Here is a 57,376-nt window from a genome sequence, read left to right as displayed (position 1 = left end):
CGATGGTGGCGGAGTCGGCTCTGGTCACCGGTGGCGCGCACCTGCAGGCGATCGTGGCGGCGGGCGCCGCGGCGAGCACCAGCGCGGCCTTCGCCTCGTCGGCCACCGCGGCCGCCGCCGTCACGGCGGCGACCGCCGCTGACGCCCAGCTCGGCGTCGGTCTCGATGTCGGGCTCGGCGCGGCGGCCTCCGCCGTCGCCGGGGCCGCCGCCCAGGTCGGCGCGGGCCTCGACGCCGCGCTGGGCGTCGCCACCGGCGCGAATCTGGACCTGAACGCCGACCTTGCCGCGGGCGCGAACGCCGCCGCCGACCTCGGCGTGGACGGTGCGATCGGCGCGGCCGTCGGCCTGGGCGCCGGTCTCGATGGTGCGCTCGACACCGCGGTCGGCCTCGGCGCGGGCATCAACGGTGCGATCGGCGCTGCGGCTGATGCCGCCGCCGGTCTGGGCGGGGCGCTCAACGGTGCGGTCGGGGTGGGGACTGGCCTCGGTGTCGGTCTGAACGGTGCGATCGGTGCGGGCGCGGATGGTGCCGCTGGGGTGGTTGGTGCGGTGAACGGTGCGGTTGGTGCGGGTGCGGATGTCGCCGCTGGGTTGGACGGTGCGATCGGTGCCGGTGCGGATGTCGCCGCGGGCGTAAACGGTGCGGGTGTCGGCCTCGGCGGGGCAGCCGGTGCGGGTGTCGATGGTCTGGTGGACGGTGCCGCGGGGCTCACGACGCAGCTCGGTGGCAATCTGGGTGGTCAGCTCGGTGGCGGGCTCGGTGCCGCGGTGAACGGCGCGACCACCGCGGTGGGTGGGCTGGGTGCCGCCGCCACGACCGGGGTGCAGGCCGCGGGCAACCTCGGCGTCGCCGCGACAACCACGGCGATCGCCGGTGTCGATGGCGTGGTCGGTGCGGGGGCGGAGATCGGAACGGGTCTGGAGACCGGACTCGGCGGGGCGGTGTCGGCCGGTACCGGCGTGATCGGCGGCCTCACCGTCGACGCGGGCGATGGTCTCGGCGTCGACGGGCTGCTCACCGGCGGTGCCGAGCTCGGCACCGGACTCGACACGACCCTGTCGTCGACCACCGGCATCGGCCTGACGACAGGTCTGCAGGGCGGCCTCGAGACCGCCGCGACCCTCGGCACCGGCCTGGCGGGCTCGGTCACCTCAGGTCTCGAGACGAACCTCGGCGCGGCGGCGGAGTCCACCCTGGGCGTAGCCGGTGGCGTGCAGGCAGGCGCCAACGGACTTGTGGAATCCGGTGTCGGCCTTGCGGGTTCGGCCGCTGGTGGCGCCCAGGCGGGGCTGGGCGGTCTGGCTGAGACGGGTGTGGGTCTGTCGGGCTCGGCGGCTGGTGGTGCGCAGGCCGGGCTGGGTGGTCTCGCGGAATCCGGTGTCGGCCTTGCGGGTTCGGCCGCTGGTGGCGCCCAGGCGGGGCTGGGCGGTCTGGCTGAGACGGGTGTGGGTCTGTCGGGCTCGGCGGCTGGTGGTGCGCAGGCCGGGCTGGGTGGTCTCGCGGAATCCGGTGTCGGCCTTGCGGGTTCGGCAGCGGGAGGTGCCCAGGCGGGGCTGGGTGGGCTCGCGGACACGAGCGTGGGTCTGTCCGGCACGGCGGCCGGTGGCGCGCAGGCGGGTTCGGGTGGTGGTATGGACGCGGGCGGCTCCGCGACCGGGGCGATCGGCACCGGGCTCGAATCCGGGCTCGGTACAGGGCTGACCGGCGCTGCCACCGGCGGCGCGCAAGTCGGCGGGGCGGTGGACGCGGCCTCCGGTGGCGGCACCGCTGTGGCCGGCGACGTTCTCGGCACCTCGACGGTCGACACCTCCGGCGCGTTCGACGCCACCTCCCAGGGCGCGGTGACCACCGCGGCGGGCACCTGGTCCTCGGTCGACGTGTCGAGCGCGTTCGGTTCCGGTCTGCACGGCTCGAACCTCGGCGGCGAGGCGTCGCTGTTCGGTGAGTCGAGCGCGGTCGCCGAGACCGGAGCCCAGGCCGACACCGACGGCCTGTTCCACTGAGCGAAACGAGCACTGCGATGGGGACTCTCGCACCGAATGCGGTGCCGCTGACGACGGTGTTGTCCGACACCGTCGCGGCGGCCCGCACCGCGGGACGTGACGATCTGGTCGGCCGCTTGGAGAAGGTGGCGGGCCGGGTGCGCGACCCTCGGCACCGCATCGTGGTCACCGGTCAGCGCGGTCAGGGCAAGAGCCGGTTCGTGAACGCGCTGCTCGGGCTCGACATCTGCGAGGTCGGTGATGACACGACCACCGTGCTCCCGCTCCAGCTGTCCTACGGTGCGCAGCCGCGGGCGCACCTGGTCCTCGCCGATCGCGGTGCGGATGAGTCCCGGGTGGAGATCCCGCTGGCCGACATCGGCGTCGTCGATCACCGCAGCCCACTGGCCGCGGGCAAGCAGGTCGTTCGGATCGAGGCCGAGTTGCCGAACCAGCTGCTCGCCGACGGCGTCGTGCTGATCGACACGCCAGGCGTCGGTGGTCACGGAAGTACCTGCACCGCGGGAATACTCGGTGTCGCGGCGGCGGCCGACGCCGTACTCGTGCTGTCGGACGCGTCCACCGAACTCACCGAACCCGAGCTGACTTTCGTCCGCCAGATCCGCGAGATGTGTCCCACGGTCGCCGTCCTGCTCACCAAGACCGACCTGTATCCGCACTGGCACCAGGTGCTCGAGGCGGATCGGGCCCACCTGACCAGGGCTGATATCGATGTCACGCTGATCCCGGTGTCGGCGCTGCTGCGTGCGCACGCCGTGCGCCTGCAGGACGCGCAGCTGGGCCTGGAGTCCGGTTTCGGTGCGTTGTTCGGGTTCCTGCGTGACCGCGTGGTCACCCGTGACCACGCGGTCACGCGCGTGGCGGTGGCCCGCGAGTTGTCTTCGGCGGCTGAACATCTGGCGCTGGCGCTGGGCAGCGAGCTGGTCGCGCTGCGTGATCCCGCGCTCGGCTCGGCCGCCGTCAACGAACTCCAGTCGGCGCGCACGGCTGCCGCGGACCTGCAGCGGCGCACCGCGAGCTGGCAGCAGACGCTGGCCGACGGCATCACCGATCTCGTCGGCGACATCGACCACGACCTGCGCGAGCGTCTGCGGGGCACGGCCCGCACCGGCCAGGAGTGGATCGACGAGCACGACCCCGGCCGCCACTGGGGCGCGATCGCCGAATGGCTCACCGGCACAGTCGATACGGCGCTCGGCGAGAACCTGTTGCTCACCCATCGCCGGGCCGAACTGCTCGCCGAACGGATCGCGGACCATTTCGCCGAGATCGGCGCGGTCGACCTGCCCGAGGTCCATACCGGCATGGACGACGAGCGCACGCTCGTCGGCTCGGGTTCACTGGCCGAACTCGAGCCCGACATCGGCTTCACCAGCAAGGTCCTCGTCGGCATGCGAGGTTCCTACGGCGGGGTGCTGATGGTCGGTCTGGCCACCACCTTCGCCGGTCTGGCGATGCTGAATCCGATCTCGCTCGGCGCGGGCCTGATCGTGGGCGGAAAGGCCTACCGCGACGACAAGTCCGCGCGCCTGGCGCGCCGCCGCATCGAGGCGAACGCGGAGGTCCGCCGCTTCCTAGACGACGTGGCGTTCCAGGCGGGCAAGGACACCAAGGACCGGCTGCACCGCATTCACCGCGCGCTGCGCGACCACTTCGCCGGTGTCGCCGAGCGCAGCCTGCGCTCGATCGACGACTCGCTGCGCGCCGCGCAGGAGGCCGCGACGATGGCCGCGACGCAGCGCGCCGAGCGCGTCATCGTGCTCGAACGTCAGTTGAACGCGGTCGCTGAACTGCGCCGTTACGCGGATTCGATGCATACCGAACAGGGACGGACCGGCGGTACGGTATCCGGGTGACCCACCGTTTCGACACCGCCGCGCCCGCAGGCCGGACCACATCGACCGTTTTGGCCGAGGCGCACGAACTGGTCGCCGCGGCGGCACGGGTGGTCGACCGGGACGACTACTCGCGTGGCCTGCTCGCCGACTGCGCGTACCGCTTGCGTGCGCCGCTGCGCGTCGCTTTGGCCGGGTCGATCAAGGCGGGCAAGTCGACACTGTTGAACGCGCTGGTCGGCCAGGCCGTCGCCCCGACCGACGCCACCGAATGCACTCGCGTGGTCACCTGGTACCGCGACGGCGCCACGCCCGCCGTCACCGCGTACGCCGCCGATGGCGCCCGCGCCAATGTGATCGTGCGCCGTGGTGGTGGCGCGCACGGCCTCACCTTCGACCTGAGCGCGCTGACCTGGGATGTCGCGGGCCCGCGCGAGGTGGATCACCTCGAGGTCGACTGGCCGTCGGCCGCGCTGGCCCAGACCACGATCATCGACACTCCCGGTACCTCCTCGCTGTCGCGCGAGGTATCGCAGCGCACCGCTCGACTGCTCACTCCCGCCGAGGTCGAGGGCGGTTCGCCCGCCGCGCCCGGTGCGGATGCCGTGGTCTACCTGCTGCGCCGACTCGATGCCACCGACGTGCGTTTCCTCGAACAGCTCGGTGCCGGTGCCGGTGGCGCGGGTCCGCTCGGGGTGATCGGGGTGGTGTCGCGCGCCGACGAGATCGGCGCGGGCCGCATCGACGCACTGCATTCCGCGCGCGATGTCGCGGCCCGGTTCGCGGGCGAATTGGAGCGAACCGGGCTGTGCCAGGCGGTGATTCCGGTGGCGGGGCTACTCGCCTACGCGGCGTCGACGCTGCGTCAGCCGGAGTTCGCGGCGTTCGAGGCGCTGGCGACGGTGCCCGCGGAGGTGCTCGGTGACGCCCTGCTCTCCGCCGACCGGTTCGCCCGCGCCGACAGCGCGTTGCCGGTCGCCCCCGAACTGCGTGCGCAACTGGTGGATCGCTTCGGTCTGTTCGGTATTCGGATGGCCAACATGCTGATTCGGCTCGGTGTTCGTGACTCCGGCTCGCTGGCAGCGGAATTGGCCGCGCGCAGCGGGATCGAGGAGCTCCGCTCGGTACTCGAGGTTCAATTCGGCCAGCGCGCGGAGGAATTGAAGGCGCATTCGGCGCTGAGCACCTTGGACCGAATCCTCACCGCGCATCCCGGAACCGAAGCCGACCGGCTGCTGCCCCGCGTGCGTGCTCGGCTCGCCGACGTCCACGGTTTCACCGAACTGCGACTTCTCGGCCGCCTGCGCACCGAGGAACTTCCGCTGCCCGCACCGGTTCTCGCGGACCTGCATCGAATTCTCGGCGGTACCGGGGTGGCGGCTCATCTACGACTCGGCCTGCCCGTCGACGTCGACCCGCGCACCGTGCGCGCGACCGCGTTCGACGCCGTGCGCACCTGGCGAAATCGGGCCGCGCACCCTCTCGCCGACCAGGCGACGGCCACCGCCTGCCGCGCCGCGGCCCGCAGTGCCGAGGGCATCCTGGCCGCCCTGCCCCGCTGAGCGATACCGCTGATTCCGGTGATGGTGGCTGGGTCTGTGTGCCCACACAGCGATACGCCGAGGGCTACCGCTGTGCCGGTGGGTCGTCCATCGCCGCCCGCAACCGCCGCAGCAGTGCCTCGAACTGGGCGAGTTGCTCGGGCGCGTACTCGCCCAGAATCGCGTCCTGCGTCGTATTGACCGGCCGGAAGAATTCGTCGGCCAGCTGCCGGGCCCGCGCGCTGCAGCGCAGGGTCACCACCCGTCGATCGGTGTGCTCGCGGCTGCGGGTGACATAGCCCGCCTGCTCCAGGCGGTTGAGCAGGGTCGTCATCGCGCCCGAGGTCAGCGTGATCCGCTTGCCGAGCAGCGCGGGGGACAAGGGGGCGTCCGCTGCCTCGGCGGCGGCGATCTCCATCAGGGCGAACGCGTCGGTGGAGTGCACGCCGAGGGTGTCGGCGAACCGCCGTCCGAGCTCGGTGAAACTCGCGCCGTAGTCGATGAGCCCGGCGGCGAGCCGTTGCCGCTGTGCCGCGACATCGCCGGATGTCCGTTTCGCCATGTGGTCCTCTCGTCCGCCTCCGGATTGACAACCTACCGGCTCCAGTTTAACTTCATCGTAAAGTAACTTGATGATGGAGGTAAATTGCGGACCGAAACAGAGACTCCACCGCTACGGCTGTGGTTGGGATTGGTCGCCGTCTCACTCGGCGTCGCGCTGATCGTGGTCGACCTGACGATCGTGAACGTGATCATCGCGCCGATCGTCGACGATCTCGGGATCACCTCGATCCAGGCGCAATGGATCCAGGAGTCCTATGCGATCGTCTTCGCCGCGCTGCTCCTGCTCACCGGACGGCTCAGTGACCTCTACGGCGCGCGCAAGCTGTTCCTGATCGGCCTGGTCGTCTTCGGCGCGACCAGTCTGCTCGCCGCGCTCGCCCCCAGCGGCGGCCTGCTCATCGCGGCGCGGTTCCTGCAGGGCATCGGCGGGGCGATGATCCTGCCGACCTCGCTCGCGCTGGTGAACGCGGCGTTCACCGGCAAGGCGCGCGGACAGGCCTTCGCGATCTGGGGTTCCACGATCGGCGCGGCCGCCGCGGTCGGCCCGCTGCTGGGCGGCTGGCTCGCCGACTTCTCCTGGCGTTGGGCCTTCGGCGTCAACATCCCGGCCGTCGCGCTGATCATGGTCGCGGTGCTGATCTATCTGCCGGCTTCGCCGAGCAGTGTCGGCCGGGTCGACTGGCTCGGCGCGGCGCTGTCGGCTCTCGGTCTCGGTCTGCTCGCCTTCGGGCTGATCGAAGGCCGCCACTACGGCTGGCTGACGGTCACCGAGCCGTTGGAGATCGGTGGATTCGCCTGGCGTGGTGGGCCATCGCCGGTGATCGTCGCGCTGGTCGGCGCGTTCGTGGTCCTCGCCGTGTTCTGGCGCAGGCAGGCGATGCTCGGTCGCGCCGATCGGGAGCCCCTGCTCGACGTGCGGCTGTTCGGCATCGATTCGTTCCGCAAGGGCAACGTGGTGACGTTGATCGTCGGGCTCGGTGAGTTCGGCATCATCGCGGTGCTGCCGCTGTGGATGCAGTTCGCGCTCGACTACTCCGCGCTGCAGGCCGGGTTGGCGCTGGTGCCGCTGGCCATCGGCAGCTTCGTGGCCAGCGGGGCGAGTTTCTCGCTGACGGCGTCGGTCTCGGCCCTGAACCAGGTGCGGATCGGCCTGGTACTCGAGGCCCTCGGTCTGGCCATGCTCGGCCTGTTCGCCGCGGCCGACAGCAGCTGGTGGTCGATCGCGCTCGCCCTGTTCGTCTACGGCATCGGCGTCGGCTTCGCCACCGCGCAGGTGACCAATGTCGTGCTCGCCGACGTGCCGGGCGAGAGCGCCGGCCAGGGTTCGGGAATCCAGAGCGCCGCCCGCGAACTCGGCTCCGCCCTCGGCATCGCCGTGCTCACCACCGTCTTCTTCAGCATCCTCGGCACGGGCCTGCGCGACCGTCTGACCGCCGCGGGCCTGTCCGAAGCCGAGGCCAGCGCCCTCGACGCCACCGTCACCGACAGCGCGGGCTCGGTCATCCCCGCTCTCGCCGCCGACCCCCAGTCTCTCCCCGTTGCCGAAGCCGCGCGAGAAGCCATGGCGGCGGGCATCGAGATCTCGAGCTACCTCTGCGCGGGCCTGCTGGTCCTGGCTTTGGCGGCCACCGCCTTCGTGAAACCGGCGCACAAGCTCTGATCCGACCCGAACATCGGTGGCCGCGGGCGCCCCGCGGTCACCGGTGCGGCACAAGGATGCGGTCAGCGAGGTGGATGTCGCGAAACGTGCCGGATGGGGGATGGTCTCCGGGGCGTCACGATGTCGCATCGGGTGCTGCGGTTGAGTGGAGTCGTGGCAAGAATGGCGGGCGGGGTGGGGAAGTTTTTCGTGGTGACGGGAATGAATCGTCGCAGCTGCCGGTTGTGCTCATCGATGATGTTGAGTGTAATGGACTCAAGTTCAGGTTGACTCGGGCTGGATCTCGAGGGCAGGATTGAGCCCACTGCACTCAGCGTTGCTGAGACTGTTGCCCCAAGAATGTCAAACAGGAGGAAACCACTATGGCTCGTGCGGTCGGAATCGACCTCGGGACCACGAACTCTGTCGTCGCCGTGCTCGAAGGCGGCGAGCCGGTCGTCGTCGCGAACTCGGAAGGCTCGCGCACCACCCCCTCGATCGTCGCGTTCGCGAAGAACGGTGAGGTGCTCGTCGGTCAGCCTGCGAAGAACCAGGCCGTCACCAACGTCGACCGCACCATCCGCTCGGTCAAGCGCCACATCGGCACCGACTGGAACGTCGAGATCGATGACAAGAAGTACACCCCGCAGGAAATCTCGGCGCGCACGCTGATGAAGCTCAAGCGCGACGCCGAGTCCTACCTCGGTGAGGAGATCACCGACGCGGTCATCACCGTCCCCGCCTACTTCGAGGACGCCCAGCGCCAGGCCACCAAGGAAGCCGGCCAGATCGCCGGCCTGAACGTGCTGCGCATCGTCAACGAGCCCACCGCGGCCGCGCTGGCCTACGGCCTCGACAAGGGCGACAAAGAGCAGACCATCCTGGTCTTCGACCTCGGCGGCGGCACCTTCGACGTCTCGCTGCTGGAAATCGGCGAGGGCGTCGTCGAGGTCCGCGCGACCTCCGGTGACAACCACCTCGGTGGCGACGACTGGGACGAGCGCGTCGTCACCTGGCTGGTCGACAAGTTCAAGGCCAGCTCGGGCATCGACCTGACCAAGGACAAGATGGCCCTGCAGCGCCTGCGCGAGGCCGCCGAGAAGGCCAAGATCGAGCTGTCCTCGAGCCAGTCGACCTCGATCAACCTGCCCTACATCACCGTCGACGCGGACAAGAACCCGCTGTTCCTCGACGAGCAGCTGACCCGCTCGGAGTTCCAGAAGATCACCTCCGATCTGCTGGACCGCACCCGCGCGCCGTTCCAGTCGGTGATCAAGGACGCCAGCATCAACGTGGCCGACATCGACCACGTCGTGCTCGTCGGTGGCTCCACCCGCATGCCCGCCGTCTCCGACCTGGTCAAGGAACTGACCGGTGGCCGTGAGCCGAACAAGGGCGTGAACCCGGACGAGGTCGTCGCCGTCGGCGCCGCCCTGCAGGCCGGCGTGCTCAAGGGCGAGGTCAAGGACGTCCTGCTGCTCGATGTCACCCCGCTGTCGCTGGGTATCGAGACCAAGGGTGGCGTGATGACCAAGCTCATCGAGCGCAACACCACCATCCCGACCAAGCGCTCGGAGACCTTCACCACGGCCGACGACAACCAGCCGTCCGTGCAGATCCAGGTCTTCCAGGGCGAGCGCGAGATCGCCTCGCACAACAAGCTGCTCGGCTCCTTCGAGCTGACCGGCCTGCCCCCGGCCCCGCGCGGCGTGCCGCAGATCGAGGTCACCTTCGACATCGACGCCAACGGCATCGTGCACGTCACCGCGAAGGACAAGGGCACCGGCAAGGAGAACAAGATCAAGATCCAGGACGGCTCCGGGCTGTCCAAGGAAGAGATCGACCGCATGGTCAAGGACGCGGAGGCGCACGCCGCCGAGGACAAGACCCGTCGCGAAGAGGCCGAGACCCGCAACCAGGCCGAGTCGCTGGTGCACCAGACCGAGAAGTTCATCAGCGAGCAGAAGCTCAGCGAAGGTGGCGCGCAGGTCTCCGCCGACCAGCTGGCGAAGGTGGAAGCCGCGGTCGCCGAGGCCAAGACGGCCCTCGACGGCACCGACATCTCCGCGGTGAAGTCGGCCGTGGAGAAGCTGGCCGCCGAGTCGCAGGCCCTCGGCCAGGCGATCTACGAGGCCAGCGCCGCCGCCGACGCCCAGTCCGGCAACGGTTCGGGTCCGCGCCAGGCCGATGACGACCAGGTCGTCGACGCCGAGGTCGTGGACGAGCCGGTCGACACGGACAAGAAGTGACCGAGGCCAACTCCTCCGAGAAGGAGTTGATCGAGGAAACGGTCGACGCCGCCGAGCCCGACTCCGCCCCCGAGGCGGAGCCGGCTCCGGCCGAGGAGACCGAGGCGCCGGTCAGCGACGAGCTGGCCGAACGCACCGCCGACCTGCAGCGGTTGACCGCAGAATACGCGAACTACCGCCGCCGGGTCGAGCGCGACCGACAGGCCAACATCGACGCGGCCAAGGCCGCGGTGGTGACCGAACTGCTCGGTGTGCTCGACGATCTGGACCGCGCGCGGGCGCACGGCGACCTGGAGACCGGTCCGCTCAGGTCGGTGGCGGACAAGCTCGAGACCGCGCTCACCAAGCAGGGTCTGGTCGAGTTCGGCGCCGTCGGTGACCCGTTCGACCCGACGCTGCACGAGGCCGTGCAGCACGAGGGTTCGGGCGCCGAGCCGGTGCTCGGTGTGGTCATGCGCAAGGGCTATCGGTTCGGCGATCGGGTGCTTCGGCACGCGATGGTCGGGGTAACCGATGCCGAGACTGTGGAGGCATCGGACGCGGATGCCGAAGCCGACGCGAACTGACACGAGAGGAGGAGATGCCCGGTGAGTCAACGGGAGTGGATCGAGAAGGACTTCTACAAGGAGCTGGGCGTCTCCTCCGGCGCCTCGCAGGACGAGATCAAGAAGGCCTACCGCAAGCTCGCTCGCGACCTGCACCCGGATTCCAATCCGGGTGACACCAAGGCCGAGGAGAAGTTCAAGGCGGTCAGCGAGGCCAATGCCGTGCTGTCGGATCCGGCCAAGCGCAAGGAGTACGACGAGACGCGCCGCCTGTTCGCCGGCGGTGGCGGTCGCGGCGGCTACGGCACCGGGGGTTTCACTCCCGGTGCGGGCGGCGGATTCTCGCAGGACTTCAACATCGGTGACATCTTCGGTCAGGCCGGTGGCGCGGGCGCCGCTGGTGACGGCGGGCTCGGTGATCTGCTGGGCGGGCTGTTCAACCGGGGTGGTGGCCGGGCGGCGAGTCGCCCGCGTCGCGGCGCCGATGTGGAGACCGAGACCACGCTGGGCTTCCGCGAGGCGGCCCAGGGCGTCACCGTGCCGCTGCGGATGACCAGCCCCTCGCCGTGCACCACGTGTCACGGCAGCGGCGCCAAGCCGGGCACCAGCCCGCGCGTGTGCCCGCACTGCAACGGGGCCGGTGTGGTCAGCCGGAATCAGGGCGCGTTCGGTTTCAGCGAGCCCTGCGACGACTGCCGCGGCACCGGCTCGATCATCGACGACCCGTGCGTCGACTGCTCGGGGACCGGTATCCAGAACCGCACCCGCACCATCACCGTCCGGATTCCGCCGGGCGTGAGCGACGGCCAGAAGATCCGGCTGGCCGGGCAGGGCGAGGCCGGACTGCGCGGGGCGCCCTCGGGCGATCTGTATGTCACGGTGCACGTCAGCCAGGACAAGGTCTTCGGCCGCCAGGGTGACGACCTCACCCTGGTGCTCCCGGTGAGCTACAGCGAATTGGTGCTGGGGACAACCGTTTCCGTACCGACGCTGGACGGTCGGGTCGGCGTGAAGGTGCCCGCGGGCACCGCCGACGGGCGTATTCTGCGGGTCCGTGGTCGTGGTGTGCCCAAGCGCGGCGCGGCCGGCGGTGCCGGTGATCTGCTGGTCACGGTGAAGGTCGCGGTTCCGCAGCACCTGGACTCCGACGCCACCGATGCGCTCAAGCGCTATCAGGAGGCGGAGAAGGCCGGTGGTTTCGATCCGCGTGCGGGATGGGCGGGTGCTTGATGTCGCGCGCATCGAGCTCAGCGCCCGGAGGAGGTAGCGCAGCGTGACCACGGAGGGCGTAGGGAGAGGCGCGGATCGGCACGGCAATCCGAAGTCCGCGTCGGGGTCGACCTCGCGTGCCGAGTTCTTCATGATCTCGGTGGCGGCGCAGCTGGCGGGGATGCACGCGCAGACGTTGCGTACCTACGACCGGCTGGGTCTGGTCACCCCGCAACGCACTTCGGGCGGTGGGCGCCGGTATTCGGCCCGCGATGTCGAGCTGCTGCGCGAGGTGCAGCGGCTGTCGCAGGACGAGGGCGTCAACCTGGCCGGGATCAAGCGCATCATCGAGCTCACCAATCAGGTGGAGGCGCTGCAACAGCGCGTCGAGGAGATGAGCGCGGAGCTGGAGCGGTTGCGGGCGGGCTATCGGCCCGATCTGTCGCCGCCCCAGCGCAGTACCGCGCTCGTGGTGTGGCAGCCACGGAATCGCCGCTGAGGCTTCTCGGTTCGACGGGCCCCCGGTTCGCGATCCGCTACGGCGGAGGTGGACCGGGGGCCCGTTCCTGTGCTGGTCAACCCCCGGCGATCGGCTGGTGACTATCCAGCAACCCACTTATTCATGATCTTGCAGTTCGGAAGTACTCGCGCATGGCGTTGAAGTGCGAATTCATCGCCGAATTCGGGCTGAAGTTTGCTGGCGGGACGCTGAATTCGGATCAATCGGAACCCCCTTTCGCGCGGCCCACCGGGCACTCCGAGGCACCCACCCCGCGTGTCACGGCACGGCGCGTCGGTTCGGTGGATCGGTCGACTGTAGCGGAAGAGTCGCTCTACCAGGCACATTGGTCGTCGAGCGTCGGTTTTGCCAGGTAAGTCATGGGTGCGTGAGGGTCTGTTCATGCCGGATTAGCGGTCTCAGGGTATGTTTCATGGGTGCCGTCCATGAGCACCGGCTGGTATTTAAAGAATTACACGCGTGATGTTTAAGAGTACGATTCCGAAGCTGGCAAACCTCGCCTAGACTTCTCGCATCGGCTGCTGACGAGTGTCCTCCCAGCCCGTCACTCGCCGCGCGGCTAGCGTTCGATGGCGAAACGAGGTTGTGACACATATGGATTCGCGGACTGTCGCTTTGATCCGTACCACGTTCAAGGCGGTTGCTGCGGAAGACGGTGGGGCCGAGAGGCTGGCCAGGTCGTTCTATTCGATCCTGTTCACGGATTACCCCGGTGTCCGCGACTACTTCCCGGCGGCCATGGACGCCCAGCGTGACCGGCTGGTCAAGGCGATCTCCTACGCGCTGGACCGGCTGGAGGAGCCGGACAAGCTGCTGCCCTTCCTCGCCCAGCTCGGGCGCGACCACCGCAAATACGGCGTGCAGCCCGCTCACTATGTCGCCGTGGCCAACTCGTTGAAGTCGGCCATGCGCCAGTTCGCCGGGACCGAGATGTGGACCGACGAGGTCGCCGCCGCCTGGGACGAGGGCCTGGCCACCATCAGTGGCGCGATGATCGGCGCCGCCGACAAGGAGACCACCCCACCAGCCTGGACCGCGACCGTCGTCGAACGCCGCGAGGTGCTGCGCAATCTCGCCGTGATCCGGGTTCAGCTCGACCAGCCGATGCAGTACGCCGCCGGGCAGTACCTCAGTGTCCAGGTGCCCTCCCGCCCCCGTATGTGGCGCTATCTCTCGCCGGCCACCCCGGCCAATGCCAACGGCGAGATCGAATTCCACATCCGCAGTGTGCTCGGCGGGTGGGTCAGCCCGGCCATGGTCTCGCACACCACCGTCGGCGACCAGTGGTTGCTCGGCTCGCCGCTCGGCGGCCTCGGCGTACCGCGCAACACCAAGCGCAAGATGCTGATGGTCGGCTGCGGCACCGGCATCGCCCCGCTGCGCGCCCAGGTCATGGCGATGGCCCAGCGCCGGGTGAACCCGAAGGTGCACCTGTTCGTCGGCGGCCACCACCCCTGCGACCTCTACGACCTCCAGGTCCTGAGCCAGCTGGCCGTCGCCAACAAGTGGCTCACCGTCACCCCCGTCAGCGAGAGCGACGAAAACCCCTGGTGGTACTACGATTCCGGGGAACCCCCGGCCGACTTACCCAGTCTGGAACCCCGAATGACCGGCCAGATCGGCAAGGTCGTCGCCAGCTACGGCCCCTGGGCCGACCGCGACGTCCAAATAGTCGGGTCCCCCTCCATGGTCCAAACCACCAAGTTCCGCCTCATGGCCGCGGGCACCCAGGCCAAGTCCATCCGCCACGACCCCCTGTTCTGAGTTCGTGGGACGTGCTGCGGCAGATCAGCCACGCAAATGTCGGCAGATCGGCCAGTATAGTAGCGGCAGATCGACCAAACCGGCCTAGGAGCGTGGATGCAGACTCTGCTTGGCCCTGCCATACCCCGGCATGCGGAAGCCACTGTTCGCGCGGCGCTCGACGACACCCGCGTTGTTTTGGTCAACGGGGCACGTCAGTGCGGAAAGAGCACTCTTGTGCGGCTGGTCGCCCAGAATCGAGGGGTCGAATGGCGTGATCTCGACACCGCCCTGACTCGTCAAGCTGCGCTCGCGGATCCCGATGGATTCGTAGATTTCCCCGAGCCGATGGTCATCGACGAGATCCAGCGTGCGCCGGACCTGTTGCTGTCGATCAAGGCGCGAGTCGATGTCGATCCGCGACCCGGGCGGTTCCTGCTGACCGGTTCGGCGCGGGTACTCGGCCTGCGGTCGTTGCCCGATACCCTGGTCGGCCGGATGGAGACCATCGAGCTGTGGCCGTTCGCGCAAGGCGAGATCGACGGTGTGTCAGATCGGTTCGTGGACGCGGTCTTCGCGCACGGCGAGCTTCTTCGTCACGAGTCGGAAGTCTCCCGTAGTGAGTACGCCGAACGCATTGTCCGGGGAGGTTTTCCGGAGGCGATCGCGCGCACGAACGATCGTCGTCGGCGGGCCTTCTTCAGCTCCTACGTGGGAGATCTGATCGCCCGCGATGTTCAGCAGTTGTCGGAGATCGAGCGAACTACCGAAATGCGCTCGCTGGTACAGATGCTCGCGGCCCGCTCGGGACAGTTGCTTTCCGCTCCGACGCTGGGCAACGAGCTCGGACTCGGTGCCTCGACGGTGAAGCGATATCTCGCACTGCTCGAGGAGGTCTACCTCATCAAACGCATCCCGGCGTGGTCCCGAAACATCAGTAGCAGGGCGACGACAACGCCCAAGCTCGCGTTCGTCGATTCGGGGGTCGCGGCGCACCAGATCGGAGCGGACGCGCGGAGCCTGTTGCGCCCCACCGGACAGCTCGGCGGACTGCTCGAAGGCTTTGTCCTCATGGAACTCGCCCGCCAGCTGACCTGGTCGGACGAGGAGGTCGAGCTCTTTCACTACCGAACCCGGGATCAAGTCGAAGTCGACGCGGTACTCGAGAACCGGCGAGGTGAAGTGGTTGGCATCGAAGTCAAAGCGGCCTCGACCGTGGCACCGGGCGACTTTCGCGGGCTCCGGCACCTGGCCGAAAGACTCGGTGACGACTTCCGGGTCGGCATCGTGCTGCACACCGGGCAGCACACACTGTCGTTCGGTCCGAAGATGCTGGCCGTCCCGATCAGTGCCCTGTGGCAGACCCATCCCCGCCCAGCGGACCCACTCGCCTCGACGGCGGTCTCGAATTCGGTGTCCAAGTCGATGTGACTGCCCACTGACGAGCCGGGCTGTTGAGGCCGAACTCCGTTGACATGCGGCGCCGGGAGGAGTCGGCCGCGCACCTGCCGATCAGGCGCCCGCGGCGGTGATGTTGGCCTGGGGCGTGCCTGCTTCGACGAGTCGGTCGACGGTGGTGTGGACCATGGCCGGGGAGCCACAGACCAGAACCTGGTGGCGGTCGAAGGGGCCGTGGGAGCTGGCGACGTCGGCGAGGGTGCCGTAGAGCATTTCCTCGGGGGCGAAGCCGATGTCGGAGCGAGTCTGTTCGTGCCACTCGTCGGGCAGTGCGGGGTCCTCGGGGGACTCGACGACGGGAATGACTGTCAGCCAAGGGAGTTCGCCCGCGAGCAGGAACAGCATGTCGGCGGCGTAGAGGTCGCGGGGGGAGCGGCCGCCGTAGAACAGGTAGGTGCGCGGCGGGGTGTCGCGGCGGGCCAGGTCGAGGATCTGGGCGCGCAGCGGGGCCAGGCCGGTGCCGCCCGCGATCAGCACCAGCTCGGTGGCCTCGGGATCGACGGCGAAAACCCCGTAGGGAGCGTGGATTCGCCACTGGTCGCCGGGTTTGGTGTCGGCGACGATCGAGCTCGAGCACCAGCCGCCGGGGACGACGCGCACGTGGAATTCCAGCTTGCCGTCGAGCGAGGGCGGCAGCGCCGGGGACAGCCGACGGCGCACACCGGGATGCTGGGGCACCTCCACCTCGACCGACCCGCCCGCCTCGAACGGCACGAAGTCACCGATCAGCCGGATCACGGCCAGATCGTTGCGCAAACGGTGGTGACCGACGACGGTCGCCGTCCAGGCGGGGTCGGGAAACTCGGTGCTCATCGGCCTCTTTCGCGAACGGACGTGGTCAGCCGACGGGGTCGGCGGCGATGATGTCGTTGGGGGTGCCCGCCCGGAGCAGGGCGCGGCGGGTGTCGGCGATCATCCTCGGGGAACCGGAGATCTGGATCTGGCGATCGGACCACGCGCCGAAGCTGGTCACCACCGCACCCAGATTACCGACCAGCCGACGATGCATGCCGTGTGGATCGGGCGGCGTCTGCGGGTACCACCACGGATCGGTGCGCTCCGCGCAGACCGGCACGACAGTCAGCCACGGATTGGACTGCGACAGCTGCCACATGTTGTTCACGTCGTAGAGATCGCCGGGGTAGTGGCCGCCGACGAAGAAGTGCACGCGCGGGTTGATGCCGCGCTGGCTCATCTCAATCAACTGCGCGCGCAGCGGCGCGATACCGGTGCCGGAGCCGATCATCAACACGTCGCGACCGGATTCCCGGTCCACTTGCAGACCCCCGAGCGGACCGGCGATCTTCCACCGATCACCGACCTTGGTGTCGTTGACGATGGCCGGGCTCACCCAGCCGCCGCTGATCCGGCGCACGTGGAATTCCACCTCGCCGTACGGGTTGGCGGGGATCGCGGGGGAGAGATAGCGCCACATGTTCGGCCGCTGCGGGATCGCGATCGGCACGTACTGACCCGCCTTGAACGGGATCGGGCCGTCGGCCTGTAGTCGCACGATGGCCAGGTCGTCGAGAACCCGGCGATGCCCGACCACGGTGGCGTCCCAGTACGGCTGCGACTTGTCCTCGTTGGCGCCGATCGCCATCGAGGCCGAGACCAGGATGGTGATGTCGCGCCAACCCTCGTCGAGTTCCCTGGTCCAGCGGTTGCCGTGATAGGTGCGCAGCGCCGCGAGCAGCGCGCGTCCGGCCAGGTCGTAGTGGTCGGCCTCGACCCCGTACTTGCGGTGGTCGCGGGCGAGTTGCTCGAGGAATTTCTGCGCCCGCTCGAAGTCCTCCAGATTGTCCAGCACGAACTGCAGCGCGGTGGTCAGCCGCTTGGGCTGCATATCCATGGCGGGGGGAAAAAGCTCCCGCAACGTCGGGTCCTGTGCGAACAGGTGACCGTAGAAAGCACTGATCAGCCGCTCGGACCCGCCCGGTGTCTCCGACACCCCGCGGAAATCGGCGCGGACCAGCGCAAGCGAACGCGCATCCACGTCGTCAAGCTCCCTTTCCCTGGAATTGCTGCAATGTGGCCCCTCCCGATGGCGGACACTCTGTCAAGTATCCCCCGAAATGGCGCGCTGAGTGCAGGGATGCTCGTCACGGTCCCGCTCGCCGGACGGATCGTAAGCCCTGCCCACCCCCACGGCCACGCCGACGGTTTCATCGATACGGGTCGGTGACCTTCATGCTCACCGGTCGCCACGGTGTTGTCCCGGCACTTGTCGGCGACGGTGTGAGCCTGCTCGGAACCACTTGATCCGGACAGATTCGACCGAAATCCCGACCGGACGGGAAATTCATCGCCGAGCTCCGATGCCGGCCGGGTTCACCACTGATTTGCCCCTGATTTCGGAGCTGGTGAACAGGGGTCCAACCTGAGGGCCGAGCGGGCCCGATCGGGCGACATGGCCCAGGTCGACTACCCCGTCGCGTGCTAATGTCCCTGGTCAAAGCAGTGACCGGCTGGAAGGGGCGGGGATGAGGCGCGCGGTGACGACGCTGATCGTGGCTGGGGTGGCAGTGGTCGGGGTGGCGGGATGTGGCGGTTCGGAGGGGCCGTCGGCGACGGGGACCGCCGGGGTGAGTACCTCGGCCGAGGCGGCGTTGTGGGATCCGTGTACCGAGATCTCGGATGAGGTGTTGGCGGCGGCGGGGGTGGATCCGGGGACGGAGGAGGCTGGCGTCGCCGGTGTTCCACAGTCGGGGTGGGAGATCTGTGGATGGCGGGGTCCTGATTACTCCCTGACCGTCTACACGACCGACCAGACCATCGATGAATTCGAGCAGAAGCCGGGAAACATCGACTTCGCCGATGTCACCATCGCGAATCGGCAGGGTCGGCAGTTCAAGGTGCAGGGCGACACTCGAAACCTGTTCTGCGATGTGGTCTTCTCCGCTGAGCAAGGCGTTGTCCAGCTCGCGGTCGGCAACTCGGCGATCGCCGACGGGTTGGAAGATCCGTGTGTATACCTCGAGCGCGCCGGTGCCGTACTCGTACCGACCTTTCCGAACTAGGCGGGGGCCGTAAATGACGGGAACAACTCCTTACGCCACGCTTGTCGCGAAGGCCAGGGCCGGCGAGGTCTACCTGAACGACGAAGCGGCGGCCTACCACATGTACAAGGCGTGCGATACACGACTCTCGGATCTCCAAGGTCTGCTCGACATCACCCAACGTGTGCGGAACGTCACCGGCTTCGGTGACTTCGACATGGCCAAGACGCTCGAGTCGAAGTTCCGCTCGCAGGCTGTCGGCGAGCCCAACTCGATCTACGAGGTCATCCTCAAGGACATCGACGCCGTGAAGGACCTCCGCGAGGTCTTCTCCATCTCCTTCAAGAGCATCACCGGCAAAGACATCGAAAACGCCAGCGCCCTCGACTACACCACCGGCCAGGTGTAGCCCATGTCCCAACCCAACATCGCCGGTCTCGACCTCTTCGACGGCCTCCGCAACTTCGTCACGTCCCCGTTCTCCCACGACGACGGTGAACTCGACGCCGCCCAGATCGCCGACATCCAGAACCGCTACAACGACCAGCGTGACCGGGCCCGGCAGCGGGCGGGTGACCTCGGGTTCGACGGCGACTACCGGCCGACGGTCGTCAAGGACACCGATCCTTTCGAGACGCTGGATCTGTCGGTCCTGCGCGCCAAGGTCGACCGGATCGATCTGGACGCGGTCGGTGACCTGATCCGGGCGTGGAACGAGATCTCCACCCGCAACAGCACCTCCCTCGACGAGTTCCGCACGCAGATCGCGCGCGGGATGTCACCCGATGTGTGGGCAGGTGCCGCCGCGAACGCAGCGGCGGAAACCATTGCGGCATATGATGATACGGGTAAGAAGGTGACCATCGCGGCGGCGCTCACCAGCAACAAGCTGGATGAATTGCGTACCGGTCTCGAACCGACGAAGCGTTTGGTCCCGCACGAACCCGAACATCGCAGTGGGCTCGATAATTTCGGCGGTCTGTTCACCGGCCGTGGCTGGCGCAATGACGATGTCGCGCAGTACAACGCGAAAGTCGAGGCCGTCCGCGTGCTCACCACCGTCTACGCTCCGGTGATCTACGAATCCGATGATCGGGTTCCGGTCATTCCCGTGCCGAAGACCGTCGAGGGCACCGGCGTCGAGCCCGACGGTGGATCGACCAGGCCCACGTCCTATCAACCGGATTCGTCAACGCCGGGCACCCGTCAGCCGTCGCCGAACCCGGGAGGCACCCCGGAATCGTCCACTCCGGCCGAGGACGACACCACTCCCGGCGACAACCCGACCGCCCCCTCGGCCACCGCCCCGGAATCGACGACTCCCACGTCGACCACGCCAGCGTCGACCACGTCGGCCGGGACAACACCTGCCGCCACCACTCCTGCGGCGGTGACCGTCCCCGGCACCGGCTCGCCTGCCGGAACAACCGGTGGCGCAGGCGTTCCCGGTGGCGTGGGCACCGGCGCACCTGGTTCGGGTACGCCCGCACCGGGTGGTTCGCTCCCCGGTGGCGGCACCGCGGGCACTGGCGCCGCTGCGCCCGCCCGCGCGGGCGGCGCAGGAGCGGGCACGGCCGGTCGCGGTGGTATCCCCGGCATGATGGGTCCCGGCGCTCGGGGCGGTGGCAAGGACGACGAATCGAGCAAGGGTATCCCCGATTACCTCATCACCCAGGAACACGGCGACGAACTCACCGGCCTCGACGACCTGCCCAAGACGGTCCCGCCGGTCATCGGCGCAGACTAGACGTGAGACCCGATGAAGCAGAGTAGATCTCCCGTGCGTACCTGGCGCCTCACCGCCCTCGACTTCCGCACGCTGTGGGAAGCGGCGGGGCGCGATGTGCTGCCGTACCCGCTGCACCACCGCCACACCGATGTCGAGACCCAGGCCGAGATCCTGCGCCTGCGCGGCAAAGCCGCCGAGAACCTGATGGCCGAGTTCGACAGCGACCTCGACCACGCCATGGCCGCCCTGCTCGCCCCGCACGCCCGTGTCGAGGTCGCCGGTGCCTCCCGCGGCAGGCGCACGATCCGCGCCCATGGCGGAATGCGCGACACCTACGCCGCTTTCGCCGTCCAGAGCCCCGGCGAGGAAACCGACCCCGGCGACATCACGCTCTACCTGCTCGCACCCGACACGCTGGCGGGCGCGGTCCTGTCCACCCTCCCCCGCACCTCGGCCGGTTCCGGACGTGAAATCCGCGTCACCGCAGCCGAACTCGCCGCACCCCGCGCCGATGTCCGCGATTCCTGGAACCCCACCCCGCGCGAACGGCTCGAGACCTTCCTCGCCAAACCCACCGACACCCTCACCCACATCGGCGTCTACGCGCACTCCAGCGTCGACAACCGCCACACCGAGGGCCGCGACGACTTCCAGGTCCACGACATCACCGGCGACGGCCGCTACGTCTTCTACGGCGAAACCACCTTCATCGCCAAACCGGCGACCACCACCCGCATCCACTCCACCCTCGCCACCATCCTCTCCACCACTGCGGCCAAGGCACGCGCGGGCACCTACCGCGCCCCCTAGCGGGTATCGGGATCGGTCAGCCGGTGACCGTGTCGACGGCTCGCCGCCGATCCTCCTCGGTCACCTCACCGAGGGGTGAACCCGCGCGAGACGATGTGCTCGACGAGGGCCGACGCCGGCGCCAGCCCGAACACGGATGCTCGGGTCGAGAGCGGCCTGGTTCACTACCGGCAAAAGGTGCGAGCAGGCACCTACCGCGAGCTCCGATCGGAGCACCCAGGGGTGCCGGTGTCGTAACCATCCCTGCCCGGCTCCCCGCTCACCGACCCCGATTCGCGACCTCGGCCAACACTGGTAGCCCCACGCCTGGATCGGCGTGTGGCGGGGTTGGACCTGGGCGTAGGTGTGCACTCCCGAACCGGCCAGGTGCGTACGTGCGAGGCGTACGACGAAGGTGCTCGCAGGAGGCTGGGTGTCAGGGTTGTGTGTCCCTCGGTCGGGCTCTCCGATAACGACCGACAACAGCGGCCAGGAGCCCAGGAACGCAGGTGGCCCGTCGCGCGGGGCAGACCTCACCCTAGAACGACGAAGGCCCGACGCCATGAGGCGCCGAGCTGTTGCATGTAGGATTTCATCCCACGGTGCGAACAGTGTGTACCTGTTTCGTACCCAGGCCGTTCGGTGAGTTGGCGCTCGCCGGGCGGCCGTTCTTGTTCGTGTGACGCTACACACTGCCCGGCCACCGAGCAACCCGCTGACGTCGGGTGATGTGCAGGACGAATCAGATTGCCAGGACGGTCTTTCCGCGCGCGCTGCCCGCGCCGAGGACGGCGGGGGCAGCGTCGAGGGGGACGGTCATCTGGACCGGGACGACGACATCGCCTGCGGTCACCCGGGTGAGGAGGCGCGCGAGTTCTGCGGAGCGGCCTTTGGATTCGAAATTTCCGCCGGTGATCTCGCGCTCGCGCAGGGCGTTCTCGTCGGCGCCCCAGGTGATGGAGTAGGCGTGGCCGCCGCGGCGGACGAGGGTGGCGTGGCTGGCGAAATCGGCTGGGCCGCTGACCAGGTCGAAGAGGACGTCGATGCCGTCCGGGTGGGTGAAGCGGACCGCGTCGGTGACGTTGGAGTCGCGGTAGCCGACCGGGTCCGGGTCGACGACGTGGGGGTCGGCCGGGCGGGCCCGGGTGTAATCGATGGTCTCGGCGGCACCCAGGCGCGCGACCTGATCGGCGGCATCGCCACGAGCGGTGGCGATCACGTGGGCGCCCGCGATGTTGGCCAGCTGCACCAGAAACGAGCCGACCCCACCGGTGGCGCCGACGATGAGCACCTTCTGATCGGGCTGGATGTGCGCCGCGTCGACCAGATCCTGCGCGGTGACCCCCGCGGTCGGCAGTGCGGCGGCCGCGACGGTGGTGACCCCGTCCGGAATCGGCACGAGCGTCGCGTCCTCGGGGACGGTCGCGTACTGCGCCCAACTGCCGTGCCCCGCGGGCGCCGTCAAGAACTTCCCGACCACCTTGTCGCCCACCGCGAACTTCGTGACCCCGGCCCCGACCGCCGACACCGCGCCCGCCCCGTCCACCCCGAGAATCATCGGGAAGTCCGTCGGCATCTTCCCCTCGAGCAACCCATCGGCCATCTTCAGATCGAACGGGTTGACCCCCGCCGCGTCCAACGCCACCTGCACCTCACCCGGCCCGGCCGTCGGCACCGGCACATCGGCCAACTCGGGGGTGGCGCCGAACTTCTGAACCACGATCGCGCGCATGGCGATGAACTCCTCGTATTCGGGGGTGAGCCGGCCACCGCAATCCTAGGCGGATAGCCGTCCGACATGCAGTGATTGATCGTCTTCGGTGGTGTCGCGGCGTACCGTGAGCACAAACACGAAGCCCGCGAAAAAAGATAGAGTTGAGCGGAACAGACTCAACTTATAGAACGTTGACAACAACGAAGACCAACCCCGCACCCGCGACCCCTCGGGACCGCGACGCGAGCGCGCCAGCGCTCCAGACAACACAGGAGATTCGTGGACTCGTTCAATCCCACCACCAAGACTCAGGCGGCGCTGACCGCCGCTCTTCAGGCCGCGTCGGCGGCGGGCAATCCGGAGATCCGTCCGGCGCACTTGCTGGTGGCGTTGCTGGATCAGACCGATGGCATCGCCGCCCCGCTGCTGAAGGCCATCGGCGTCGATCCGGCGACAGTCGAGCGCGAGGCCGGTGACATCGTCGACAGGTTGCCGCGCGCGACCGGCGCCACCACCACCCCGCAGCTGGGCCGCGAGGCGCTGGCGGCGATCACCGCTGCCCAGCGGCTGTCCACCGAACTCGGTGATGAGTACGTCTCGACCGAGAACCTGCTGGTCGGGCTCGCCCAGGGCGATGCCGAGGTGGCCAAGCTGCTGCGCTCCCACGGCGCCACCCCCGAGGCGCTGCGCGACGCGTTCACGAAGGTGCGTGGCAGCGCCCGGGTCACCAATCCCGATCCCGAGGCCAGCTACCAGGCGCTGGAGAAGTACTCCACCGACCTCACCGAGGCCGCCCGCGCGGGCAAGCTCGACCCGGTGATCGGCCGCGACACCGAGATCCGCCGGGTCGTGCAGGTGCTCTCGCGCCGCACCAAGAACAACCCGGTGCTCATCGGCGAACCCGGTGTCGGCAAGACCGCCATCGTCGAGGGCCTGGCGCGCCGGATCATCGAGGGCGATGTCCCGGAGTCGTTGCGCGACAAGAAGGTTGTCTCGCTGGACCTGGGCGCGATGGTCGCCGGCGCGAAATACCGCGGCGAGTTCGAGGAGCGGCTCAAGGCCGTCCTCGACGACATCAAGAACAGCGCGGGCGAGATCATCACCTTCATCGATGAGCTGCACACCATCGTCGGGGCGGGCGGCACGGGCGATTCGGCGATGGACGCGGGCAACATGATCAAGCCGCTGCTGGCCCGCGGTGAGCTGCGCTTGGTCGGCGCCACCACCCTCGACGAGTATCGCAAGTACATCGAGAAGGACGCGGCGCTGGAACGGCGCTTCCAGCAGGTCCTGGTCGGCGAGCCGACGGTGGCCGACACGATCGGCATCCTGCGCGGCATCAAGGAGCGCTACGAAGTGCACCACGGTGTGCGCATCACCGACTCCGCGCTGGTGGCCGCCGCTACGTTGTCGGACCGCTACATCACCTCCCGCTTCCTGCCGGACAAGGCGATCGACCTGATCGACGAGTCGGCCTCGCGCCTGCGGATGGAGATCGACTCGCGACCGGTCGAGATCGACGAGGTGGAACGCGCGGTGCGTCGCCTCGAGATCGAGGAAGTCGCCTTGGCGAAGGAAACCGACGAGGGTTCCAAACAGCGTCTGGAGAAGCTGCGTCAGGAACTGGCCGACGATCGCGAGAAGCTCGGTCAGCTCACCACCCGCTGGCAGAACGAGAAGAACGCCATCGATTCGGTGCGCGGGCTCAAGGAGCAGCTCGAAACGCTGCGCGGCGAGTCCGAACGTGCCGAGCGCGACGGCGATCTGGGCAAGGCCGCCGAACTGCGCTACGGCCGGATTCCCGTGCTGGAGAAGGAGCTCGAGGCGGCGGAGGAGGTCAGCGGCGCGGCCTCCGACGGTGAGGTGATGCTCAACGAGGAGGTCACTCCCGACGACATCGCCGATGTCGTCTCGGCGTGGACCGGCGTGCCGGTCGGCCGGATGCTCGAGGGCGAGACCGCCAAGCTGCTCCGGATGGAGTCCGAGGTCGCCGGGCGTGTCGTCGGTCAGGAGGAAGCCGTGCAGGCGGTGTCGGACGCGGTGCGCCGGGCGCGCGCCGGTGTCGCCGACCCGAATCGGCCGACGGGTTCGTTCCTGTTCGTCGGCCCGACCGGCGTGGGCAAGACCGAGCTGGCGAAATCGCTGGCGGACTTCCTGTTCGCCGACGAACGCGCCATGGTCCGCATCGACATGAGCGAGTACAGCGAGAAGCACTCGGTGGCTCGCCTGGTCGGCGCGCCGCCCGGATATGTCGGCTACGACCAGGGTGGTCAGCTCACCGAGGCGGTGCGCAGGCGGCCGTATTCGGTGGTGCTGTTCGACGAGATCGAGAAGGCGCACCCGGACGTGTTCGACATCCTGCTGCAGGTGCTCGACGAGGGCCGCCTGACCGACAGTCAGGGCCGCACAGTCGATTTCCGCAACACCATCCTGATCCTCACCTCCAATCTCGGCGCCGGTGGCGACCGCGACCAGGTGATGGACGCGGTGCGGCGGGCGTTCAAGCCGGAGTTCATCAACCGGCTCGACGACGTGGTGATGTTCCACGCGCTCGACGCCAAGCAGTTGGAATCGATCGTCGACATCAACCTGCGACAGCTGCAGAAGCGGCTCGCCCAGCGGCGACTGACCCTCGACGTGAGCGAGGAGGCCAAGCAGTGGCTGGCCGTGCGCGGCTACGACCCCGCCTACGGCGCGCGCCCGCTGCGCAGGCTGATCCAGCAGGCCATCGGTGACAGCCTGGCCAAAGAACTGCTCTCCGGCGCGGTCGCCGACGGTGACACGGTGACGGTGCGTGTGGACGACGCGACCGACAAGCTGGTCGTCGAACCCGAGGTTGTCCACAGCTCGTGATTTATCCACAGCCCGGTGCGTAGGGGCCTCCCAAACGCACCGGGCTGTCCTACGCTGGGGTCATGACGAACCCGAACGATCCGTGGGGGCAACGCCCGGAGGATTCGCCGACCGAACGGTTGGGTTCGCCGGGCACGGAATCGACCAAGCCGTACGGTGGCGGCGGATTCGACGAGTGGGGGCAACCGTCGAATCCGACCCGGGCACTGCCGCCGCACGACGCGCAATGGGGTGCCTATGAGAGTGGTTATCCCGTAGAACAGCCACCATCTCCGCAGCAACCTCCGCCCGGCTACGGGCACGGCTATCCGGGCGTGCCGCCGCCGGGTTACCCACCGCGACCGCAGGACGGTGACCAGGGCGAACCGCCGAAGCGTCACACCGGTTTGTGGATCATGCTCGGTCTGGCGGTACTGGCGCTGATCGCTGTCGCCGGTGTGCTGGGCGGGCTGGTGCTCGGCATCGGCGACTCCGGCGACGACAACACGGCAGCACCGCCGCCGAGCAGTGTGCTGCTGCCCCCGCCGGTCACTCAGCAGCCCTCGCCGAACGTGCCGCCGGACACCAGCGGCCTGCCCGGCTTGCCCGGGCTCGGCGGCGGCGATGATCTCGGCGCGACCATGGGCAGCATCACCGCCAACACCGGCTCCGAGATCACCATGAGCACCCTCGGCGGGTCCACCGTGCGGGTGCTGATCGACGATGCCACTCAGGTGATCTCGCTGACCAGCACGAAGGCGGCCGAACTGCCCGTCGGCGACATGGTTATGGTGCAGGGCGACAAGAACCCAGACGGGTCGATCCACGCCAAGATCATCATCAGTACGGCGTTACCGGGCGGCCCCCGATGAGCGACCCGCGCGTCGAATCCCCGGTGCTACCGGGCAATCACGGCGACGGCTGGATAGGCTAGGCGACGATGACGGCTATGTGGTTCGGGTTGGCGGCGATCGCACTCGTGGGTGCGGTCGTACTGCTGTATTTCGATCGGGTCCAGCGACAGCGGACCGGGCACGCCCGCCAGGTGTGGGCGAAGTCCCAGGGCTACACCTATGTGTCGGTGGAGCCCGCGCTCGCCTCGACGTGGCGTCGTGGCGCCCTGGCCAAACTCGGCTATCTCTCGGCGGTCGACGTGGTCTCCGGCATTCGCAAGGGCGAGAAATTCGTGCTCTTCGATCTGGAGGACGCGGCGACCCTGGTGGCCGTGCGCCGCCAGATCGGCTCCGAGATCGATGTCGACATGCGGCTCAAGACCGCCTCGCCGCCCAAGGACCACGATCTGGAATTGCTCGGCGCCATCGGTGACCGGGTCGTGTTCGCTACCGACCCCGAGATCGCCCGCCACGCGGTGGATCAGCGGATGGTCGGCTTCATCGAGTCGCTGTCGGACACCGTGCAGATGCTGTGGAGCGAGGGCAACTGGACCCTCGGCATGCTCCCCATCGGCAGCGGACCCAAGGACTGGGAAACCACGATCGACGCGGTCCTTCGCCTGTCCGGCCTGCTGCACGTGCTGCCGCCGGTGGCCGAGCCGAGCGAATACACCCGCCCGCGTTCGAGTTCCGACCTGCCACCGCAGGCCACGGGTTTCCGCGCCGAGTACGAAGACGACGACCGCGACGGGTTCGGTGCCACCCGCCCCAGCGCCGCCGAGGTCGAGGAGCGTGGCCGTGCCCGCTTCCCGGGCCCCGACGAACTGGACGACTTCGACGACGAACCGTCGCCCGGTCGCCGTGGCCCCGCTGACGACTTCGACGACGAATCGATGTTCAGTCGCCGTGGCCCCGCCCCGGCCACCGACCTCGACGACGAACCGCCGTTCGGTCGTGGTCCGGCCCGCGCCTCGGCCGCCGAGCCCGACGACTACGAGTTCGACGAGCGCGCCCCGATCGGGCGCACCGCGTCCTACCCGCCCGACTTCGATCCCGACCTCGACGATCCCGAGTTCGAGGACCAGCCCGCGCCCGGTCGCCGCCCACTCGGCGAGCCGCCGCGTCGCCCGTCGCTGGCCGTGGTCCCGGAGCCGCGCCCCCGCGTCGAACCGCCGCGCCCGGTCGGTGCGGAGGACGACGAGGACTCCGACCAACCCGGCGGGCCGTTCCACCCCGGCTTCCGCCCGTACCAGGGCCCCGTCCCGAAGTGATCCCGTGCCGCGGTGAACATCGCCGCGGCATTTTCCCGTCGACCGGAATCGACCAGCGATGACCCATAGTTCCTCGCGCCTGCCCGGCGCGCTCCGCCCCGTCGCCATGATCACCGGACCGACGTCCGGGATCGGGCGTGGCTTCGCCCACCGTCTCGCCGCCCTCGGCTACGACCTGGTCCTCGTCGCCAGGAACGAGCAGCGCCTGCGCGCGCTCGCCGACGAGCTCGGGCGTCGTTACGCCACCTCCGCCGAGGTGCTCGTCGCCGATCTCGCCGCCGACGACGACCGCGCCCGGGTCGCCGACCGGGCCGCCGCGGGCATCCAGTTCCTGGTCAACAACGCGGGTTTCGCGCACTCGGGGGAGTTCTGGACGCTGGAACCGGCCGAGCTGCAGGCCCAGCTCGATGTCAACGTCACCTCGGTGCTGCAACTGACCAGGGCCGCGCTGCCGTCGATGATCGCCGCGGCCTCCGGTTCGATCGTGAACGTGGCCAGTGTGGCCGGGTTGATCCCCGGACGGGGGTCGACCTATTCGGCCTCCAAGGCCTACGTCGTATCCTTCTCGGAAGGGTTGGCGGGTGGATTGGCGGGCACCGGAGTCCGCGTCCAGGCGCTGTGCCCCGGGTTCGTGCACACCGAGTTCCACGAGCGCGCAGGCATCGAGATGAGTTCGGTGCCCAAGCGCCTGTGGCTCGACGTCGACCAGGTCGTCGACGGGTGCTTGCAAGATCTGGACTCCGGTCGGGTGATCAGCGTGCCCGGCGTGCAGTACAAGGTGCTCACCGCGGTGGCGGGCTTCGTCCCGCGAACCCTGGTGACCCGCTTGAATCGCGGTCTGTTCAACGCACGCGGAAGGACATAATTGATGATCGACCAGGCACGTCAGGCGCTCACGACCGCCGATCGCGACCAGCTGGCCGCGCTCGTGCGCGAGCTCGCGGTCGTGCACGGCCAGGTGACGCTGTCCTCGGGCAAGGAGGCCGACTACTACGTCGACCTGCGCCGCGCGACACTGCACCACCAGGCCGCCCCGCTGATCGGCTCGCTGCTGCGCGAGCTGGTCGCCGACTGGGACTTCGAGTCCGTCGGCGGGCTCACCATGGGCGCCGATCCGGTCGCGATGGCCGTGATGCACGCTCCCGGCCGTCCGATCGACGCGTTCGTGGTGCGCAAGGCGGCCAAGGCGCACGGCATGCAGCGCCAGATCGAGGGCCCCAATGTCGTCGGCAAGCGGGTGCTGGTCGTCGAGGACACCACCACCACCGGCAACTCGCCGCTCACCGCGGTGCGCGCGCTGCGCGACGCGGGCGCGATCGTGGTCGGGGTCGCCACAGTGGTCGACCGGGAAACCGGTGCTGACCAGGTCATCGCTGCCGAGGGGCTGGAATATCGATCCATCCTCGGGCTCGACGACCTCGCCCTGAGCTAGCCTGAACAGCGCCGAACGCGGACGACGACGTGGTCGTCCGGAAAGTCTGAAGGACGTGTGAGTCACCTGTGGTGAGCATTGCAGTTAACAAAGGTCGCGACAATGTTGCGATGCTCGGGATCGGTGCCTACCGTCCGCAGCGCATCGTCAGCAATGCCGAGGTGTGCGAGGTACTCGACTCCACGCCCGAGTGGATCTTCGAGCGCACCGGTATCCACAACCGCCGGTGGATCAGCGGGGACGAGACGATCCGTTCCATCGCCGCCGCCGCCGGTGAGCGCGCGCTGACGAACACTCCGATCGAGCGCGCCCAGATCGGCGCGGTCATCCTGTGCACCTCGAGCTGGCTCAAGCTCACCCCGCACGGTGCGCCGTCGGTGGCGTCGGACCTCGGCCTCAACGGCGTGGCGGCTTTCGACCTCACCTCCGGCTGCGGCGGTTTCGGCTACGGGCTCGGCGTCGCCGCCGACCTGATCCGGGCCGGTTCGGCCGAATACATCCTGGTGATCGGCGCCGAGACGATGACCGTCGGCCTCGATCCGACCGATCGCGGCACCGCGATGATCTTCGGTGACGGCGCGGGCGCTGTCGTCGTCGGCCCGGCCGAGGAGAACGGCATCTCGCCGACGGTCTGGGGCAGCGACGGCGAGAACGCCGAGGCCATCGCCCAGGACGTCGACTTCCTGTCCTACATGAACAAGGCGCAGGCGTTGCAGGGCACCGACCCCGAGGTCGAGCCGATCGGCCGGATGTCGCTGCACATGGCGGGCCCGAAGGTCTTCCGCTGGGCCGCGGTCACCCTCCCGCGCGCGCTCTCGGCCGCGCTGGACGCCTCCGGTGTGGCCAAGGAGGATATCGAGATCTTCGTCCCGCACCAGGCCAATGCCCGGATCAACGAGCTGATGAAGAAGAACCTCGGCCTGGCCGACGGCATCCCGATGGCCAACGACATCGAGAACACCGGCAACACCTCGGCCGCCTCGATTCCGCTGGCCATGGAGGAAATGCTGGTGACCGGCAAGGCCAAGGGCGGCCAGCTCGCGCTGCTGCTCGGCTTCGGCGCCGGACTGAGCTACGCGGGCCAGGTCGTCACCCTGCCGCCCGCCCCGAAGGAACCGAGCTTCTGACGTGCGTGCGCTTCGCGCCGGATATCTCGCGGCCGCGGCGGTCACCGTTTTCGGTGCCGTCACCGGCCGCGAGCGGCTCCAACGGGTGGCCAAGCCACTGCTGATGCCCCTGCTGGCCGCCGACACCGTGACCAGCGGAGTCGAGCTCGACCCGGTCGAACGCCGGATCCTGCTCGGCTCGCTCGCGGCGGCCACCGTTGGTGACGTGCTGCTGATCGATCCCGACGACGACCGCCGCCTCATCGCGGGCGCCTCGTCGTTCGCGGTGATGCAGACCGGCTACTCGATCCTGTGGTGGCGCCGCGGCGCCCGTCCGCGCCCCGAGATCGCCGCGCCCCGGCTGCTGGCCTGGGCGGGGGCGGCCGGTCTGCTGCGCGCCAAGGCACCGGTTCTTGCCCTCCCGCTGACCGCCTACGGCGCCACCCTGGGCACGGCGGCCACCCTGGCCTCCGACCCTGCTCTGGCGCCTGGGGCGAAAAACGTTGCGGGACTGAACATTCCGAACAGCGACCCACGCAGCAGGTACGGCCTCGGCGCGCTGCTGTTCACGGTGTCCGACGGATTGATCGTGCTGCGGCGCCTGTTCGCCCGCGAGGAACGCACCCGCCGCGTCACCGAGGGCGTCATCCTGGCGACCTACGCCGCCGCCCAGTACCTCCTCACTGAGCCGCCTCCCCGAGATTAGGGCCAGGCCCTGGCGGAGGGCGTTGGGCTGGCGCCTTGCGTGGTGTGATGGTCGAGTTCGCCCGTTCCCGGCGAGTTACCCATGTGCTCGCGAGATCAGTGATGCAGCGTGTCACAGACGTCTAACCTGGTTGACCCGGTGGGGCAACACCCGCGGCGCACGCTTCGGAGATGACCGGGGAAGTGCAGTTCATCGAGGTGCACGGGTATCGCCGTGCTTATCGGATGGCGGGGTCGGGGCCGCCGCTGTTGCTGATCCACGGGATCACCGACAGCTCGGGGACCTGGGCGCCGGTCTTCGACGCGCTGGCCGAGCACTACACCGTCATCGCGCCCGACCTGCTCGGTCACGGTGAATCCGACAAGCCCCGCGCCGACTACGCGGTGGCGGCCTACGCGAACGGGATGCGCGATCTGCTCAGCGTGCTCGGCATCGACCGGATCTCCGTGGTCGGCCATTCGCTGGGCGGCGGCGTCGCGATGCAGTTCGCCTACCAGTTCCCGGAGAAGGTGGAGCGGATCGCGCTGGTCTGTCCGGCGGGTATGGGGGCAGGTGTGCACCCCGCGTTCCGGCTCGCGACCCTGGCCGGTGCCGGTCCGGCGCTGATGGCGATCACCAGCTGGCCGGTGCGCACCGCGGTGCGCACCTCGATTCCGCTGGTGACGGCGCTGGGCGGGCTCGGTCTCGGTCCCGACGCCGAATACGTGCTCCGCCTCTACGGCCAGCTCGCCGAGCCCGGTGCGCGCAACGCGTTCCTGCGCACCATCCGCGCGGCCGCCGACCGTCGCGGCCAGACCATCACCATGCTCGACCGCGGCTACCTGGCCGCGCACCTGCCGACGCTGGTCATCGGCGGCACCCGCGACACGGTGATCCCGTCCGGGCACGCGGGTCGCGCACATCGCGCCTTCCCCGGCAGCCGGATCGAGATCTTCGACGGCGCTGGACATTTCCCGCATCACTACGACCCTGACCGGTTCGTGAAGCTGATGCGCACCTTCATCGAGGACACCGAGCCGGCCGTCTTCGACCCGCTGCGCTGGCAGCGGACCCTGCGCCGCGGCCTCCCGATCGTCGCGCTGCCGACAACCGGCCCCGCGCCCTCGGTGCCGCTCAGAGAACCAGGATGATCCGGATCAGCGGTTCGTGGGCGGACATCACGTCGACGACGATCCGGCCGCGACGGCTCCGCGCGCGTCGAGCCCTGCCGTCGCAGGGTAGATCGCGCGGTCGGCCGGTGCGGCTACGATTCGGGCCATGAGCAGTCCGCCCCCTTATGGCTATCCCGTCTACGCCAAGCCGCCAGATCACCCCGAAGCCACCACGGTGTTGGTCATGGGCGCCCTCGGCGTGGGGTTCTGTGGTTTCTGTGCGCCGTTCGCCTGGTTCAAGGGTCGCCGGGTTCTGGCGGAGATCGACGCGTCCGGCGGACAGGTCGGTGGCCGGTCGGCGGCGAACGCGGGCTACATCATGGGCCTCATCGGCACCATCTTGCTCGGGGTCACCCTGCTCTTCTCGCTCCTGGCGGTGGCGCTGGTGGTCATGGGGGCATTCTCGGCGTGAGTGAGCCAGTGGAATCGCCCGAGGTGCCCGGCCCTGGGCCAACTGAATGGGGCGAGCATCCGCACGGGCTCGGTCCGTGGGCGCAGGAATACGGCACCCCGGCCCCCGACGACGAGCGCTACGACCAGGTGCTGCTGGCCGAGGGCGACCGCCGCAACGTCGTCGACGCGTACCGGTACTGGTCCCGCGAGGCGATCGTCGCCGATATCGACGCGCGGCGGTTCCCGTTCCACGTGGCCATCGAGAACTTCGGCCACGACGCCAATATCGGCACGGTCGTGCGCACCGCCAACGCCTTCGCGGCCGCGGCGGTGCACATCGTCGGCAAGCGGCGCTGGAACCGCCGTGGGGCCATGGTGACCGATCGCTACCAACATCTGGTGCACCACACCGACCTGGCCGAGCTGCGCGCGTTCGCCGCCGACGCGGGACTCACCGTCGTCGCGGTCGACAATGTGCCCGGCGCGGTCCCGCTGGAGACCGCGCAACTGCCGCGCGAATGCCTGCTGCTGTTCGGGCAGGAGGGGCCCGGTGTCAGTGATGACGCGAAAAGCGCGGCGGCACTGACTGTTTCGATCGCCCAGTTCGGTTCGACACGCAGTATCAACGCCGGTGTCGCCGCCGGAATCGCCATGCACGCCTGGATTCGGCAACACGCGGATCTGTCCCTGGCCTGGTAGTTTTCCGCGTGCCGAAAACCACGATGTCGAATCGGTAACAGAACGGGCGCGGAAAAGGGGTCGGGACTGGCACGATGGACCCATGACCTCGCCCAGGGGACGGCGCCCACAGCCCGTAGATCGCGCCGGAGCCGTGCCGACTCCGGCGCTGTGGTCCGAGCGCGCCGACATGGCCGAGTCCGCGATCATCTCCCGGCACCTGCGCACGCTGTGGGGTTGTCCCGGAACGGAATTGGGTGTCGTCGGCTGGCCGGCCACCCGGCGCGAGCGGGCGTTCGTGAGCTGGCACTACTGGTGGCAGGCGCATCTGCTCGACGTCGCGATCGACGCGGCCAATCGGGTGCCCACCCCCGCGCGGCGCAGGCGGATCGGCGCCATCGCCCGCGCCCACCGGATGCGCAACATCACCGGCTGGACCAATCGGTACTACGACGACATGGCCTGGCTGGCGATCGCCCTGGAACGCGCCGAGCGCACCCAGGAGCTCACCGAGGCTCGCCGCGGCCTCGTCGCCCTCGAGCAGCAGCTCCACGGCGCGTGGGATCCCGAGACCGGCGGCGGTATCCCGTGGCGGGTCAGGTCGGATTTCTTCAACGCACCGGCCAACGGGCCAGCGGGTATCGCGCTGTTGCGGCTGGGCCGGGTCGAGCGGGCCCAGGAGATGGCCGACTGGCTCGACGCCACCCTGCGCGATCCCGAAACCGGGCTGATCCTCGACGGCATCCACCTGCCCTCCGGCGAGATCGAGCGCCCGGTGTTCAGCTACTGCCAGGGTGTGGTGCTCGGGCTCGAAGCCGAGCTGGCCGTGCACACCGACGACGACCGGCACGCCGAACGGGTCAGCAGCCTGTTGGCCGCGGTGGACGAGCACATGACCAAGCGGCTGGTGATCGCCGGCGGCGGTGGTGGCGACGGCGGTCTGTTCAACGGCATCCTGGCGCGCTACCTCGCGGTGGTCGCGCTGATGCTGCCCGGGGAGGGCAAACGGCAGGAAGCCGACCGGCGCCTGGCCGCCGCCATCGTGAAGGCCTCGGCCACCGCCGCCTGGGCCAACCGGCTCGAGGTCGAGGGCGAGCCGCTGTTCGGGTACGACTGGAGCAAACCGGCGCGACTACCCGGCGGCACGGCCGGTGCGGGCAAGTTCACCACGGGCGGCTCGGTGACGGCCTCGGCGGTGCCCGAGCGCGACCTGTCCGTGCAACTGTCGGGCTGGATGCTGATGGAAGCCGCCTACCAGGTCACCGCAGCGGGGCTGTGAGCCTCAGCGCTCGGCTTCGCTCGGTACGCCCGGCGCGTGCTCGAGGTCGAAGTCTTCGGCCGGCCGCGCCATCTCCTGGCGGTATTGCCGGATGCCGAGGATCGTGCCGATGACCAACCCCACGATCAGAATCCCGACCACCGCGGGCAGCAACCACGGCACCCGCTGGAGGAACCCGCCGGCGTAATAGCCGATGAGCAGCAGGACCGGCGCCCAGATGATCGCGCCCAGCGTGCTGGCGATCGTGTAGCGGCGGTGGTCCATCCCGGCGGCGCCCGCGACCATCGGGCACAGCGTGCGCACCCAGGGAATCCAGCGAGCCACCAGCACCGCGAAGAACCCGTGCCGTTCCAGCAGCGCGGTCACCTTGGCCAGGTTCTCGGTGTTGATGTACCGGCCGTTCTTGCGCGCGACCAGATGATGGCCGGTGCGCTGGCCGATCGCATAGCCCACCTGGTTACCCACGATCGCGGCCACCATCGCACCCACCGACAATCCCCACACCAGGGTCTCGCCGCTGCCATGGGAGGCGAGCACGATGCCCGCGGTGATCAGCATCGAATCGCCGGGCAGGAACAACCCGATGATGAACGCGCACTCGAGGAAGACGAACACGAGCACGATCGTGCAGACCAGCGCGGGTCCTGCCGAGATCAGTGGATCGAAAGTACCCATGGCCAGGGTCGACGGTACCGCGGTCACTACGATCAGCGCGCCTCGTTCGCCGAGGCGGCCCGCATCGAGGCCACGTCGCTCGTCATCGCATCGGATACCGCCAGCAAAGTCACGGGCACCACAGTACCGGTCGATCCTGTGACGCGAGTGGTGTGCGGTGGTCTGGGCGCGACCGGGTGCACCAGCTCTCGTCTTCTAAATTAGGGTGTGGCCTGACAGAATTGGTTTTTCGCTCCCCACAGACGGAGGTCACTGCTGTGCCTATCGCGACTCCGGAGGTCTACGCCGAGATGCTCGGCCGGGCCAAGGCGCACTCGTTCGCATTCCCGGCTATCAACTGCACTTCGTCGGAGACGATCAACGCCGCCATCAAGGGCTTCGCGGACGCGGGCAGTGACGGCATCATCCAGTTCTCGACCGGTGGCGCCGAGTTCGGTTCCGGCCTCGGTGTGAAGGACATGGTCACCGGCGCGGTGGCGCTGGCCGAGTTCGCGCACGTGGTCGCGGCCCGCTACGACGTGACGATCGCGCTGCACACCGATCACTGCCCCAAGGACAAGCTGGACACCTACGTGCGCCCGCTGCTCGCGATCTCCCAGGAGCGCGTGAACAACGGCCAGCACCCGCTGTTCCAGTCGCACATGTGGGACGGCTCGGCCATCCCGATCGACGAGAACCTCGAGATCGCCAAGAAGCTGCTCGAGCTCTCGCGGGCCGCCAACATCATCCTCGAGGTCGAGATCGGCGTCGTCGGCGGTGAAGAAGACGGTGTCGAGGCCGAGATCGACGACAAGCTCTACACCACGCCCGAGGACTTCGAGAAGACCATCGAGGCGCTGGGCGCGGGCGAGAACGGCAAGTACCTGCTGGCCGCCACGTTCGGCAACGTGCACGGCGTGTACAAGCCGGGCAACGTGGTGCTGCGGCCCGAGGTGCTGGCCGAGGGGCAGCGTGTCGCCGCCGCCAAGCTGGGTCTCGGCGAGGACGCGCAGCCGTTCGACTTCGTCTTCCACGGTGGTTCGGGCTCGCTGAAGTCCGAGATCGAGGACTCGCTGCGTTTCGGTGTGGTGAAGATGAACGTCGACACCGACACCCAGTACGCCTTCACCCGTCCGGTCGCCGGTCACATGTTCAGCAACTACGACGGTGTGCTGAAGATCGACGGCGAGGTCGGCAACAAGAAGGTCTACGACCCGCGCAGCTACCTCAAGAAGGCCGAGACCTCGATGGCCGCGCGCGTCGTCGAGGCCTGCAACGATCTGAAGTCGGCCGGTCGTTCCGTCAGCGGTTCCTGATCGGCTTTTCGCAACAATCAACGGGGCCCGAGCTCATGAGTCTTGATGTCCGTGTGCTCGGGCCCGTTCGACTGCTGGTCGGCGGTGAGCCGGTGGCGGTCGGCGGGCCCAAGCCGCGAGCTCTGCTTGCCGCGCTCACCGTCAACCGACGGCGCGCGGTGTCTTCGGCTGTGCTCGCGGAGATGGTGTGGAACGAGGATCCGCCGGATTCCTACGCCGCCAGCCTGCAGGTGTTCGTCTCCAATATCCGCAAGGCGATGCGCAACGCCGGCATCGACTCGGCGCAGGTGCTGCGCACCGAGGGCGCCGGCTACCGGCTCGAAATCCCCGATACCGCTTGCGACCTCGGTCGTTTCGAGAACGCGCGCGAAGCCGGGTCGCGGTGCCTGGACCTGGGCGACCATCCCGGCGCGGCCAATCTGTTCGGCGCGGCGCTGCGAGAATGGACCGGGCGGGCGCTGGCCGATCTGGCCGGTCTGCAGTTCGCCGACAGTTTCGCGACCGCGATGAACGAGGAGCGGCTGCTCGCCGCCTCCGCGCGGGTGGACGCGGAGATCGCCTGCGGGCGAGCTTCTTCGGTGATCGGCGAGCTGGTCTCGATGACCAACGAGCATCCGCTGCGCGAGCCGCTGTGGGGGCAGTTGATCACCGCGCTGTACCTGTCCGGTCGACAGGCCGACGCGCTGGAAGCCTGTCGGCGGGTGCGGTCGGTGCTGGCCGAGGAGCTCGGCATCGATCCGGGGCCCGCGCTGATCGAGCTGGAGCAGCGGGTGCTGCGTCAGGAGCCGCTGAATGTGGTGGCGGCCAAGCGATCCGAGCAGTTGGCTGCCGCGATGACCGAGACGGTCACCGAGGTGCCGCGCTCGATCCGCAACGGGAATCTGCGGTTCACCGACGGGCGGACCATTCCGATTCCGCACGGCGGGATCAGGATCGGGCGGATGACCGACAACGAACTGGTCCTCGACGATCCGAAGGCCAGCCGCTACCATGCGCACATCATGCCCAGCCGGGCCGGGCTGCTGATCAAGGATCTGCACTCGGCCAACGGGGTCTATGTGAACGAGTTGCCGATCGATTCGGGTGCGCTGCTGGCGGACGGCGATGCCATCCGGATCGGGGGAACGGTGCTGACCTTCATCGCGGTGAGCTAGGAAGAATCCGACCAGGCCAGAGGTTTCGCGAGAAGCCTGACTCGCGGGGTCAGGTCAACCGGATCTCGGCGACGGCGCGGCCGAAGAGCTTGCGTCCCTCAGAGATTCCGCTGAGCAGCACCGTGGCGGCGCGGCGGTCGGTGTCGATCGACTTGATCTTGCCGGAGAACTGGATCTCGCCCGCTTCGGTGGGCGGCACGGGGACGAAGCCGGAGAAACGGACGGCCAGCTTCTCGATGGCGGTGGGGTCGCCGAGCCAGTCGGTGAGATACTGGGCGGCCAGGCCCATGGTGAGCAGGCCGTGCGCGACGACAGTGGGCAGGCCGGCGAGTTCGGCCGCGCGATCGCTGAAGTGGATCGGGTTCGGGTCGCCGGAAACACCCGCGTAATTGGCCAGGTCACCGCGGGTCAGGCGGGCGGCGCCGACGGGCAGCTCGCCACCCTTGACCAGTGCGTCGAACTCGGGGGTGGTGTGCACGGGGACGAACTCGCGCGGGGGAGCGACGGGGGCGGGGCCGGTGCGGCGGATCAGTACGTCGGTGGTGTCGATCCCGGCGACTGTCGCGGGGCGCGGATGCATGCTGATGTTCTCGACGGCGTCGACGATGTTCGGGTCGATCTCCACACCGCGGCGGGCCACGATGGTGGTGGTGCCCTGCACCGCGATCTCCCGGTGCTGGTTGATCAGCTTGAATCCGACGTTGATGAAGTCGTTGTCGCCGAACTGGCGGATCGACTCGATCTCGATCTCGGTGCTGATCCGGTCACCGGCCAGCATCGGCCGGAACACCTCGAAGACCTGGTCGGTCTGCAGCACCTGTGACAGGTCGTACTCGGTGAGGACGGTGTCCAGCAGTGCCCGGGTGGCGCTCATGCCGATCACCGACGCGAAGGTCGGCGGGGCGATCACACCCTCGTAGCCGAGTTTGCGCGCGTCGACTTCCTGCTGGTGGGCGGGGTGCGTGTTCTGCACGGCCCTGGCGAATTCGCGGATCTTCTCGCGGCCGACCTCATAGTGGTCGCGGAAGCCGAAGCGCTGGCCGGCCAGCGACGCATCCGGGACCACAGCTTCGATGTCCGGCTGCGACGCTGTCTGTTCCCTGCTCATGATCCGGAAAATAATACTGGTCACCTATTCAGATCACCAGTTGTGTGTGACCCGTCATACCAGACAGGGTGTCCGATATGACGGGTCGGTCGGGTCAGGGCGTGGTGCCGGTGGGGTCGCAGACCTTCCACTCACCGTCGGTGCGCTCCAGGTCGAACGTGCGCGCGGTCTGCTCCGGGTCGCTCTCGGTGAAGACCGTGGCCTCGGCCAGGGCGGTGTCGCCGGTGATCCGCACCGCGTCCACACTCGCGACGATCGGCAGCGAACCCTCCTCGGTCGAGAGCTGATGCACGCCGTTGAATTCCTCGGTGGTGAGGTCCTGGTAGAACTCGTTCAGCTGCCCGCACGTGCTCGACCGCAAGGCCTCGAGATCGCCGCCGCGCAGCGCGTCGGTGTACTCGCCGATCGCGGTCCGCACCTGTCCCTCCGGCGAATTGTCCCCACCGGTCATCAGCGCCACCACGGTCGCGATCAGCGCGAGCACCAACACCGCGGCCGCACCCACCGCCCACACCCACCGCTTCGACCGCTTCGGCCCGGGGGCATCCGGCCCACCGACCTGCGGCGCTTCGATCCGCTGCGGCGGCGCCACCTGCCGCTGCCGCTCCGCCACCTGCTCGGCGGGCCGAGTCGGCTGAATATCAGCGGGCGAGGGCGCCGACGCCGACTGTCGCGGCGGTCCGGCCGGCCCCGGCTGCGACGAAGGCAGAGTCTCGTCGAACCCGGGGCCGTGTGGTCCCTGTGGACCAGCCGGCCCTTGCGGCGCCCCTGGCCCGTGCGGCCCACCTTGCTGCCCCGCCTGCCGAGGTCCGACGGGGCCCCGCGGCGTATTCGGCGGCGGAGTCACCGCAGGCCGACCTCCCACCGGAGGCACCACCCGATCCGTGCCCCGCTGGACGGGAAACGCCGTGGTCGGCGCATCCGCCGGATTCACGACCCGCATCGCCACGGTCTGATCCTCGGACCCGGGAGCGCTGTCCCCAGTCGCCTTCTTCGCGAGCCCGGCCGCGCCCATGGCACCGGCTGCGCCTGGCGCACCGCCCCTACCGTCGCTCGGGTTGTCCGCGACATCGGTCGCGCCGTCCGAACGCTGCGCGGCTTCCGAAAGGTCAGGGCCGTGCGTTGCAGCCGAAGTGGCGCCACCGTGGGCGGCGTCGGCGACGGGCTCCGCAGAGAAGTCAGTGGCCGATTGGCCGGGGGGCCCGTCAGCGGTTGAAGACTGCGTGGTCGCGTTGCCACCTCGCACGCCCGTCGCGGCTTCGCTGTCGGGCCGGCTCCCGCTCGCGGTGCCCGAAACGTCGTCGGTATCCGCGCTGGCGGTTCCCTTCTCGGCTGCCGACGAGGGTGCTGCCGCTGCGCCGACCGCCGCACCCGTTGTGTCGAACTTCGGGGACTTCTCGGAGGACGGGCCCTCGGCCTGGTTCATGCCGACGGTCGGAACTTCCTCCGGTGCCGCCTTCGACTGACCGCTGGAGAACTTCACGGTGCTGTCCTCGGCTGAATCACCCTGTGCCGCACCGGGTTGCCGTCCGGGGATGGACATCGCCGTGGTCGGCGCGTCCGGGCCGGTGATATCGGGAGCCCCCCGGCCGTCCTGCGCGGATCGCTCGCCACCCGGCAGCCCCTTCGACAATCCCGCCAACGGGGAAGCCGCACCAGCGGACTCGGCCGCTGCCTCTTGTTCACCGGCGAACCGCTCGTTCGGGTGACGGGTGCCCGCGCTCGAAGCTCCTCCGCCCTGCTGCGCGCCGGGGTGACCAGCGCTCGGGGCCGAAGGCGCAGAAGTCTGCTGCCCGCCAAACGAATCGGCCGCTGACCCACCCGCCGGGGGTCCACCGGGAGTGCTGCCCGGACGGGCATTGCCCTGTTGCCCGGCGCGAGGATCAACGCCTTCCTGCGAGGGCTGGGGTTCTCCGGGGGTGGTACTCGGCCGGGCCGGTCCGGGTCCGTACCCGGGATCACCGTCCGGATGCGGTCCGCCGGTCCCCGAAGTCTGCTGTCCACCAGCGACATTGCCGCCCTGCGCGCCAGCGACATGGCCGCCTTGGCCCGCGACGGCACTGCCGCCCTGACCTGCTGCACCTGGCGAATTGCGTGGGCCGGGCCCGAAGCCGGGCCCACCGGTGGCGTGAGGGCCCTCAGGGGCAGGTCCACGACCCGGAAGTTGTTGTCCGCCAGGTTCTTGCGCAGCGCCAGGTGCGTTCACCGGACGTCCGGCGCGCTGAGGCCCGTAGCCGGGACCACCGGCAGGTCGTTGCCCACCCGCCATGCCCGGTCCGCCCGGTCCGCCCGGTCGCCCGGGCGGACCGGGAGTGCCCTGTCGGCCCGGCGCACCCGGTCCACCTGATGCATTCGGTCCGCCCGGCGCACCTGGTCTGCCTGGGTCGCCCGGTCGCCCGGAAGCACCCGGCGTACCAGGTGCACCCGGCCTGTTCGGCGCACCTGGCGCGCCCGGTCGACCGGGCGCAGAGCCAGGTTGCCCGCCGGGAACGGTGCCCGGTCGGCCGACGCCGCCCGGCCCGACGCGGGGAGGGCCGCCGCCCGGCGCGTTGCTCGGAAGTTGTTGTCCACCAGGCTCATACCCGGTGGGCTGCGCACCGCCTCGGCCGGGGGGCCGTTGTCCACCGCTCGCGGCCGCAGGCTGTCGGCCGGCCGCGCCGCCTTGGCCGGAGGGCTGATACCCCCCAGTCGCCGCGGACTGCGTGCCGGGCCCGCCCTGGCTCGAGATCCGTTGTCCACCAACTGATGCGGCACCGGGCGGCGCTCCGGGTCCGGCCTGGCTCGGGGGCCGAGGCGCGCCAGGCGCAGGCTGACCCCTCTGGCCACGGTCGTCATCGCCGCCCGACGCACCCGGGGACCTCACCGGCCCCTGCGGCGACCCGACGACTCCCGCACGCTGCTCGCCCTCCGGTGAAACCACGCTCGACGGTCGGGTCTCCTGATCGCCGGACACCGGTCCACCGGTCGAGGGTGTCTCGGGGCGGTCGCTCCGCCCCGGCAGCTCGTCACGCCGGATGACAACCGTGTCGCCCCCTGGCACGGTCGGATGACCCGGTTCGGTCACCGCCTCGGGCCTCGACTTCGGCGCGTCGGCAGGGGGCCCGGCCTCGCCGGTGTTCGACGAATCGGCGCCGCGCGGATCGGGGCGCTGCCCGGGCGCGCCGGGACTGGCAGGCTCGGCTGCCGGATTGTTCTCGTCGGTCGGGTCGGACACCTCTGTACCCCTCGCTCAGGCTCGAACGTTGCACTCTGCGGCCAGCCTAATGTGCCTCGCGCGGGGGAGTCCGCCGATCGCCGTGTGGCGGGCCGGGCGACGTCGTCGCACGGCTGGTGCACAATGAACCCATGACCTCCTTCGGTGACCTGCTCGGACCGCAGCCGGTCCTCCTTCCCGAACTGATCGACGCCGAAGACGCCATCGCGGCGGGCACCGACCCGGTCGAAGTCGCCGCGAAACATCCATCCGCGTCGGTGGCCTGGGCCCAGCTCGCCGAGGCCGCGCTCGACCGCGCCGCCGACGAGGTGAACCACGACACCGTCGCCGCCTACGCCTTCGCCCGCACCGGCTACCACCGCGGCCTCGATCTGCTGCGCCGCAACGGCTGGAAGGGTTTCGGTCCGGTCCCGTGGAGCCACGAACCGAACCAGGGTTTCCTGCGCAGCGTCGGCGCGCTGGCCAGGGCCGCCAAGACGATCGGCGAGACCGAGGAGTACGCCCGCTGCCTCGACCTGCTCGAGGACTGCGATCCGCGGGCCGCGACCGAACTCGGCCTGGATTGATCCAGCGGTCGGAACCGAGCCGTCGGTGAGCGATTCCCATCGCGTCGTCGCCGCGGCCTCACCGGTGGTCGCCGCGGCCAGGGTCGGCACCGCGGCGCGATTCAAAGCGTCCTCGGTGCGGCTTCGGCTCTCGGCGATTCCGATCCTCCAGTGCGCGCTCGGTGCCGCACTGGCGTGGTTCATCGCCCATGACATCGTCGGCCACCCCGACCCGTTCTTCGCCCCGACCGCCGCGGTGGTCTCGATCGGTGTGTCCTTCGGTGCGCGGATCAGGCGTTCGGTGGAGCTGGTGGTCGGCGTCGCTGTCGGCATCGGCATCGGCGACCTGTTCATCCTGCAGGTGGGTACGGGTGTCTGGCAGGTGGCGCTGGTCGTCGCCGGTGCGATGGCCTGCTCGGTCTTCCTCGACGGCGGCACCATCATCACGATGCAGGCCGCCGGTTCGGCGGTGCTCGTCTCCACCCTGAACCAGGAGGCCGGTGCGGGCCCGGCCCGCATGATCGACGCGCTGATCGGCGGACTCGTCGGCATCTTGATGGTCGCGGTGATCCCCCTGCACCCGGTGCGCCGGGCCCGCGAACACGCCGCCGACGTGCTCTCGGTGATGAACAAGTCCCTGATCGCCTGCGCGGACGGACTGCTCGAACAGGACTCGAACAAGGTGCGCGACGCCCTCTCGGCGGTGCGCGCCACCCAGAAACAGATCGACGCGCTGCGCTCGGCGCTGGAAGGCGGCCGTGAGATCAGCCGGATCTCCCCGCTGTACTGGAACTCGCGAAAACGCCTCGAACGCATCCATTCCGCGTCCGATCCACTGGACAACGCGGTCCGCAACACCCGGGTGCTGCTGCGCCGTTCACTCACCCTGGTCCGCGACGACGAGGTGCTCGATCCCCGCCTGATCGACCTGGTCAACCAGCTCGGCACCTCGGTCGAGGTGGTGCGCAAGATGATGCTGGCCGACCCCGGTGAACAGCCCGATCAGGCCGAGGCCACCCGTGGCCTGCGCAGCGTCGCCAAGAACGCCCGTCCCGAACTCGTCGCCGGAGCCGGGCTCTCGGCCCATGTGGTTTTCGCGCAGATCCGCTCGATTGTGGTGGATCTGATGGTGGTGTGCGGCATGCAGCGCATCTCGGCGATGGCCCTGCTGCCGCCCACCGTGCCCAATCCGTATGTGACGCCGCAGGAATGACCGCTCAGTCGCCGATCGGCGAGACCCTGGGCCGCCCGGACCGCAGCGAGAACCGCTTGCGGTTGAAGTCCCAGACCCGGTAGATGGGCCACTGCGCGGTGTGCATGAGCCAGGCACCGGTGATCACGGCCCGATGGAACGGCACCACCCGGTAGCCCTGATTGGCGATGGTCCGCAGACCGTGCACCTGGTACTGCCACCACACCGACGGCGGGGTCTTGCGGCGGCGGGCCGAGATCTGGGCCCGCAGCCGGGGCAGCTGGTCGATGCGCAGCTTCGCCTTGCTCAGGCACAGGGCCAGATCGAGGTCCTCGTGCAGATCGCGGCGGGTGGTGGTCGCCTCCTGCACCTGCTGCCAGGCGGATCGCCGGATGGCCATGTTCGCCCCGTGCACATTGCCCACGGGCTGGTCCTTGATCAGGCCGAGGCGTTCCTGCGCGCCGATCGCGGCGGCGAGGAAGACGCCGATCGGGGAATCGTGATAGGTGCTGATGCCGGTCACCGCCATGGTGCCCGGATTCGCGTCGAGGTGCTCACACACGGTCGCGCCCCAGTCGGGCGCGACGAGGGTGTCGGCGTCGATCCGGCCCAAGTAGTCGCCACGAGCCTTGTCGAAACCGAGGTTGCGCGCGTGTGCGACACCGGGGTTCGGCTCGTCGAGTAGTTCGATCTTCGGATGTAGGGCGGCCAGCTCGGCGACGATCTCCCGGGTGCCGTCGGTGCTGCCGTTGTCGACGACGACGATCTCGTCGATCGACTCCTGGCCGACCAGGCGCTCTAGACAGGCGGTGATCCCCGACGCCTCGTCGAGGGTGGGGACGATGACCGAGAGGACAGCAGATTCAGTATTGCCCATGCGCGTTTCCGTTCGTGGGTCGTGGCTGACCCGCAGGCTGTCAACGCCAGAAGCGAGTCAATTGGCCGCCGTAGGCAGCCCAAACATCAGGTACCCCGGACAGTTCGAACAATGCATACACCGCGTCGAAGAACACCTGATTAAGCGGGCTGAAAAAGATGACAGCGAAGAGAATCAACATGCCGTATGGCTTGATCTGCTCGAGCGCGCGCCGCGTCTCGTACCGCAGCGACGGCTCGATGATGCCGTAGCCGTCCAGGCCGGGAATCGGCAGGATGTTCAGCAGGAAAGCCGTGATCTGCAGGAACGCGAGGAAGCTGAGGCCAGTCCAGAACGCGGGATTCTCGGTCACCGAGCCGAACATCCGGATCACGATCAGCAGCACCACCGCGCACAGGGCGTTCGAGGCGGGGCCGACCGCGCTGACCAGCCGCTGCACCTTCGCGCTGAACCGGCTGGTGTTCACATACACCGCGCCACCGGGCAACCCGATCCCGCCGAGCGCGATGAACACCAGCGGCAGTCCGATCGAGAGCACCGGATGGCTGTACTTGAGCGGATTCAGCGTGAGATAGCCACGCACCTCCACCTCGTGATCACCCGCCCGCCACGCCACATAGGCGTGCGCGAACTCGTGTAGGCACAGGCTGATGATCCAGCCGAACACCACCAGGACGAACACCCCGACCTTGGCCTGCCACGACTGGATGTCGGCGTTCCAGGCCAGCGCCCCGCCGAGCACGGTGATCGTCACGATGAGCAGGAACACCGGGCTCGGTCGCACCGCGCCGTTGCCGGTCCGCCGGTCGGTGGGGAAGGAGTACGTCATCGCACCAGAAGCCAGGGTTGTTCGAAGCGGTAGAAGGTCGAGCGGGGCACGGTCCGTTCGGCGGTGATCCCGTCGCGGGTGACGATCCCGCCCGGCGTGCCGAGCTGTGCCGCGCGGCCCGAGACCCAGGTGCGCTTGCGCAGGCCCTTGCGGACGCGCGCGCGGACACCAGGCATGGTCATGGTCGGCGAGATGAGCATCGTGGTCACCGTGCCGGTGAACAACAGGGCGTCGTCGACGTAGGCCTCGCCCTCGAGCTTCGCGCCGTCGACGCCGGTGATGCTGGCCCGGCCGACCAGCACGGTGCCGGTGTCGTCACGGATCAGCGGGGTCTCGATGGCCCGGCCGTCGAGGGCGATCTTCGCCGCTGCATTGCCGGTGGCGGTCTGATACACCCGGGAGGCATAGGTGGTCTCGACCGGCACGAAACCCACCTCGACGTGCAGCCGTTCGGTGCGCATCAGATGGGTGAGTACGGCGGCCAGTGAGGCATCGGCGCCGAGCACGATCAGGCGCGGCAGGCTGTCGGCGGCGAGCACCGGGAGCAGTTCGTCGATCACCGCGACATCGGGCACCCGGCCGGTCTGCGTGGTCGGCACCGAGGCGAGCGCGATCGGGACCGGGATGTCACCACATCGGAGAACGTGGGTACTCAAACTGCGGTACACCCTCCTCGATCGGGCCGACGGTATGTCGCCCACAAGCACATGGCAAACCCCCTGCCGACCAGTAACCGTAACCGATCGTGGTGCGCGCGGTGGGCGGGGGTCGGCGCGCTCGGACGGGGCAGGTCGGCCGACCCCGATCGCGTGTAGCTAGACTGTGTCTCCGGCCACCGCCTCAGTGATTGGACGCGCCAGCGTCCTACGGCAGGTAGCTGCAGTACTGCATGTGCTGCCGTCGATCTGTAGGAGACTCCGAAATGCCGGCTATCGTCCTCATCGGCGCCCAGTGGGGCGACGAGGGTAAGGGCAAAGCTACCGACCTGCTGGGTGAGCGGTTGCAGTGGGTGGTCCGATACCAGGGCGGCAACAACGCCGGTCATACGGTGGTTCTTCCCAATGGTGACAAGTTCGCGCTGCACCTGATCCCGTCCGGCATCCTCACCCCCGGGGTGAAGAACGTCATCGGTAACGGTGTCGTGGTCGATCCCGGCGTGCTGCTCGACGAACTCGCGGGTCTGGAAGAGCGCGGTGTCGACACCTCCGGCCTGCTGCTCTCCGCCGACGCGCACCTGATCATGCCGTACCACGTGGCCATCGACAAGGTCACCGAACGCTTCCTGGGCAACCGCAAGATCGGCACCACCGGTCGTGGCATCGGCCCCTGCTACCAGGACAAGGTCGCCCGCGTCGGCGTCCGCGTGGCCGATGTGCTCGACGAGAAGATCCTCACCCAGAAGGTCGAGGCCGCCCTGGAGTTCAAGAACCAGGTGCTGGTGAAGATCTACAACCGCCGCGCGCTCGACCCGCAGCAGGTGGTCGACGAGGTGCTCGACCAGGCCGAGTCGTTCAAGCACCGCATCGCCGACACCCGCCTCGAGCTGAACCTGGCGCTCGAGCGCGGCGACGCCGTGCTGCTGGAAGGCTCGCAGGGCACCCTGCTCGATGTCGACCACGGCACCTATCCGTTCGTCACCTCCTCGAACCCGACCGCCGGCGGCGCTGCGGTGGGTTCGGGCATCGGGCCGAACCGGATCGACACGGTGCTCGGCATCCTCAAGTGCTACACCACCCGTGTCGGCTCGGGTCCGTTCCCGACCGAGCTGTTCGACAACTTCGGTGAGTTCCTGGCCAAGCAGGGTGGCGAGGTGGGTGTCACCACCGGGCGCGCGCGTCGCTGTGGCTGGTTCGACGCGGTGATCAGCCGGTACGCCACTCGTGTCAACGGGGTGACCGACTACTTCCTGACCAAGCTGGATGTGCTGTCCGGGCTGGATACCGTGCCGATCTGCGTCGCCTACGAGATCGATGGCGAGCGGGTCGAGCAGATGCCGACCACGCAGACCGGGTTCCATCACGCCAAGCCGATCTACGAGGAGATGCCCGGCTGGTGGGAGGACATCTCCCATGCCCGCACCTTCGAGGAACTGCCCGCCGCCGCACAGGCGTATGTGCTTCGGCTCGAAGAGCTCTCGGGTGCGCGGATCTCGTGCATCGGTGTCGGTCCCGGCCGTGACCAGACGATCGTCAGGCACGACGTGCTCGGCTAGTGTCGTTGTCGCGAACGGCCCCTTCCCCGTCGGGTAGGGGCCGTTCGCGTGCACGGGGCGCGCCCCGCCGATCGTCATCGAGGAGTTGCACCTCCCCGAGCCGGTCGAGCCGGTCGCCCCCATCGCTCCGCCCCCACGCACTCTGCGCGTCGGCGAGTTCACCACCCCGGTCCCGGACGATTTCCCGCCGAGGTCCTCGACCGCGTCAACGGCACCGGGGTACGGTCGGAACGGGTGTCGGACGGAGGTGACTGATGTCGGTGCGTGGCGGTTTCGCCTGCTCGGCGGTGTTCGCGGTCGCCGTGCTGGCTGGTTGCGCCGGTCCGGAGACACCGGCTCCGGCGCCCAGTGTCTCACCGGTGAGTTCGGTACTTCCACCTGCGCAGACCCTCGCGCCCACCCAGCAGCGCTACGAGCGCATTCGCGGCATGCTCTACACCGTCGGATGCGCGAGCAACAGCTGCGTGCAGACCTACTTCGCCTGTATGGACGGCTACCTCACCGGCGACCCGTGCCAGCTCTACCGTGACAACCCGCCACCGCCCTGACGCGGCCGACCCACGCCTCGACCTGAACCGTTGATCACCACGCTCTGGTGGCGGTCGCTTTCGGCCGATGCTCACCTGAGAGCGTGGTGATCAACGGTCCAAAGGCGCGGGCTACTTCGCGCGGGTGAGGAATTCGCCGACAGCGGGGGCGAGGATGGCGATCTTCGGGTCGTGGCTCACGCCGGGGAGTTCGGCGAACTCCGCGTCCTTCAGAATCTCGGCGGCTGCCTTGGCGCCCTTGGTGAGCATCGGCACGGTGCGATCGCCCGCGAGCACCAGCACCGGAACCTCGACACCACTCCAGTCGGCGGCCTTCAGTTTCTCGCCGCGCATGTACGGCCGCATCACCGCCCAGTCGTGCGCGGTCGAGTTCGATGTCTCCGTGAGCCGCTTCCAGAACGGGGTCACCCGCATCACCCCGACCATCATCAACGGCATGCCCATCGCCTTGGTCATGTAGTACCGCACCGTTTTGTCACGCTTGCCCTCGGCGATCATCGGGTGCAGCTTGTCGGCCAGATCCTTCGGCGGCACACGGTCTTTCGGGTCGACCACGAACGGCGGCTCGAACGCGACCACCTCGGTGATCCCCGGTACCGATTGCGCGGCCAGCAGGGCGAGCACGGCGCCCGAGGACCAGCCGAACAGCGCCGCCTTCCCGCCCGCGACCTCGACCAGCGCCGCGATGTCGGCGATCTCGTTGGCCGGGTCGTACACGCCGGGGGAGTCGGTGCTGTCGCCGCGCCCGCGGCGGTCGTAGTTCAGCACGGTGAGGTCGTAGTCGTCGGCCAGTGTTTGCGCGAGGTCGATCATCGACGGGAACTTGCGGTAACTGAACGCGCCGCCGATGAGGATGACCGTCCCGGCCGCGCCTTCGCCCACCCGGTCGTAGGCGATCGTGGTGCCGTCGGCCGACGTCACAGTCTGCATGAGGTGTTCCTCTCGATTTCGGGTCGTGTGACCTCCGCGCTCGACGGTACGCGACCGTCTCGCCCGCAGGTCCGCACGGGTTTCGCTGCCGGCGGACACACCTGCCGAGGAGTCGGCGCGCGGCCACCTACCCGTTCCGACGGCGGCGGCCGGGGAAACTCATCGGTACGTCATCGAGGGAATCCGATCAGAACAGCATCGGCTCACCGAAGCCCGGCGCGCGCTCGATCTCGAGCAGCCGGGCCTTGGTGCCGATGCCGCCGGGTGCCGAGAAGCCATGGAGTGCGTGATCGGCGGCGAGGACGCGGTGGCACGGGATGACGATCGGAATCGGGTTGCGGCCCAAAGCCTGCCCGACGGCCTGCGCCGAGCCGGGTGCGCCGAGGCGGGTGGCGATGTCGCCGTAGCCGAGGGTTCGGCCGGGGTCGATCTCGCGGGTCACCGCGTACACGGCGCGATGGAACTCCGGCACCCCGCGCAGGTCCAGTTCGATCCAGCGCAGCGCGTCCAGCGACCCGTCCAGATGGGCCCGGATACCCGCGATCGCCGCGACGATCGCCGGCCCCGGCTCGCTCTCGTCCACGGGTGCCCCGCCGAACGGCCGGGTGATCCGGGCGAGCGTTTGTTCCTCGCTGGCCTCGGGCAGTTGGAACCGCACGACGGTGTCGCCGTGCCAGGCGATCGCGCACAGGCCGATCGCGGTGTCGAACAGCGCCGCGACCACCGATTCGGTCCGAGTGGAATCAGTACCGGAACTCATGATCACAGTGTGCGCCGAGCCGGTGACACCTTCCGATCGCCCCTGGATCACGCGGCGAGTGGCCCGCACTTCTCCGTATCGACAGGTCCAGTTTCCGATAACTGGACCGAGTTGTCGGCGCCGACGGAATCCGGCTCGGTCTCGCGTGCCCGGATGGCCGCGAGATCGCGATGAAGCCGCTGATCATCGTAGGTGCCGAAGGCTCGATCGTGCGGCGAGGACGGGAACGGCCAGCACCGCGGCTCGCTCGCCTTCGGTGCGAAATGGTGGACCGCCAGCCCGAAGGCAAGGGCAACGGCGAGGGTTAGGAGTGTGGCCATGCCGCAAGAATCCTCCGACTGGCCTTGCATAGAAATAGCCACTCACGGAATACTGGATGTTATGGCGACAAGAGTGATCGGCGCGGCGGGTCTGGCTCGAGACCTCGGCCGGTGGCGTGACCCCGAGCCCGACGGCGATTCCCCCGAGCGCCGTCCGCACCGGCCCGCCTATCTGGCGCTGGCCGAGGCCATCCGGCTGCTGATCCACGACGGCCGCGCCCCGCTGGGCGTCGCCCTGCCTAGTGAGCGCGATCTGGCCGCCACGCTCGGCGTCAGCCGCACGACCATCACCTCCACGTATTCGCTACTGCGCGAACACGGCTATCTGATCAGTCGCCAGGGCTCGCGCAGCACGGTGGCGCTGCCGCCGACCATCCGCAACGACGGCAGCTTGCACGCCCGCGGCATCATGGCCCTGATCGCCCAGCCCGAGCTGCCGACCATCGACATGACCTACGCGGCGATGTCGGCCCCGCCCGAGCTGCACGATGCGTATTCGACTGCGCTGCACGGGCTCCCGCCCTTCCTCGGCACGCACGGCATGGACCCGGTCGGTGTCCTCGCGCTGCGCGAGGCGCTGGCTCGCCGCTACACCGCGCGCGGCCTGCCCACCGAACCCGAGCAGATCCTGGTGACTCTCGGCGCGCAGCACGGACTCCGGCTGCTGCTCAACGTGCTCACCTCGCCCGCCGCGCGTGTACTGATCGAGCACCCCAGCTACCCGAACGCCATCGAGGCGATCCGCGATGTCGGCGCCCGGCCCATCCCCGTTCCGCTGCGGCCCGAATTCCCGGATGCCGGCTGGGATCTCGAGGGTTTGCGCAGCACCGCACGGCAGACCGCGGCCACCTTGGCCTACCTGGTCCCCGACTTCAACAACCCCACCGGTCTGCTGCTCGACGAGGCGGGTCGCGCCGAACTGGCCGCCATCGCCCGCGACACCAGGATGACCATCGTCGTCGACGAGTCGATGGGGGAGCTGAATCTGTCCGACGCGCCGATGCCTCCGCCGGTCGCCGCGTTCGCGAAGGGTGCGGAGATCGTCACGATCGGCTCGGCGTCGAAGTCGTTCTGGGGTGGCCTGCGGGTGGGCTGGATCCGCACGAATCAGGCGCTGATCACCAAGCTCCTCGGCATCCGCGCCACCGTCGACCTCGGCACCCCCGTCATGGACCAGCTCGCCACGGTCCACCTGCTGGAGAACGCCGACCCCATCCTCGACCGCCGCCGCGCCCAGCTGCGCGCCCAGCGCGCCACCCTCCTCGACGCCGTCGCCGAGGACCTCCCCGGCTGGCACATCGCCCCTGGCGCCGGCGGCATGTCCGTCTGGGCCCAGCTTCCCAGTCCGGTGTCGACCGCCCTGGCCGCCACCGCCCCCAACCACGGCGTCCTCCTCGCCGCCGGACCACGATTCGGCGTCCAGGGCGCCTTCGAACGCTTCGTCCGACTCCCCTTCACCCACCCCGAACCCGAGCTCCGGCTGGCCGTGAAATCCATCGCCGCAGCCTACGAAGCCCTCACCCCCCGAGCCGCCGAACCCCTCCAACCGCTCACCTGCTACTGATCATCACTCAGCGCATCACATCGGGTTCGGCGCGAAACCGTGGCTGATCGTCTCCAACAACCGCCGCAACCGCCACCTCGCCGACGTCTTGGGCACCCTGCTCGGAACAAGTCACGCCCGCAACGATTCTGGCGGTGAACACGGCGCTGAGGCTCGTGCTCGCCATCCCGTGATCCCGGTGTTCAGCCGAATCCGCAGGGTCGATGGTCGGCCGAGGCAGGGGTGTTCGGTTCGGGCCGGACGGTCTCGTAGCCGACACCGAACATGAACAGTGTCGATACCAGGAACCCCACTGTGGTCAGCGGCACCGCGATGACACTGCGCGCCGAGGGGAACCGGAGCAGCAGGACCAGCAGGCACACCAGGGCGATGCTGGTCGCCAACAGGAGGCCGGTCGCCAGGCCGTTGAGCGCGGTGACGACCACCGGGACCGGAACCTCGCGCCGACAACGGGATTCGAGTAGCTGGGTCTGGCGGGAGCCGAGCAGGCCGGGAAATCAGTCAGCCCAGACCGTTTCGATCGGTGTCGCCACGGTGGGCGGCGGGGTCGGGATGCCGCCGGGGGTGCGCGAGAAGCGGGGGGCGGGCGCGTGCTGGACGACGCCGTCGATCTCGATCAGGCCGGTGCGGGCCGCGATGTGCGGGTTCTCGGTGGCCTCGGTGAAGGTCAGCACCGGGGTGGTGCAGGCGTCGGTGCCGTCGAAGATCGCGGCCCATTCGTCGCGGGTCCTGGTCTTGAACTTGTCGGCGAACAGCTTGCGCAGCTGCTCCTGACCGTTCGGGTCGATCTGCATCGGCAGACCTTCCGGATCGATCTCGAGACCGGCGAGGAGCTCGGCGTAGAACTGCGGCTCGATCGCACCGACGGCCATGTACTTGCCGTCGGCGGTCTCGTAGGTGTCGTAGAAGGCCATGCCGGTGTCGAGCAGGTTGGTGCCGCGCTCGTCGGACCACAGGCCCACCCCGCGCATGCCCCAGATCATGTGCGAAAGGGCAAGTGCCCCATCGATCATCGCCGCGTCGATCACCTGGCCCTTGCCCGAGCTCTGCCGCTCCACCAGCGCGGCGAGCACGCCGAACACCAGGAACATCGAGCCGCCACCGAAGTCGCCGACCATGTTCAGCGGCGGTACCGGCCGCTCACCCTTACGGCCGATGGCGTTGAGCACACCGGTCAGCGAGATGTAGTTGATGTCGTGGCCGGCCCGATCGGCCAGGGGGCCGTCCTGGCCCCAGCCGGTCATCCGGCCGTAGACCAGGCGCGGGTTGCGGGCCAGCGCCTCGTCGGGGCCAAGGCCCATGCGCTCGGTGACGCCGGGGCGGAAGCCCTCGAGCAGCACATCGGCCTTCTCGACCAGATCGAGGATCTTGGCGACGTCGGCGGGGTCCTTCAGGTTCGCCTCGACGATGGTCCGCCCGCGCCACTGCGGGCGCTCCATGAAGCCGGGCAGCTGGTTGGGGCGTTGCACGCGCACCACGTCGGCGCCGAGGTCGGCCAGCAGTAGTGCGGCGTGCGGACCCGGCCCGATCCCGGCCAGCTCGATGACCTTGATGCCCGCGAGGGGCCCCTGCTTGGCGGTGGACTCGGTGCTCACGCCTGACCTCAGTTCGTCGTCGAACAGTATTGACGCTTCGACAATAGCGTTGGGATGGCGGCTCGGGTAGGCCATGGGCCAGAATTCGAGGCGCGCGACTCGGCGCGGATACGGGAGGACCCGGTAGTGAGCGTGTGGGGTGAGGTCGTTGTCGGCCTCGTCATTCTGGTCGGCATCGCCGGCATCATCGTGCCGATCCTGCCGGGGGTGATCCTCATCTTCGCGGCGATCGCGGTGTGGGCGTTCATGACCGGCGGCGCGACGGCCTGGACGGTGTTCGCCATCGCGACGGTCGCCTTGGTCATCTCTGGCGTCGTGAAGTACACCTGGCCGGGCCGGCGGATGCGCGAGGCGGGAGTGTCGAACAAGGCGCTGCTGATCGGCGCGATCCTCGGCGTGATCGGTTTCTTCGTCATCCCGATCGTCGGCCTGTTCATCGGCTTCGTACTCGGGGTGTACCTGGCCGAGCTGTACCGCCTGAAGACCAATGAGCTGGCCTGGCCCGCGACCGTGCACGCGCTCAAGGGTGTGGGTCTGTCGATGCTGGTCGAACTGTTCGGTGCCCTGATCGCCTCGGGCGTCTGGCTCACCGGAGCCATCCTGGCCTAGCGCTCGATGACCGGCAGTGGGCGCGTCGTCGCGTCCGCGCCGGGCAGTTCGTCGCGGGGGATCGGCACGGTCGGGTTGTCGGTGCGCGGCATCGGTATCGTCGGCGCCGGGTCGGCCACCGCGCGCTCCACGGCGGGCAGCCGGTAGAACTCGCGGGCGTTGTCCTCGAGCACGGCGTGCAGATCGGCGCCGACGACATCGCAGATCAGGTCGATGTCGGCATCGTCGAACGGTCTGCCCGCGCGGGTGCCGGGCAGATCGGACCCGAACATCAGCGCACCGGGGTTCACGGTGTGGATCCGGCGCAGCGTGTCGGCCACATCCATCATCTCGACCCGGCCGAACCCGGTCGCCTTCACCCTGGCCCCGCGATCCACCAGATCCAGCAGATACGGCAGCCCCTCAGCGGACATCCCGAGGTGGTCGATGGACAGGGCGGGCAGCTTGGAGATCACCGGCTGCAGCGAGGCCAGCATCTGACCGTCGATGTAGAGCTCGACATGCCAGCCGACCAGTTCGTGTGCGCGCAGCGCCTGCAACGTCATCTCGGTGATGTCGGCGGCGGCGCGCTTGAGGTTGAAGCGCAGCGCGCGCACCCCCGCCCGGTCCAGCTCGAGGATGTCGTCGTCGGTGGCGTCCAGGTGTAGCCGGGTGACGCCGACCCAGTCGGGACCGAGCGCGGCCAGCGCGGCCGTCAGGTACGTCTGATCAGTACCTTGGAAAGACGCGCTGACCACAGCACCACCGCGAATATCGAAGCGCTCCATGCGCTTTCGGTAATCCGCGATGACATAGGGGTCGGGTAGGTAGCCTTCGTTCTCGATCAGCGGGTACCGCGGATCGATGATGTGGACGTGGGCATCGAACAGCGCTCGTGGAGCGCTGGCGCGCTCGAGTTCGCGCCCCTGCGGGTCCCGACGATCAGGCACCGTGGCTTGCTCCTTCGTCGCCTACGCCACGGCGCCTGATCGTCGGGACGGGCGCGAACCGCCGCTGCGCGGCGGACCCTCCTCGAGGTCGGGTCGTACGGGGCTGGTGGTGCGGTTGGTGGCGGACTCGAGTATAGGTTTGTGGCGCGGTACCGGCACACCGAGGTTTGCCGGTACCGCGCATCGTGGAGCGGCGGATCAGGCCTTGTTGGGCTCGGACGCGCGGAGCATGTCCTCGCGTTCGACGACCTTGACCCGTTCACGCCCCTCGGGCTCACCCAACGCCCGCTCGTGAGCATCGAGGCGATACCAGCCCGCCCACGTGGTGAACGGAATACCCTTGCCCTCGAGGAACTCGGTCACCGCATCGAGCTCGGGCTTGGGCGCGGGAGCGAAGTCCTTGGCGTCATCGAGCAGGCAGGCGATGGTCTCGTTGGCATCACCCTTGGTATGGCCGATCAAACCGACCGGACCACGCTTGATCCAACCCGTGACATAGGTCGCGGGCATGAAACGCGCCGAACCCTGCGCGGTGTCATCACCGATCACCCGACCGGCCTCGTTGGGCACCGTGCCGGCCTGATCATCGAAGGGCAACTGGTTGACGTTCTGCGACAGGTAACCCACCGCCCGGTAGATCGCCTGCACATCCCACTGCCGGAACTCACCGGTGCCCTTGACATTGCCGGTCCCGTCGAGCTGGGTGCGTTCGGTCTTGAGCCCGACGACCTTGCCGTCGGAGCCGAGGATCTCGGCGGGGGACTCGAAGAAATGCAGGAACAGTTTGTGCGGGCGATCACCCTGATCACGGATCGCCCACTGCTCGAGGGTGTTGGCGACCATGTCGACCTGCTTGGAGTTACGGCGGGCGGCCTCAGAGCCCTCGTCGTAGTCGATGTCCTCGGGATCGACGATGACCTCGATGGTCGGGGAATGGTCGAGTTCGCGCAGTTCCAGGGGGGTGAACTTGGCCTGGGCGGGGCCGCGACGGCCGAAGACGTGGACCTCGACGGCCTTGTTGGCCTTGAGCCCGTGGTAAACGTTGGGCGGGATCTCGGTCGCCAGTAGCTCGTCACCGGTCTTGGCCAGGACCCGGGCCACGTCCAAGGCCACGTTGCCCACACCCAGGACCGCGACCTTTTCCGCGTCCAGCGGCCACGCGCGGGGCACGTCGGGGTGTCCGTCGTACCAGGACACGAAGTCCGCGGCACCGTAGGAGCCGTCGAGGTCGATACCCGGGATCGCCAAGGCGCGGTCGGCGTTGGCGCCGGTGGAGAAGATCACCGCGTCGTAGAACTGACGCAGGTCATCGAGGGTGATGTCGGTGCCGTAGTCGATGTTGCCGAGCAGGCGGACCTGGTCTTTGTCGAGGACCTTGTGCAGGGCGGTGATGATGCCCTTGATCCGCGGGTGGTCGGGGGCGACGCCGTAGCGGATCAGCCCGAACGGTGCGGGCATGCGTTCGTAGAGGTCGATCGAGACCTCGGCGTCGGACTTCATCAATGCGTCGGCGGCGTAGATACCGGCCGGGCCCGCGCCCACGATCGCGATGCGAAGCGGGCGGGTCGTCGCGGTGTTCGCGTCAGGCCCGGAGGCGGCAGCCTGCGTACCCACGGAGGGATCGCGAACATCGCCAGTGGACTGAGCACTTTGTTCGGTCATTTCTACGCGCACCCTTTGGTCGAGAACTGTTGACGGCGTCAATTCAGCCTAGGCTAACTTGACTATCCGGCTGCTGGCAGCTGCCATCGACGTCGGCAGCAGGCCGCACGACGGCGATTCTATCTGCGGCGTTGTGGCCACCCGGCGTGCGGTGTGGTTGTCCGGGCCGGGTCTGTCAGGATTACAGCATGAACGATGAGCAAACAGGCTCGGATGACCAGCCCATCGTGGTGGATCAGACCGACAAGCGTTCCATCGTCCCGTTCGTCGCGGCCGCGGTGGTGGCGATCGTGGTGCTCATCGGCATCGTGCTCGGTGGGCTGCTCTCACCCGCTGAGAAAAATGTCACAGAGGCCGATCGTCTCGCGGCTGCCGTCACCAACTATATAGACGCGCGTTCGCGCAGCGAGCTGCGTCCGCCGCCGGGTGTCGCGTGCCCCGGCTTCGACGAGGAGGAATCCGGCCTCACCCAGCGGCTCGGCGGCCCGGAATCGGCTGTGTCGATCGACAAGAAGGGTTTCGCGAACCCGACCGTCAACGGCGACAGGGCCAAGGTCGACGCGACCGTCCAGGTCGACGGCAACGACTCGATGAGCACCTGGACGCTGACTCGCGTCGATGGCGACTGGCTGGTCTGCACGCACTGAACTGTTTGACACGGTGACCTGTGGCGAGGCAATCTCGGATCGCAAGGTCATGAGTGCCAGCGTCAAGCCCCGGCTCGCTGGTCGGCAACCCTCCTCCGCGGCGGGGTGCTCCGGGTGACGACCTGGCCGTGTGCCGGATTCCCGCCACGGCAAGAGCGGATTCAGTAGGAGGCGACATGACTTACGCTGGCGACATCACCCCCGAGCAGGCGTGGGAGATCCTGAGCGAGCATCCCGACGCGGTACTCGTGGACGTGCGCACCGAGGGTGAGTGGGCCCAGATCGGCATCCCCGACACCAGTTCCATCGAACGCCCGGCGCATTTCATCGAGTGGGTCGACGGCACCGGCACCCGCAATCCGAAGTTCGGCGCACAACTCGAACAGGCCCTGGGTGAGCGCCCCGCGGACGCGCCCGTGGTGTTCCTGTG

At 68.8% G+C, this 57,376-nt stretch carries 53 protein-coding genes, 1 pseudogene and 1 riboswitch (2 of these 55 only partly in view); of the genes and pseudogenes, 36 read left to right on the top strand and 18 right to left on the bottom strand.

The annotated features are described in order from the left end of the window. The 3 genes in view from BOX37_RS31505 to BOX37_RS31495 are tightly spaced (at most 17 nt apart) and all read left to right on the top strand, a layout consistent with a single transcriptional unit that may run on beyond the window. Window positions 1-2,006: the 3' portion of an IniB N-terminal domain-containing protein gene (locus tag BOX37_RS31505; RefSeq protein WP_071930788.1), read on the top strand. The gene continues 142 nt to the left of window position 1, outside the view; the window shows 2,006 of its 2,148 coding nt (coding positions 143-2,148); its start codon lies off the left edge, out of view; its stop codon occupies window positions 2,004-2,006. A 17-nt stretch (window positions 2,007-2,023) separates the two neighbouring features. Continuing rightward, entirely contained in the window at window positions 2,024-3,862 is a 1,839-nt protein-coding gene (locus tag BOX37_RS31500; protein ID WP_071930787.1) for a dynamin family protein, read from the top strand. Further along, complete coding sequence (locus tag BOX37_RS31495; protein ID WP_071930786.1) at window positions 3,859-5,403, top strand: dynamin family protein; 1,545 nt, start codon at window positions 3,859-3,861, stop codon at window positions 5,401-5,403. Before BOX37_RS31500 ends, BOX37_RS31495 begins: the two co-directional genes overlap by 4 nt. A 64-nt stretch (window positions 5,404-5,467) precedes the next feature. Here BOX37_RS31495 and BOX37_RS31490 read toward each other — a convergent pair whose 3' ends face one another. Further along, on the bottom strand, window positions 5,468-5,944 hold the full coding sequence (locus BOX37_RS31490) for a MarR family winged helix-turn-helix transcriptional regulator (protein WP_071930785.1): 477 nt from the start codon (window positions 5,942-5,944) through the stop codon (window positions 5,468-5,470). Between the two features lie 84 nt (window positions 5,945-6,028). Between BOX37_RS31490 and BOX37_RS31485 the strand changes: the two genes are divergently transcribed. The 7 genes from BOX37_RS31485 (at window position 6,029) to BOX37_RS31450 (ending at window position 15,282) form a co-directional block, all read left to right on the top strand. Next, window positions 6,029-7,606 (top strand): MFS transporter, encoded by a 1,578-nt coding sequence (locus tag BOX37_RS31485; protein WP_071930784.1) that lies wholly within the window; start codon window positions 6,029-6,031, stop codon window positions 7,604-7,606. Window positions 7,607-7,968: 362 nt separating this feature from the next. Beyond that, entirely contained in the window at window positions 7,969-9,834 is a 1,866-nt protein-coding gene (gene dnaK, locus BOX37_RS31480; protein ID WP_071930783.1) for a molecular chaperone DnaK, read from the top strand. Further along, a complete protein-coding gene (grpE, locus tag BOX37_RS31475; RefSeq protein ID WP_071930782.1) occupies window positions 9,831-10,400 on the top strand; it encodes a nucleotide exchange factor GrpE in 570 nt (189 codons plus the stop codon). The genes dnaK and grpE overlap by 4 nt, the downstream gene beginning before the upstream one ends. A 21-nt stretch (window positions 10,401-10,421) precedes the next feature. Further along, complete coding sequence (gene dnaJ, locus BOX37_RS31470) at window positions 10,422-11,609, top strand: molecular chaperone DnaJ (protein ID WP_071930781.1); 1,188 nt, start codon at window positions 10,422-10,424, stop codon at window positions 11,607-11,609. A 130-nt stretch (window positions 11,610-11,739) separates the two neighbouring features. Next, window positions 11,740-12,087, top strand: coding sequence for a heat shock protein transcriptional repressor HspR (locus BOX37_RS31465; RefSeq protein WP_071932046.1), 348 nt, complete (start codon window positions 11,740-11,742; stop codon window positions 12,085-12,087). A 615-nt stretch (window positions 12,088-12,702) separates the two neighbouring features. After that, window positions 12,703-13,872, top strand: a complete 1,170-nt coding sequence (locus BOX37_RS31455; protein ID WP_071930779.1) for a globin domain-containing protein — start codon at window positions 12,703-12,705, stop codon at window positions 13,870-13,872. Window positions 13,873-13,968: 96 nt separating this feature from the next. Then, complete coding sequence (locus tag BOX37_RS31450) at window positions 13,969-15,282, top strand: ATP-binding protein (protein WP_071930778.1); 1,314 nt, start codon at window positions 13,969-13,971, stop codon at window positions 15,280-15,282. Window positions 15,283-15,363: 81 nt separating this feature from the next. On the opposite strand, the gene BOX37_RS31445 is transcribed toward BOX37_RS31450, so the two are convergent. Together BOX37_RS31445 and BOX37_RS31440 are read right to left on the bottom strand one after the other, a co-directional pair. Next, window positions 15,364-16,122, bottom strand: coding sequence for an FAD-binding oxidoreductase (locus BOX37_RS31445; protein ID WP_071930777.1), 759 nt, complete (start codon window positions 16,120-16,122; stop codon window positions 15,364-15,366). 25 nt (window positions 16,123-16,147) lie between these two features. After that, window positions 16,148-17,305 (bottom strand): globin domain-containing protein, encoded by a 1,158-nt coding sequence (locus BOX37_RS31440; RefSeq protein ID WP_071930776.1) that lies wholly within the window; start codon window positions 17,303-17,305, stop codon window positions 16,148-16,150. Window positions 17,306-17,804: 499 nt separating this feature from the next. Here BOX37_RS31440 and BOX37_RS31435 point away from each other — a divergent pair, with 499 nt between their 5' ends. The 4 genes from BOX37_RS31435 to BOX37_RS31420 are packed head-to-tail and all read left to right on the top strand — an operon-like array spanning window position 17,805 to window position 20,847. Then, the gene (locus BOX37_RS31435; protein WP_240505127.1) at window positions 17,805-18,329 is read left to right on the top strand and encodes a DUF3558 domain-containing protein; all 525 of its coding nucleotides are present in this window, start codon (window positions 17,805-17,807) and stop codon (window positions 18,327-18,329) included. Between the two features lie 13 nt (window positions 18,330-18,342). Next, window positions 18,343-18,717: a hypothetical protein gene (locus BOX37_RS31430; RefSeq protein WP_071930774.1), complete on the top strand. Its 375-nt coding sequence runs from the start codon at window positions 18,343-18,345 to the stop codon at window positions 18,715-18,717. A gap of 3 nt (window positions 18,718-18,720) precedes the next feature. Further along, entirely contained in the window at window positions 18,721-20,055 is a 1,335-nt protein-coding gene (locus tag BOX37_RS31425; RefSeq protein ID WP_071930773.1) for an RAD23 family protein, read from the top strand. 12 nt (window positions 20,056-20,067) lie between these two features. Further along, window positions 20,068-20,847, top strand: a complete 780-nt coding sequence (locus tag BOX37_RS31420) for an ESX secretion-associated protein EspG (protein WP_071930772.1) — start codon at window positions 20,068-20,070, stop codon at window positions 20,845-20,847. A 721-nt stretch (window positions 20,848-21,568) separates the two neighbouring features. Here BOX37_RS31420 and BOX37_RS31415 read toward each other — a convergent pair. Continuing rightward, window positions 21,569-22,558: an NADP-dependent oxidoreductase gene (locus BOX37_RS31415; RefSeq protein WP_071930771.1), complete on the bottom strand. Its 990-nt coding sequence runs from the start codon at window positions 22,556-22,558 to the stop codon at window positions 21,569-21,571. A gap of 261 nt (window positions 22,559-22,819) precedes the next feature. Between BOX37_RS31415 and clpB the strand changes: the two genes are divergently transcribed. The 11 genes from clpB to BOX37_RS31360 all read left to right on the top strand — a co-directional run bounded on the left by clpB (window position 22,820) and on the right by BOX37_RS31360 (window position 34,281). Further along, window positions 22,820-25,393, top strand: a complete 2,574-nt coding sequence (clpB, locus tag BOX37_RS31410) for an ATP-dependent chaperone ClpB (RefSeq protein ID WP_071930770.1) — start codon at window positions 22,820-22,822, stop codon at window positions 25,391-25,393. 62 nt (window positions 25,394-25,455) lie between these two features. Beyond that, complete coding sequence (locus BOX37_RS31405) at window positions 25,456-26,244, top strand: DUF5666 domain-containing protein (RefSeq protein ID WP_071930769.1); 789 nt, start codon at window positions 25,456-25,458, stop codon at window positions 26,242-26,244. A 68-nt stretch (window positions 26,245-26,312) separates the two neighbouring features. Next, window positions 26,313-27,536 (top strand): type III secretion system chaperone family protein, encoded by a 1,224-nt coding sequence (locus BOX37_RS31400; protein WP_240505126.1) that lies wholly within the window; start codon window positions 26,313-26,315, stop codon window positions 27,534-27,536. A 58-nt stretch (window positions 27,537-27,594) separates the two neighbouring features. Continuing rightward, window positions 27,595-28,401, top strand: a complete 807-nt coding sequence (locus BOX37_RS31395; RefSeq protein WP_071930767.1) for an SDR family NAD(P)-dependent oxidoreductase — start codon at window positions 27,595-27,597, stop codon at window positions 28,399-28,401. A 3-nt stretch (window positions 28,402-28,404) separates the two neighbouring features. Next, window positions 28,405-28,968 carry an orotate phosphoribosyltransferase gene (gene pyrE, locus BOX37_RS31390; RefSeq protein WP_071930766.1) on the top strand — a complete coding sequence of 188 codons (564 nt, stop codon included), beginning with the start codon at window positions 28,405-28,407 and terminating at the stop codon, window positions 28,966-28,968. Between the two features lie 68 nt (window positions 28,969-29,036). Then, a complete protein-coding gene (locus tag BOX37_RS31385; protein WP_071930765.1) occupies window positions 29,037-30,095 on the top strand; it encodes a beta-ketoacyl-ACP synthase 3 in 1,059 nt (352 codons plus the stop codon). A gap of 1 nt (window position 30,096) precedes the next feature. Next, complete coding sequence (locus tag BOX37_RS31380; RefSeq protein WP_071930764.1) at window positions 30,097-30,780, top strand: lysoplasmalogenase; 684 nt, start codon at window positions 30,097-30,099, stop codon at window positions 30,778-30,780. Window positions 30,781-30,950: 170 nt separating this feature from the next. Continuing rightward, window positions 30,951-31,910, top strand: coding sequence for an alpha/beta fold hydrolase (locus tag BOX37_RS31375; RefSeq protein ID WP_071930763.1), 960 nt, complete (start codon window positions 30,951-30,953; stop codon window positions 31,908-31,910). Between the two features lie 127 nt (window positions 31,911-32,037). Next, window positions 32,038-32,343 carry a hypothetical protein gene (locus tag BOX37_RS31370; protein ID WP_071930762.1) on the top strand — a complete coding sequence of 102 codons (306 nt, stop codon included), beginning with the start codon at window positions 32,038-32,040 and terminating at the stop codon, window positions 32,341-32,343. Next, window positions 32,340-33,023, top strand: a complete 684-nt coding sequence (locus BOX37_RS31365) for a TrmH family RNA methyltransferase (RefSeq protein ID WP_071930761.1) — start codon at window positions 32,340-32,342, stop codon at window positions 33,021-33,023. Before BOX37_RS31370 ends, BOX37_RS31365 begins: the two co-directional genes overlap by 4 nt. A gap of 169 nt (window positions 33,024-33,192) precedes the next feature. Next, entirely contained in the window at window positions 33,193-34,281 is a 1,089-nt protein-coding gene (locus tag BOX37_RS31360) for a glycoside hydrolase family 76 protein (RefSeq protein WP_071932045.1), read from the top strand. A 3-nt stretch (window positions 34,282-34,284) separates the two neighbouring features. Here the strand turns inward: BOX37_RS31360 and BOX37_RS31355 are convergent, their stop codons facing one another. Further along, complete coding sequence (locus tag BOX37_RS31355; RefSeq protein WP_071932044.1) at window positions 34,285-34,956, bottom strand: DedA family protein; 672 nt, start codon at window positions 34,954-34,956, stop codon at window positions 34,285-34,287. A gap of 257 nt (window positions 34,957-35,213) precedes the next feature. Here BOX37_RS31355 and fbaA point away from each other — a divergent pair, with 257 nt between their 5' ends. Together fbaA and BOX37_RS31345 are read left to right on the top strand one after the other, a co-directional pair. Beyond that, complete coding sequence (fbaA, locus tag BOX37_RS31350; RefSeq protein WP_071930760.1) at window positions 35,214-36,251, top strand: class II fructose-bisphosphate aldolase; 1,038 nt, start codon at window positions 35,214-35,216, stop codon at window positions 36,249-36,251. Between the two features lie 35 nt (window positions 36,252-36,286). Next, window positions 36,287-37,405 (top strand): BTAD domain-containing putative transcriptional regulator, encoded by a 1,119-nt coding sequence (locus BOX37_RS31345; protein WP_071930759.1) that lies wholly within the window; start codon window positions 36,287-36,289, stop codon window positions 37,403-37,405. A gap of 49 nt (window positions 37,406-37,454) precedes the next feature. On the opposite strand, the gene BOX37_RS31340 is transcribed toward BOX37_RS31345, so the two are convergent. From BOX37_RS31340 to BOX37_RS31330, 3 genes are all read right to left on the bottom strand, one after another. Further along, entirely contained in the window at window positions 37,455-38,513 is a 1,059-nt protein-coding gene (locus BOX37_RS31340) for a fused (3R)-hydroxyacyl-ACP dehydratase subunits HadA/HadB (protein WP_071930758.1), read from the bottom strand. A 94-nt stretch (window positions 38,514-38,607) separates the two neighbouring features. After that, on the bottom strand, window positions 38,608-39,126 hold the full coding sequence (locus BOX37_RS35665; RefSeq protein WP_156910644.1) for an Rv0361 family membrane protein: 519 nt from the start codon (window positions 39,124-39,126) through the stop codon (window positions 38,608-38,610). A gap of 1,589 nt (window positions 39,127-40,715) precedes the next feature. After that, a complete protein-coding gene (locus tag BOX37_RS31330; RefSeq protein ID WP_156910643.1) occupies window positions 40,716-41,339 on the bottom strand; it encodes a hypothetical protein in 624 nt (207 codons plus the stop codon). 519 nt (window positions 41,340-41,858) lie between these two features. Between BOX37_RS31330 and BOX37_RS31325 the strand changes: the two genes are divergently transcribed. Both BOX37_RS31325 and BOX37_RS31320 read left to right on the top strand, forming a co-directional pair. After that, complete coding sequence (locus tag BOX37_RS31325; protein WP_071930756.1) at window positions 41,859-42,293, top strand: DUF3151 domain-containing protein; 435 nt, start codon at window positions 41,859-41,861, stop codon at window positions 42,291-42,293. 25 nt (window positions 42,294-42,318) lie between these two features. Beyond that, the gene (locus tag BOX37_RS31320; protein ID WP_084760440.1) at window positions 42,319-43,485 is read left to right on the top strand and encodes an FUSC family protein; all 1,167 of its coding nucleotides are present in this window, start codon (window positions 42,319-42,321) and stop codon (window positions 43,483-43,485) included. 4 nt (window positions 43,486-43,489) lie between these two features. On the opposite strand, the gene BOX37_RS31315 is transcribed toward BOX37_RS31320, so the two are convergent. Genes BOX37_RS31315 through BOX37_RS31305 form a run of 3 tightly spaced genes read right to left on the bottom strand, consistent with a single transcriptional unit; the run spans window position 43,490 to window position 45,826 of the window. After that, window positions 43,490-44,341 carry a glycosyltransferase family 2 protein gene (locus BOX37_RS31315; protein WP_071930755.1) on the bottom strand — a complete coding sequence of 284 codons (852 nt, stop codon included), beginning with the start codon at window positions 44,339-44,341 and terminating at the stop codon, window positions 43,490-43,492. Window positions 44,342-44,381: 40 nt separating this feature from the next. Beyond that, window positions 44,382-45,170 (bottom strand): site-2 protease family protein, encoded by a 789-nt coding sequence (locus tag BOX37_RS31310; RefSeq protein ID WP_071930754.1) that lies wholly within the window; start codon window positions 45,168-45,170, stop codon window positions 44,382-44,384. After that, window positions 45,167-45,826 carry a hypothetical protein gene (locus tag BOX37_RS31305; protein ID WP_240505125.1) on the bottom strand — a complete coding sequence of 220 codons (660 nt, stop codon included), beginning with the start codon at window positions 45,824-45,826 and terminating at the stop codon, window positions 45,167-45,169. The genes BOX37_RS31310 and BOX37_RS31305 overlap by 4 nt, the downstream gene beginning before the upstream one ends. Before the next feature lie 266 nt (window positions 45,827-46,092). Between BOX37_RS31305 and BOX37_RS31300 the strand changes: the two genes are divergently transcribed. Next, window positions 46,093-47,382 (top strand): adenylosuccinate synthase, encoded by a 1,290-nt coding sequence (locus tag BOX37_RS31300; RefSeq protein WP_071930753.1) that lies wholly within the window; start codon window positions 46,093-46,095, stop codon window positions 47,380-47,382. A gap of 254 nt (window positions 47,383-47,636) precedes the next feature. Continuing rightward, window positions 47,637-47,930: a hypothetical protein gene (locus BOX37_RS31295; protein WP_071930752.1), complete on the top strand. Its 294-nt coding sequence runs from the start codon at window positions 47,637-47,639 to the stop codon at window positions 47,928-47,930. Between the two features lie 111 nt (window positions 47,931-48,041). On the opposite strand, the gene BOX37_RS31290 is transcribed toward BOX37_RS31295, so the two are convergent. The 3 genes from BOX37_RS31290 to BOX37_RS31280 form a co-directional block, all read right to left on the bottom strand. Continuing rightward, window positions 48,042-48,860 carry an alpha/beta fold hydrolase gene (locus tag BOX37_RS31290; protein WP_071930751.1) on the bottom strand — a complete coding sequence of 273 codons (819 nt, stop codon included), beginning with the start codon at window positions 48,858-48,860 and terminating at the stop codon, window positions 48,042-48,044. 187 nt (window positions 48,861-49,047) lie between these two features. Further along, complete coding sequence (locus tag BOX37_RS31285; RefSeq protein WP_071932040.1) at window positions 49,048-49,620, bottom strand: methylated-DNA--[protein]-cysteine S-methyltransferase; 573 nt, start codon at window positions 49,618-49,620, stop codon at window positions 49,048-49,050. A gap of 47 nt (window positions 49,621-49,667) precedes the next feature. Beyond that, window positions 49,668-49,940 carry a hypothetical protein gene (locus BOX37_RS31280; protein ID WP_071930750.1) on the bottom strand — a complete coding sequence of 91 codons (273 nt, stop codon included), beginning with the start codon at window positions 49,938-49,940 and terminating at the stop codon, window positions 49,668-49,670. A gap of 61 nt (window positions 49,941-50,001) precedes the next feature. Here BOX37_RS31280 and yczR point away from each other — a divergent pair, with 61 nt between their 5' ends. Continuing rightward, window positions 50,002-51,504 (top strand): MocR-like transcription factor YczR, encoded by a 1,503-nt coding sequence (gene yczR, locus BOX37_RS31275; RefSeq protein ID WP_071930749.1) that lies wholly within the window; start codon window positions 50,002-50,004, stop codon window positions 51,502-51,504. A gap of 19 nt (window positions 51,505-51,523) precedes the next feature. Next, a pseudogene (locus tag BOX37_RS36360) lies at window positions 51,524-51,616 on the top strand (type II toxin-antitoxin system PemK/MazF family toxin); the annotation flags it as partial. 70 nt (window positions 51,617-51,686) lie between these two features. Here BOX37_RS36360 and BOX37_RS31270 read toward each other — a convergent pair. After that, on the bottom strand, window positions 51,687-51,929 hold the full coding sequence (locus BOX37_RS31270) for a hypothetical protein (protein WP_071930748.1): 243 nt from the start codon (window positions 51,927-51,929) through the stop codon (window positions 51,687-51,689). Between the two features lie 72 nt (window positions 51,930-52,001). Continuing rightward, window positions 52,002-53,099, bottom strand: a complete 1,098-nt coding sequence (locus tag BOX37_RS31265) for a CaiB/BaiF CoA transferase family protein (protein ID WP_071930747.1) — start codon at window positions 53,097-53,099, stop codon at window positions 52,002-52,004. Between the two features lie 126 nt (window positions 53,100-53,225). Between BOX37_RS31265 and BOX37_RS31260 the strand changes: the two genes are divergently transcribed. Beyond that, window positions 53,226-53,708 (top strand): DUF456 domain-containing protein, encoded by a 483-nt coding sequence (locus tag BOX37_RS31260; RefSeq protein WP_071930746.1) that lies wholly within the window; start codon window positions 53,226-53,228, stop codon window positions 53,706-53,708. On the opposite strand, the gene BOX37_RS31255 is transcribed toward BOX37_RS31260, so the two are convergent. Together BOX37_RS31255 and BOX37_RS31250 are read right to left on the bottom strand one after the other, a co-directional pair. Further along, complete coding sequence (locus tag BOX37_RS31255) at window positions 53,705-54,577, bottom strand: amidohydrolase family protein (RefSeq protein WP_071932039.1); 873 nt, start codon at window positions 54,575-54,577, stop codon at window positions 53,705-53,707. The genes BOX37_RS31260 and BOX37_RS31255 overlap by 4 nt on opposite strands. A 258-nt stretch (window positions 54,578-54,835) precedes the next feature. Continuing rightward, a complete protein-coding gene (locus BOX37_RS31250) occupies window positions 54,836-56,251 on the bottom strand; it encodes an FAD-dependent oxidoreductase (RefSeq protein ID WP_071932038.1) in 1,416 nt (471 codons plus the stop codon). A gap of 236 nt (window positions 56,252-56,487) precedes the next feature. On the opposite strand from BOX37_RS31250, the gene BOX37_RS31245 reads away from it, so the two are divergent. Beyond that, window positions 56,488-56,946 carry an Rv0361 family membrane protein gene (locus BOX37_RS31245; protein ID WP_071930745.1) on the top strand — a complete coding sequence of 153 codons (459 nt, stop codon included), beginning with the start codon at window positions 56,488-56,490 and terminating at the stop codon, window positions 56,944-56,946. A 45-nt stretch (window positions 56,947-56,991) separates the two neighbouring features. Beyond that, a riboswitch (SAM riboswitch) is annotated at window positions 56,992-57,108 on the top strand. A gap of 14 nt (window positions 57,109-57,122) precedes the next feature. Next, on the top strand, window positions 57,123-57,376 hold the 5' portion of the coding sequence (locus tag BOX37_RS31240; protein WP_071930744.1) for a rhodanese-like domain-containing protein. Its footprint extends 163 nt past the window's final position; the window shows 254 of its 417 coding nt (coding positions 1-254); the start codon lies at window positions 57,123-57,125; the stop codon falls past the right edge of the window.

This window comes from Nocardia mangyaensis, from assembly GCF_001886715.1.
In the GTDB taxonomy this organism is placed as follows: domain Bacteria; phylum Actinomycetota; class Actinomycetes; order Mycobacteriales; family Mycobacteriaceae; genus Nocardia; species Nocardia mangyaensis.
Note: the sequence above shows the minus strand (reverse complement) of the source record. Positions and strands in the feature narration are given on the sequence as shown.

Excerpts from the sequence above, each read along its gene's own strand:
- BOX37_RS31245 (WP_071930745.1), top strand. The coding sequence starts at position 56,488 with ATGAACGATGAGCAAACAGGCTCGGATGACCAGCCCATCGTGGTGGAT.
- BOX37_RS31430 (WP_071930774.1), top strand. The coding sequence starts at position 18,343 with ATGACGGGAACAACTCCTTACGCCACGCTTGTCGCGAAGGCCAGGGCC.
- BOX37_RS31455 (WP_071930779.1), top strand. The coding sequence starts at position 12,703 with ATGGATTCGCGGACTGTCGCTTTGATCCGTACCACGTTCAAGGCGGTT.
- BOX37_RS31490 (WP_071930785.1), bottom strand. The coding sequence starts at position 5,944 with ATGGCGAAACGGACATCCGGCGATGTCGCGGCACAGCGGCAACGGCTC.
- BOX37_RS31345 (WP_071930759.1), top strand. The coding sequence starts at position 36,287 with ATGAGTCTTGATGTCCGTGTGCTCGGGCCCGTTCGACTGCTGGTCGGC.
- BOX37_RS31445 (WP_071930777.1), bottom strand. The coding sequence starts at position 16,122 with ATGAGCACCGAGTTTCCCGACCCCGCCTGGACGGCGACCGTCGTCGGT.
- BOX37_RS31280 (WP_071930750.1), bottom strand. The coding sequence starts at position 49,940 with ATGGCCACACTCCTAACCCTCGCCGTTGCCCTTGCCTTCGGGCTGGCG.
- BOX37_RS31375 (WP_071930763.1), top strand. The coding sequence starts at position 30,951 with ATGACCGGGGAAGTGCAGTTCATCGAGGTGCACGGGTATCGCCGTGCT.
- dnaK (WP_071930783.1), top strand. The coding sequence starts at position 7,969 with ATGGCTCGTGCGGTCGGAATCGACCTCGGGACCACGAACTCTGTCGTC.
- BOX37_RS31370 (WP_071930762.1), top strand. The coding sequence starts at position 32,038 with ATGAGCAGTCCGCCCCCTTATGGCTATCCCGTCTACGCCAAGCCGCCA.
- BOX37_RS31340 (WP_071930758.1), bottom strand. The coding sequence starts at position 38,513 with ATGAGCAGGGAACAGACAGCGTCGCAGCCGGACATCGAAGCTGTGGTC.
- BOX37_RS31315 (WP_071930755.1), bottom strand. The coding sequence starts at position 44,341 with ATGGGCAATACTGAATCTGCTGTCCTCTCGGTCATCGTCCCCACCCTC.
- BOX37_RS31295 (WP_071930752.1), top strand. The coding sequence starts at position 47,637 with ATGTCGGTGCGTGGCGGTTTCGCCTGCTCGGCGGTGTTCGCGGTCGCC.
- BOX37_RS31405 (WP_071930769.1), top strand. The coding sequence starts at position 25,456 with ATGACGAACCCGAACGATCCGTGGGGGCAACGCCCGGAGGATTCGCCG.
- BOX37_RS31360 (WP_071932045.1), top strand. The coding sequence starts at position 33,193 with ATGGCCGAGTCCGCGATCATCTCCCGGCACCTGCGCACGCTGTGGGGT.
- BOX37_RS31415 (WP_071930771.1), bottom strand. The coding sequence starts at position 22,558 with ATGCGCGCGATCGTGGTTCAGAAGTTCGGCGCCACCCCCGAGTTGGCC.
- BOX37_RS31465 (WP_071932046.1), top strand. The coding sequence starts at position 11,740 with ATGATCTCGGTGGCGGCGCAGCTGGCGGGGATGCACGCGCAGACGTTG.
- BOX37_RS31420 (WP_071930772.1), top strand. The coding sequence starts at position 20,068 with ATGAAGCAGAGTAGATCTCCCGTGCGTACCTGGCGCCTCACCGCCCTC.
- pyrE (WP_071930766.1), top strand. The coding sequence starts at position 28,405 with ATGATCGACCAGGCACGTCAGGCGCTCACGACCGCCGATCGCGACCAG.
- BOX37_RS31400 (WP_240505126.1), top strand. The coding sequence starts at position 26,313 with ATGACGGCTATGTGGTTCGGGTTGGCGGCGATCGCACTCGTGGGTGCG.
- BOX37_RS31325 (WP_071930756.1), top strand. The coding sequence starts at position 41,859 with ATGACCTCCTTCGGTGACCTGCTCGGACCGCAGCCGGTCCTCCTTCCC.
- BOX37_RS31310 (WP_071930754.1), bottom strand. The coding sequence starts at position 45,170 with ATGACGTACTCCTTCCCCACCGACCGGCGGACCGGCAACGGCGCGGTG.
- yczR (WP_071930749.1), top strand. The coding sequence starts at position 50,002 with ATGGCGACAAGAGTGATCGGCGCGGCGGGTCTGGCTCGAGACCTCGGC.
- BOX37_RS31300 (WP_071930753.1), top strand. The coding sequence starts at position 46,093 with ATGCCGGCTATCGTCCTCATCGGCGCCCAGTGGGGCGACGAGGGTAAG.
- BOX37_RS31355 (WP_071932044.1), bottom strand. The coding sequence starts at position 34,956 with ATGGGTACTTTCGATCCACTGATCTCGGCAGGACCCGCGCTGGTCTGC.
- BOX37_RS31425 (WP_071930773.1), top strand. The coding sequence starts at position 18,721 with ATGTCCCAACCCAACATCGCCGGTCTCGACCTCTTCGACGGCCTCCGC.
- BOX37_RS31450 (WP_071930778.1), top strand. The coding sequence starts at position 13,969 with ATGCAGACTCTGCTTGGCCCTGCCATACCCCGGCATGCGGAAGCCACT.
- BOX37_RS31290 (WP_071930751.1), bottom strand. The coding sequence starts at position 48,860 with ATGCAGACTGTGACGTCGGCCGACGGCACCACGATCGCCTACGACCGG.
- BOX37_RS31285 (WP_071932040.1), bottom strand. The coding sequence starts at position 49,620 with ATGAGTTCCGGTACTGATTCCACTCGGACCGAATCGGTGGTCGCGGCG.
- BOX37_RS31500 (WP_071930787.1), top strand. The coding sequence starts at position 2,024 with ATGGGGACTCTCGCACCGAATGCGGTGCCGCTGACGACGGTGTTGTCC.
- BOX37_RS31395 (WP_071930767.1), top strand. The coding sequence starts at position 27,595 with ATGACCCATAGTTCCTCGCGCCTGCCCGGCGCGCTCCGCCCCGTCGCC.